Raw genomic sequence first — 57671 nt, 5'->3', positions numbered from 1 at the left:
GCGAAAACCGGTGGTGGGATTGCTGGGCAGGGTGAGGATCAAGGTCTGTCCAGTGCTCAATGTGAGCGGACAGTCACTTTTGCTGTCGATGGAAACAATGTTTTTTGGCGTTTGTGCACAAGCGGCCAGCAGGGCGAGGCTCAGCGGTGCAATAAGTCTGGCAACAGTCATGGCAAGGTCCGGTTTTGCGTGACGATGTTGCGAGGATAACCGATCAGGGTTTTCGAGGGGAGCGTATGGCCCGCTTGCGGCGCAAGTCCTGAGCGGGTCGATACGTACAAGGCCTGTCCGGCCATGCTGACGCCGCGCAAGTCTGCGCAGGCGCCAGCGTCAGGGCTTAGAACAACACTTTCGCTACATCGGCAAAGCGCTTGGCGAAATGAACCGTCAGGCCTTCCTTGAGGTAGTCAGGCAGCTCCTCGAAATTGCCACGATTGGGCTCCGGCAGGATCAGCTCATTGATCTTCTGACGACGGGCCGCGATGACTTTCTCACGCACGCCGCCAATCGGCAGCACATGACCGGTGAGGGTCAGTTCGCCGGTCATCGCAACGCCTTTCTTCGGCGGCTGATTGCGAGCCAGGGACAGCAGGGCGCTGGCCATGGTCACACCTGCACTTGGGCCGTCCTTCGGTGTAGCGCCTTCAGGAACGTGCACATGCACGAACGCTTCATCAAAGAACTTCGCGTCGCCGCCAAACTTCGACAGGTTGGAACTGATGTAGCTGTAAGCGATTTCGGCCGACTCTTTCATCACGTCGCCTAACTGCCCGGTCAGCTTGAAGCCGCGGTTCAACGTGTGGATACGTGTTGCTTCGATCGGCAGCGTCGCGCCGCCCATACTGGTCCAGGCCAGGCCGGTGATCACGCCGGTGCCCGACAGTACCTGCTCGCTGCGGAACAACGGCATGCCCAGTGACGCTTCGAGGTCTTTCGGCGCGATCTTGATGGTTGAATCAGGAGCGTCCAGCAGTTTGACGACAGCTTTGCGCACCAGCTTGCCGAGCTGCTTCTCCAGATGCCGTACACCGGCTTCCCGCGCATAACCTTCGATCACGGCGCGCAGCGCACTGTCGCTGATGGTCAGCTTGCTCTTCGCGACGCCGGCCTTTTCCAGTTGCTTGGGCCACAGGTGGCGCTTGGCAATCGCGAGTTTTTCTTCAGTGATGTAGCCGGACAGGCGAATCACTTCCATGCGGTCAAGCAAGGGGCCGGGAATCGAGTCCAGAGTGTTGGCTGTGCAGACGAACAAGACCTTGGAGAGGTCGAGACGCAGGTCCAGATAGTGGTCGAGGAATTCGACGTTCTGTTCAGGGTCGAGTGTTTCAAGCAGAGCAGAGGCCGGGTCGCCTTGATAGCTTTGACCCATCTTGTCGATTTCGTCGAGCATGATGACCGGGTTCATCACCTCTACATCCTTGAGCGCCTGAACCAGTTTGCCGGGCTGGGCACCGATGTAAGTCCGACGGTGACCCTTGATTTCGGCCTCGTCGCGCATGCCGCCCACACTCAGGCGATAGAACGGTCGTCCGAGGGATTCGGCGATTGAGCGGCCGACGCTGGTCTTGCCCACGCCTGGCGGTCCGACCAGCAGTACGATGGAGCCGCTGATCTCGCCTTTGTAGGCGCCCACGGCGAGGAATTCGAGAATCCGGGACTTGATGTCGTCCAGCCCTGCGTGGTGCTTGTCCAGGACTTTGCGGGCGTGCTTGAGGTCCAGTTTATCCGCGCCATACACGCCCCACGGCAGGGAACTGGCCCAGTCGAGGTAATTGCGGGTCACGGCGTATTCGGGCGAGCCGGTTTCCAGGACCTTAAGCTTGCCGATCTCCTCGTCGATCTTTTTCCGCGCCTGCGGTGGCAATGTCTTGCCTTCCAGGCGTTGCTCGAACTGCTCGATATCAGCGCTGCGGTCGTCCTTGCTCAGCCCCAGTTCCTGCTGAATGACCTTGAGCTGCTCTTTAAGGAAGAACTGACGCTGATGCTCGCCAATCTTGCGATTGACCTCGGCGGAGATCTCTTTCTGCAGGCGTGCGACTTCGACTTCCTTGCGCAGCATGGGCAGAACTTTTTCCATGCGCTTGAGCATGGGCACGCAGTCCAGCACCTGCTGGAGCTCTACGCCGGTCGCCGAAGTCAGCGCGGCGGCAAAGTCGGTCAGCGGGGACGGGTCGTTCGGGCTGAAGCGATTGAGGTAGTTTTTCAGCTCTTCGCTGTACAAGGGGTTGAGCGGCAGCAGTTCCTTGATCGCGTTGATCAGTGCCATGCCATAGGCTTTTACTTCGTCAGTAGGCTCGTTCGGCTGCTGCGGGTATTCGACCTCGACCAAATACGGCGGGCGATGGTGCTTGAGCCAGGTGCGGATGCGCACCCGGCTCAGGCCCTGCGCAACAAACTGCAAGCGCCCGTTTTCACGGCTGGCATGGTGAACCTTGACCAAAGTGCCATACTCCGGCAGCGCATTCGTGTCGAAGTGACGCGGGTCCTCCTGTGGCGTGTCCATGAAAAACAGCGCCAGCGAGTGGTGGTCGGACTTGCTCACCAGTTCCAGCGTCTCGGCCCACGGCTCTTCGTTGACGATTACCGGCAAAACCTGCGCCGGGAAGAACGGGCGATTGTGGATCGGAATGATATAAACCTTGTCCGGCAAATTCTGGCCGGGGAGGGCAAGTGAGGTGCTATCGGAACTCAGCGAAACGTCGAGCTCGGCTGCGTCATTCGGCAAATCTGGCGAGTCTGTTTGCGGATCGCTCATGGGGCACCTGAAAAGTTGTACATGGCTCTTAGATGGGGCACGCACCCTCAGGTTTCAATGGGTTCGGTCGATAGTGTTGATAGGGACAATAAAACTGCTGTTTTCCGTGTCTTGTGGACGTGTCGTTGTCGCCAAGGCAGGCCTTTTTCTTTGCGGCGTTGCCGTTGTGGAACGAATCGGTATGACCAATGTATTTTTCTCGGCAGTTATTGCTGGACTGTTGACGGCCGCGGCGGCGAGCGCTTCAGCCGCGACCCTGACGGCACAGTTGCTCGACAAACAGGGCAAGCCTTTGGCCGACGCTGTGGTCACGCTCAAGGGACCGGCAGATCCGTCCCCTGCCGTGCTCAAGGCCTCCATGGACCAGCGTGACCAGGAGTTCGCGCCTCGCGTGCTGGCTGTTCATACCGGTACACAGGTCAAATTTCCCAACAGCGACAACATTCGCCATCAGGTCTATTCCTTCTCGCCCGCCAAGCGCTTCGAACTGCGGTTGTACGAAGGGACACCATCGGACCCATTGCTGTTCGACAAGCCTGGCGTGGTGGTGTTGGGCTGCAATATCCACGACTGGATGGTGGGCTACATCTATGTCACGGACGATCCCTGGTTTGGTGTGACTGATGGCAATGGGCAGCTCAAGCTGGACCAGATGCCAGCCGGTCATTACGCGGTCACTCTTTGGCATCCGCAAATCGAAGACATGCAGCCAGTGGCGGGCGCTGAGTTTGATCTGCCTGCTGCCGGCCTGACGCAGCGCTTCACATTGCCCGTCGAAGTAAAAGCCGACGACAAGCCTTCCCGTCCCGCTGCGGGTGGTTTTGGTGATGCCTTCCACAAGGCCGCTCATGAATGAATCTTAAAATCAGCTTCCAGGCGCGTATTGCCGGAGTATTGATCGCACTGCTGATCATCGTGGTCGCTGCGGTTTTTGTGGCGGTCAAGGTCGCGACCGGCGATGCGGTACGCACGCAGGCGCAGGCTCAGCTTGAGGTCGGTAGCCGTGTGTTCGAGCGGCTGATCGACCTGCGTGGCAAGCGCTTGCGTGACGCGGTGCAATTGCTGGCAGCCGACTTTGGCTTTCGTGATGCTGTAGCCAGCGCGGACGCGTCGACCATTCGCTCGGTGTTGCTCAACCATGGCAAGCGTATCAATGCGACTGACATGTTCCTGTTGGGTATGGACGGCGTCGTGGTCGCCAGTACCGTAGCAGCGGTGCCGGAAGGCTCCAGGTTCGTCTACGACCAGGCGTTGCGCACGGCCAAGCGCAATAGTCAGTCAGTGCTGATTGTTCCTGGCGGCGGCACGCCACACCTGTTGGTCGAGAGCACCGTACTGGCACCGTTGCCCATCGGTCGTGTGGTGATGGGGTTTACCATCGACCGCGATATCGCAGAAGAACTGCGTTCGCTCAGCGGCCTGGAAGTGTCGTTTCTCACCGTCGAAAACGGCGAGTCCGGCGACCTGATCACCACCCAGCCAGAAGCGTTGCGCGCAGGCGTCATCGACCTGATGCGCAACTCATCCGGCGGTCAGATGCGTGTGACCGAGCAGTCCAACCTGAACTTCCTCAGCCAGACATTGATGCTGGCCAACACGGGCGAGGTCAAGGACGGACAAGTCATCGCTTTGCTGCAAAGCCCTCTGGACAAAGCCTTGCAGGCCTTCGCACCGCTGGATGAAAAGATTTTCTGGATATCGATGGCCGCCTTGCTGGCATCGCTGATCGGTACCCTGGCCCTTGCCCGCAGCGTATCACTGCCGGTGCGGGCGCTGGCCATCGCAGCCAAGCGTATCGGTGACGGCGATTATGAAACCCCAGTGAACATGGCGCGCAGTGATGAGCTGGGCATGCTGGCCGATGCGATCAATACCATGCAGCACGGTATTGCCGTGCGTGAAGGGCAACTGGCGCACAACGCGTTGCACGACAACCTGACCGGTCTGCCCAACCGCGCGCTGGTGATGGAACGTCTGGGCAGCTCGATTGCCGCCGAACGCCCAGTGGCTTTGCTGTACCTGGGGATCGAAAACCTGGCCGCCATCAACGAAAGCGCGGGCGCCGAAGGTGTCGAGCAACTGCTGCGTGAAGTGGGTCAGCGTCTGCAGAGTAACCTGCGCGCCGGTGACACCGTGGCCCGGTTGACCGCCAACGAATTTCTGTTGCTGCTTGATCACACCACCAGCGACGGTGCGGTGGCCACGGGCGACGCCTTGCAACGCATGCTCAGCGCGCCTCAACGTATCGACAACCATGACGTCACCCTCGAATGCTGCATGGGCATCACGGTCTACCCGGATAACGGCGACTCTGCTCAGGAACTGGTCAACCGTGCTGCGATTGCGCGCAAGGACGCTGCGTTCCTGCCCGGTCGCCTGCAGATCTATCAGGACGGCAGTGACCTGGCGCATCAACGTCAGATCAGCCTGATCCGCGATTTGCGCAAAGCGCCTCAGAACGGCGAACTGACGCTGCATTACCAGCCCAAGCTGGATATTCGTCAGGGTTACGTACGCCAGGCCGAAGCCCTGCTGCGCTGGAGTCACCCTCAGTTCGGTAATGTCTCGCCAGCCGAATTCATCGTCCTCGCCGAGCGCACAGGCAGCATTCATTTGCTGACCAATTGGGTCATCGAAGAAGCGATGCGTCAGTTGGCCGAATGGCGCCAGCGCGGGCTGGTGTTGCAGGTGTCGGTGAATATTTCTGCGGATGACCTGTTGGGCGATGACTTGGCCGGTTTCGTCATGCAACTGCTCAAACGCTACAACCTGCCTGCCGAACAACTGGTGTTCGAGATCACTGAAAGTGCGGTCATGAGCGAACCGGAGAAAGCGCTGGTGGTGCTGCATCGTCTGCGTGATTGCGGCATCAGCCTGTCGGTTGACGATTTTGGGACCGGCTATTCGTCGCTGGCTCACCTGAAACGTCTGCCGGTGCAGGAACTGAAAATCGACCAGTCGTTTGTGCGCAACCTGGATAAAACCAGTGAAGACGCGGTCATCGTGCGTTCGACCATCGAAATGAGCCACAACCTGGGGCTCAAAGTGGTCGCTGAAGGCGTCGAGTATCAGCACAGTCTGGATCTGCTGCAGCGCTGGCATTGCGACACAGCTCAGGGTTACCTGATCAGCCGACCTCTGGCTGCTTCTGCTTTTGAGGCATGGATGGCCAAAACCCAGGTCTCCCCTGGCCTTATGGTGAATTGATATGTCCTACAGAACCTCGCTGTTGCTGGGCTGTGCATTGGCTACCGCTGCGCCTCTGGCGTTGGCCGACAATGGTCGTTTGATCGCTACGGGCGGAGCCAGCAATATCGAAGGTAATGCGGGGGGCGGGATCACGCCGTGGGCGGTGATCACTGGCTACAGCGAGCAGGGCGAGTGGGGTGCAACCGCCTTCGCCACGCACATCAACCTGCCTGACTACAACCTCGATGTGGCCGGTATGGCCCTGGCTTACGGCAACCGTGTCGAGCTGTCCTATGCGCATCAGCGATTCGACATCAGTTCGTTGCAACACAAGCTGAGTCTGCCAGACGATAACCTCAGCCAGGATGTGTTCGGCGTGAAAGTGCGTCTGTTCGGCGATGTGATCTACGGCGACTTGCCGCAAGTGTCGCTGGGTATTGAGTACAAGCACCAGAACGATTTCCTGATCCCGAGCCTGGTCGGCGCGCAGCGTGATGCCGATGTCGAAGGCTACCTGACAGCCAGTCGACTGTTCATGGGCGCCGCCTTTGGTTACAACGTGTTGGTTAACGGAGGCGTGCGTTACAGCCGTGCCAACGAAACCGGTTTGCTGGGTTTTGGCGGTGATCGGCGTGACACCCGTAGCTTGCTCAAGGAGGGCTCCGTTGCCGTGCTGTTCAACCCGCGCTGGGCGCTGGGTGTCGAGTACCGTGAAAAGCCTGACAATCTTTCGTTTGCAGGGGAAAGCGATTGGGCTGATGTATTTGTCGGTTACTTCCCCAACAAACACCTGTCCTTCGTGCTGGCCTACGCCCGTCTGGGTGAGATTGCCACGCTGGACAACCAGAACGGCACCTATCTGTCCGTGCAAGGGAGCTTCTGATGAAGCGTTTGTTGATCTGTCTGACGCTCGCCCTGCTGGTCGGTTGCGCTCAGCAGCCTGCGAAGGATGACAGCCTTTATCAGGACCTGGGCCAGCGTGCGGGTATCCAGCGGATTGTCGAAGGCATGTTGCTGAACATTGCCAAGGACGAGCGCATCGTCGAGCGCTTTCGCAAGGTCAATATCGTGCGGTTGCGTGACAAGCTGGTTGAGCAGTTCTGCGTCGAGGCTGGCGGCCCGTGCCGTTATACCGGCGACAGCATGGCCGAATCACACAAAGGCCAGAATCTGACACCCAGCGACTTCAATGCCCTGGTCGAGGACCTGATTGATGCCATGGATGCCGAGAAAATCCCGGTCCCGGTGCAGAACCGTCTGATTGCCCGCCTGGCGCCGATGCGTGGCGAAGTGATCGGCAAATAGCGTCACGTCACGGTCAGGGTAACCAGTTGGCACTCAGGCGGCATTCAGCTCAAGCGCGTCAGATACCCAGGCGCTTCCTGCTCTGGCAGTACTGAAAGCACTTTCAGGCGTTGCAGCATGCGTTGCCGGGCGCGTTGCAAGTGCTCCTTCAGGTTGAGGGCGGCGGCGTCGAAGGCGCCGTGCAGCAACAGCTCAAGGATCATGCGGTGCTCGGCCAGCATGGCCTCGTCTGCGCCGATGCCCAGTAGCCGATAAAAAATCCTGTTGATGATCATCGGGCTTTGCGCCTGGCTGATCAGCGTCACGATCTTGCGATTCTGCAGGCCGCTCAGGCACTGCTGATGCAGATCATCTTCGATGCGCTCTATCTGTTCGAGGCTGCCGTGTTCGGCGGCCTGCGCCTCGATGACTCTGGCCAGCATCGCCTCCAGCGTCTCGCGGCTCAGGTTGGGTGCGGTCTGGCGCAGCGCTTCCGGTTCAAGGCAGGCGCGCAGTTCGTAGTCATCGGTCACTTCGCGGGCTGTGAGTGGCCCGGCCAGCCATTGAGAGTAGGGCTCCTTTTCAACCAGTCCGCGGTCGCGCAAGCGCATCAGTGCCTCACGCACCACGGTGCGACTGACGCCGTAATGCTCGGCCGCGCTTTGCTCATCCAGACGGTAGTGACCGAAAGCGATGCAGGCCGACAGCGCTGCACCAATCTCGTCGTAGATGCGCTCGCCAAGCGGGCGGGTGTCCACCAGCTCTTCGTTGCTGTCCAGACCGAACTGTTTGTGGCTCAGGCTCAGGCGCAGCGGCTCTACGTCGAGATGATCCGGGTTGACGAGGTAGCCGCGACCGTCGAAGCGGCTGATCAACCCGTCTTCATGCAGCAGGTTGAGTGCTTTGCGCACCGGCACCCGGCTGGTGCCGAACAGTTCTGCCAGCGGTGCCTCAAGCAGCACCAGTCCATTGGCGGCCGCACCCGTGGTGATCGCGTTACGCAAGACCTCACGGATCATGGCGTAGCGCGACGCGGTGCGCTGGTCCTCGTCTGACATCGGTTTCATACACTTCTGGCGATTGACGGGCGATTCTCGCACAGATACGCCAGTGTCACCTTGAGGTACATCGGGATGCTCGGTCATGGCGCCCGCCGTTACTTTTCTGCACTAAAATGTATCTTTTAAAAAAGATACATTATTTCTTTATGACAATCCGTCATGCCGCGCTTTTGCGCTTTGAACACTGTTGAGCTTTGAAGGAAAGGCTTCTAGCACAGCGTTTTCGCGTTTATTGGCCTCAGTAAGGCATTGATCAGTCCTCGGCTGCGTGGAAGATTGGCATGGAATCTGCCTTTGTTAAATGTACATTTTATGAATAAGTACATTTTAAAGGTGCGCCATGTCATTCACGAGTACGGTTGCGTCTGGCACTGCCAACGATGCATGCGCGATGGCCAGGGATTTCGCCGAGGGTCGTAGTGATCCTGCGCAAGTTCTGGATCAGGCGCTGCATCTGGCTGCGCAGCAGGAGCATGTATTCATTTCCATGAGCGTCGAGCGTGCACGCCGTGAAGCCGAGGCGTCGGCGATACGCTGGCGCCACGGCCAGCCGCTGGGGCCGCTCGACGGTGTGCCGGTCGCCTGGAAAGACCTGTTTGATGTGGCGGGTTCGGTGACCACCGCAGGTGCTGCGCTGCGCAAGAAGATGTCTGCTGCTTTACTCGATGCGCCGACGGTGGGGCTGCTCAGCCGCGCCGGCATGGTCAGCCTGGGCAAGACCAACCTCAGCGAGTTCGCCTATTCCGGGCTGGGCCTCAATCCGCATTTCGGTACGCCGATCAACCCGGTGAGTGACGGTGTGCTGCGCATCCCCGGCGGTTCCTCATCGGGTTCGGCGGTTGCCGTGGCTGCCGGGATCGTGCCGATTGCGATGGGCACCGACACTGCAGGCTCGATCCGCATTCCGGCGGCTTTCAACGGTCTGGTGGGGTTTCGCAGCACCAGTCGTCGTTACAGCCGTGACGGCGTGTATCCGCTGGCGCTGACGCTGGACAGCGTCGGTCCGCTGACTCGTAGCGTGCGCGATGCGCTGGTGATCGACGATCTATTGTGTGCTCGCAGCAAACCCACGTCACTGACGCCGCGCAGCCTGGCAGGCCAGCGTTTTCTGGTGGATCAGGCGGTGCTGGACGATGAGCGGGTCGAGCCTTGCGTTCGCAACAACCTGCTGTGGGCCATCGTCAAGTTGCGCGAAGGCGGTGCATTGGTTGAAGTTCAGCCCTGTCAGGCGTTTCAGGCCACATTGCAACTGATCCAGCAGCAAGGCTGGCTGGGTGCTGCCGAAGCCTTTGCCTTGCATCAGCCGCTGCTCGACAGCGCCGCGGCCAGCCAGCTCGACCCGCGTGTGCGCAACCGTCTCGAAGCGGCGCGAAACATGCCCGCCAGTCTTTTGATCAATCTGTACAGCGCGCGCGAACGCCTTCAGGAGCAATTGAGCCTCGAACTCGACGGTGCGCTGCTGATTACCCCAAGCGTCGCCCATGCGGCGCCGCCGCTTGCGCCTTTGCTCGCCGACGACGAGCTGTTTATCAAGACCAACCTCGCCACCCTGCGCCTGACCATGCCCGGCAGCCTGCTCAATATGCCCGGCGTCTCGTTACCCAGTGGTTGTGACGCATCGGGCTTGCCGACCGGCTTGCTGCTCAGCGCGCCCGCCGGGGAAGACGCGCGCCTGTTACGTGCCGCGCTGGCTGTCGAAGCGCTGCTGAATACCCCTTGAATGACCTGATCTTTGCAGATCGGCTGCCGCGCTGACGGCCCCAACGCCGGTCTTATTACCCTGCTGGAGAACCAAGATGGCTAAAGAAATTTTGTGTGCGTTTGGTGTGGACGTGGATGCGGTAGCCGGCTGGCTCGGCTCGTACGGTGGTGAGGATTCACCGGACGATATCTCGCGCGGGCTGTTCGCCGGTGAAGTCGGCGCGCCGCGCTTGCTCAAGCTGTTCGAGCGTTACGGGCTGCGCACCACCTGGTTCATTCCGGGGCACTCGATGGAAACCTTTCCCGAGCAGATGAAAGCGGTGGCCGATGCCGGTCATGAAATCGGCGTGCATGGCTACAGCCATGAAAACCCGATTGCGATGACGCCCGAGCAAGAAGAAATCGTTCTCGACAAGTCTATCGAGCTGATCACTCAGATGACCGGCAAGCGTCCGACGGGTTACGTCGCACCGTGGTGGGAATTCAGCAATGTCACCAACGAGCTGCTACTCAAAAAAGGCATCAAGTACGACCACAGCCTGATGCACAACGACTTCCATCCTTACTACGTTCGGGTCGGTGACAAGTGGACCAAAATTGATTACAGCCAGCATCCGGACACCTGGATGAAGCCGCTGGTGCGCGGTGAAGAAACCGATCTGGTGGAGATCCCGGCCAACTGGTACCTGGACGACCTGCCACCGATGATGTTCATCAAAAAGGCACCCAACAGCCACGGTTTCGTCAACCCGCGCCATCTGGAAGAGATGTGGCGCGATCAGTTCGACTGGGTCTATCGCGAGCATGAACATGCGGTGTTCACGATGACCATTCACCCGGACGTGTCCGGTCGTCCGCAGGTGCTGTTGATGCTTGAGCGTCTGATCGAGCACATCCAGAGCCATGCAGGCGTCAAGTTCGTCACGTTTGACGAGATCGCCGACGACTTTGTGCGTCGCAACCCACGTAACCGTTGATTCTTAGCCCTGTCCGAGGCATCACTCATGTCCATTTACAATAAGCTCGACCTGACCGGCTGGAAGCCAGAGCAATTGACGCCGGAGCAAGTGCGGTTCGCCACATGGATAGCGTTTTTCGCGTGGGTGTTTGCGGTATATGACTTCATTCTGTTCGGCACGCTGTTGCCGGAAATCGGGCGGCATTTTTCATGGAGTGAAGTGGAGCAGGCCGAAATCGCGACCTGGGTCGCGGTGGGTACGGCCGTTGTGGCGTTGGCCATCGGCCCGCTGGTTGATCGCCTTGGACGGCGTGTAGGCATCATTTTTACCGTGAGCGGCTCGGCCATCTGTTCGGCGCTCACGGCCATTGGCGGCTCGTGGGGTAAATCACCGCTGATCTTGATCCGCTCGCTGGGCGGGCTGGGCTACGCGGAGGAAACCGTCAATGCGACGTACCTGAGCGAAATCTATGCGGCATCCGACGATCCGCGTCTGGCCAAACGTCGGGGCTTCATCTACAGCCTGGTGCAGGGCGGCTGGCCGGTGGGTGCGTTGATTGCTGCCGGGCTGACCGCTGTGCTGTTGCCGATCATTGGCTGGCAGGGCTGTTTCGTGTTTGCGGCAATCCCGGCCATCGTCATCGCGATCATGGCGCGCAAACTCAAGGAGAGCCCGCAGTTTCAGATTCATCAACGTATTACCCAATTGCGCAAAAAGGGTGACGTGAGCCAGGCGCAGGCGGTGGCTCAGACCTACGGCGTCGACTACGAAGAACATCGCAAGGCAGGCTTTGCGGCTGCGTTCCGTGGCACTTCGCGTCGTGCAACGCTGGTGATTGGCGCGGCCATTCTGCTCAACTGGGCGGCGATCCAGGTGTTCAGCGTGCTGGGCACTACGGTGATCATCAGCGTCCATCACATCTCGTTCGAAAACTCGCTGATCATTCTGGTGCTGTCCAATCTCGTCGGTTATTGCGGCTACCTCAGCCACGGCTGGATGGGCGACCGCATCGGCCGTCGTAACGTGATTGGTCTGGGCTGGATGCTCGGTGGTCTGGCTTTCGCGGGCATGCTTTATGGGCCTAGCAACATGGCGATGGTGGTCGGGCTGTACAGCCTGGGCCTGTTCTTCCTGATCGGGCCTTACTCGGCTGCGCTGTTTTTCATCAGCGAAAGTTTCCCGACCAGTATCCGCGCCACGGGCGGCGCAATCATCCATGCGATGGGACCGCTGGGTGCGGTCGTTGCAGGCTTTGGCGCCACGTCGGTACTGAGTGCGGGCGGTGACTGGCAGACCTCGGCGCTGTACTTCGGCGCGCTGCCTTGTTTCCTGTCTGGCGCGCTGATGTTCGCGGCTCGCCACGTGCGCCCTGAAACCGTCAAATAAGGAGTGATGCATGACTCGTAAAGTAGCGTTGGTAACCGGTGCTGCCAGCGGCATCGGTCAGGCCCTGGCTGTCGCCTTCGCCCGTCAGGGTGTAGCGGTGGCGGGCGGGTTTTATCCCGCCGACCCGCATGACCCTGACCAGACCCGTCGCCTGGTGGAGGAGGCGGGTGGCGAATGCCTGATGGTGCCGCTGGATGTCACCAGCACCGAGTCGGTCGATGACCTGGCCGCGCACGCCATCGAGGCCTTTGGCCGGATCGATTATGCGGTAGCCAACGCCGGTCTGCTGCGTCGTGCGCCGCTGCTGGAAATGACCGATGAGCGCTGGAACGAGATGCTTGATGTCGACCTGACCGGGGTCATGCGTACCTTTCGCGCTGCGGTTCGGCACATGGGCGAGGGCGGCGCGCTGGTGGCGATTTCATCGATTGCCGGCGGCGTCTATGGCTGGCAGGACCACTCCCATTACGCCGCCGCCAAGGCCGGTGTGCCGGGGCTGTGCCGCTCGCTGGCGGTAGAGTTGGCAGCCCGTGGCATCCGCTGCAACGCGGTGATCCCCGGCCTGATCGAAACGCCGCAGTCCCTCGACAGCAAGAATTCCCTGGGGCCTGAGGGTCTGGCGCAGGCCGCCAAAGCCATCCCGCTGGGACGGGTCGGGCGTGCGGATGAAGTGGCGTCGCTGGTGCGTTTTCTGTGCAGCGACGAGGCCAGTTACCTGACAGGGCAAAGCATCGTGGTCGATGGCGGTCTGACCGTCCGCTGGCCGGAGTGAGGGCCGACACTCACGCACTGTGCGAAGTGTGCACAGGTTCATGACACAGGTTTTTGAAGGAACCGACCATGCAGCAACTCAAAGACAAACGCGCCGTAATCACGGGGGCCGGGAGCGGCATTGGTGCTGCGATTGCCCGCGCCTACGCAGTCGAAGGTGCACGCCTGGTGCTTGGGGACCGTGATCCGGTCGGTCTGGCCAGGGTCGCCGAGCAATGCCGCCAACTGGGCGCCCAGGTGCATGAGTGCCTTGCAGATGTCGGCAGCGTCGAGGGCGCGCAGGCCAGCGTCGATGAATGTGTGTCGCAGTTCGGCGGCATCGACATTCTGGTCAATAACGCGGGCATGCTGACCCAGGCACGTTGCGTCGACCTGAGCATCGAGATGTGGAACGACATGCTGCGCGTCGACTTGACCAGCGTCTTCGTCGCCAGCCAGCGCGCCTTGCCGCACATGCTTGCGCAACGCTGGGGACGCATCATCAATGTCGCCTCGCAATTGGGCATCAAGGGTGGCGCCGAACTGACGCACTACGCTGCCGCCAAGGCCGGGGTGATCGGCTTTACCAAGTCGTTGGCGCTGGAGGTGGCCAAAGACAATGTGCTGGTCAACGCCATCGCGCCAGGCCCGATTGAAACCCCGCTGGTGGCCGGAATCAGCAGTGCCTGGAAAACCGCCAAGGCTGCCGAGCTGCCGCTGGGGCGTTTTGGGCTGGCTGAAGAAGTTGCGCCGGTTGCGGTGCTGCTTGCCAGCGAGCCGGGCGGCAACCTGTTCGTGGGTCAGACGCTGGGCCCCAACTCTGGCGACGTGATGCCATGATCAAGCAGCGGGAGATCGACTGATGTGCGTACTTTGCGGCCTGTTGGGTGAGGACATCCATTGGAGCGACCCGCTGGGTGCCGAGCTGCCCAGACGGCGCGAGCGCTTGCGGCGTATCGCAGCCATCAACAAGGTGGTTGCGCCGTTTCGCCTCAAGGTCGAGGACTTCCAGGGTGTTTCCTACCTGTTGCTGGGTGCGACCGGCAAGCAGGAACTGGCGACCGGGCTGGAACAACTCTGGCAGAAGGCGGAGCTGCTGATCGGGCGTCCGCTGGACCCGCTTGATTCGCGGTTGCTTGAACATTTGCAGAGGTCATCATGAGTATTGCCCTGAACGTGATTACCGGTTTTCTGGGCAGTGGCAAAACCACTTTGCTCAAGCGCCTGTTGGCAGACCAAGCCATGGGTGACACCGCCTTGCTGATCAACGAGTTCGGCGACGTGGGCATTGATCATCTGTTGGTCGAGGAAGTCGCGCCTGACACCGTGCTGCTGCCCAGCGGGTGCGTGTGCTGTTCGATACGTGGCGAGCTGAAGAATGCGTTGCTCGGTTTGCTGGAGCGACGCGGCCGGGGCGAGATTCCTCAATTCAAGCGCGTCATTCTGGAAACCACCGGGCTGGCGGATCCGGCGCCGATCCTCGCCACCTTGAGCAACGATCCGCAACTGCGCGGGCGTTTTCATGTGGGCTTGATCGTGACCTTGGTGGATGCCTGTCATGCCGCTTTGCAGGAACGCCTGCACCCCGAGTGGCTGGCGCAAGTCGCTGCGGCGGACCGGCTGTTGCTGAGCAAGACAGACCTGGTGGATGAGCCAACGTTGACCGATTTGCGCGAGCATTTGCAGGCGCTGAATTTCTCTGCGCCTTTGCTGGACAGTGCACAGGTTCACAGCGGTGACCAATTGCTGCTGGGCGAGGGAGTGCGCAGTGCCGAGCCCGCTGAGGAAGTCACACGTTGGCAGTTGCATCGCGTACAGTCGACGCCGGCACGCCATGGTAATGCGCAAGTGTGCTGTCTGACGTTTGACCGGCCGCTGGACTGGGTCGGGTTCGGGGTGTGGTTATCGATGCTGTTAAGATGCCATGGTGAACGAATCCTCCGTGTCAAAGGACTGCTCAACGTGACCGCCAATCAGGGCCCCATCGTTATTCATGGCGTGCAGCATTGTCTGCATGCGCCTGTACACCTGTCCGCGTGGCCGGGTGAAGAGCGCAACTCTCGTCTGGTCTTTATCCTGCGCGGCCTGGACCCTGCGCTGCTGCGCCATTCGTTCGAGGTGTTCTCCAGCAGCTTCGCGCCGTCACTCAGCGAGTCCGCCGCATGAGTATCACTCTGCGCGTATTGGGCACCTCGGTGACGTTGCTCGAATCCTTGCGCGAGCGTGCCGAGCAGGAGCTGGGCATCAAATTGGTGTATCAGATTCATGATGTGCAGACCGCGCAACGGATTGCCGTCATGCAGCCGGACAGCTACGACCTCTATGACCAATGGTTTCACAACGTCGATTTCGTCTGGCCGGCCCGCGCCATTCAACCGATCGACACCCGCCGCATAGCGCTCTGGCACGAGATCAACGACCTGCCCAAGCGCGGGAGGCTTCGGCCTACTGATCAGCCGGGCAGTGGCAGCGTGCCGAGTGAGCGGTTGTTTGTGCAACACGATGGCAGCCTCGGCAGTACGGTCACCGAGCGCATCAGTATGCTGCCGCTGACTCACAACGCCGACAGCTTTGCCTACCGCCCTGAACGTCTGCCCGCTGGCCTGACGACGGCGGATGAAAGCTGGGGCTGGCTGCTGGACCCTGCATGGGGAGGGCGCATTGCGTTGCAAAGTGACGCCGCCATTGGTGCGTTGGACGCCGCGCTGGCGGTGCAGGGCGCCGGGCTTGCGCAGTTCAGCGACATTGGCAACATGTGCATCGAAGAGATCGACCAGCTTGCTGACGTGCTGGTGCGCAAACAACAGCAAGGGCATTTCGGCGCGTTCTGGTCGGATGATGAAGAAGCAGCCGAATTGATGCTCAGCCCGACCATCGACATTCAGAGCCTATGGTCACCGACCCTGGTCCGACTGCACCGTGCGGGTGTGAAGTACCGTGTGGCGGTGCCGAAGGAAGGCTATCGCGGCTGGTTCGGTGGCCTGTCACTGTCGCGTCACGCCAAGGGTCCGGTGCTGGACGCAGCCTACGCTTACCTTAATTGGTGGTTGTCCGGTTGGCCGGGTGCTGTGATGGCGCGTCAGGGGTATTACATCGGTAACCCGGCGCGCAGCCGTGATCACCTGAGTGCGGCGGAATGGGATTATTGGTATGCGGGTCTGCCTGCGCGTGAGCAATTGCTTGGCAGCGACGGCTTGCCGCTGATCGACGCCGGGGAAGTCCGTGACGGTGGCTCTTATGAAGAGCGCATGGGGCATATCGCGGTGTGGAACTCGGTCATGAACGAGCATAACTACCTGGTTCGTCGCTGGAGCGACATCTTGCGGGCGGGTGGCAAGCCTGGCGGGAAGCGGTGATTCAGCCTGCACCTTGCGGTGTGGCGGCTATCGTGGGAGAAAAGCGCTGTTTATTTTTGGTCGTTCTGGACTGTGGGCTCAGTGGCCTTTGTGTCCGACTCAGGTCACCTTTTCGCCCCTCGGCGACCCACTTTGATGGGGCCAAAGTGGGCAAAGCCCCAGGCTCCGGTTGGGTCCGCCTGCGGCGGATTCCTTCGTCCTGACGCGGATCCGGCGGTCGCTGCAACGGGCCATCCATGGCCCGGTGCAGCTCAATCGGCATCCATGCCGATTGCCCACCGGATCAGCGCCAGAACTCAGCCTGCACCTTGCGTCGCGTTCGGTGGTGTGGCGGCTATCGTGGCAGAAAAGCGCTGTTTTTTTTGGTCATTCTGGACTGTGTACTCAGTTGCCCGTGTGCCCGACTCAGGTCACCTTTTCGCCCCCCGGCGACCCACTTTGATGGGGCCAAAGTGGGCAAAGCCCCAGGCTCCGGTTGGGTCCGCCTGCGGCGAATTCCTTCGTTCTGACGCTGATCCGTTTATCACCTTTGCCTTTGATCTTGATCTTCAACCCCCCATCCCACTGACGACGCCAATCGCGCGTATGGAAGGCCGAATGCAGGCGTCGTGGAAGGGGTCGATCGGCAGGGATGCCGAGAGAGCGCCGTTGGGCCATGGATGGCCCGTCGGCGCGGGCCCCTTCCACGATGTCTGCATGAGGGAACCCCGGCTTGCCGGGGCCTGACGTCAGCGCAAATGGTTTGGTTACTTTGTCGAAACAAAGTGACCCGGCCGTCAGGACGGAACCTTTCCTGGCAGCGCGGACCCCGTCTGGATATGTACACGGTCGTCAGGATCGGAATTTTCCAAGGCTTGGATGGCTTTTGCTTTAGGCGTTTGGGACTGTGGATTCAACTGGATGCACGCTCGACTCAGGTCACCTTTTCGCCCCCCGGCGACCCACTTTGATGGGGCCAAAGTGGGCAAAGCCCCAGGCTCCGGTTGGGTCCGCCTGCGGCGGATTCCTTCGTCCTGACGCTGATCCGTTTATCACCTTTGCCTTTGATCTTGATCTTCAACCCCCGATCTCACTGACGACGCCAATCGCGCGTATGGAAGGCCGAATGCAGGCGTCGTGGAAGGGGTCGATCGGCAGGGATGCCGAGAGAGCGCCGTTGGGCCATGGATGGCCCGTCGGCGCGGGCCCCTTCCACGATGTCTGCATGAGGGAACCCCGGCTTGCCGGGGCCTGACGTCAGCGCAAATGGTTTGGTTACTTTGTCGAAACAAAGTGACCCGGCCGTCAGGACGGAACCTTTCTTGGCAGCGCGAACCCCGTCTGGATATGTATACCGTCGTCAGGATCGGAGTTTTTCAAGGCTTGGATGGCTTTGCTTGAGGCATTTAGGACTGTGGATTCAACTGGATGCACGCTCGACCCAGGTCACCTTTTCGCCCCTCGGCGACCCACTTTGATGGGGCTAAAGTGGGCAAAGCCCCAGGCTCCGGTTGGGTCCGCCTGCGGCGGATTCCTTCGTTCTGACGCTGATCCGGCGGTCGCTGCAACGGGCCATCCATGGCCCGGTGCAGCTCAATCGGCATCCATGCCGATTGCCCACCGGATCAGCGCCAAGACTCAGCCTGCACCTTGCGTCGCGTTCGGTGGTGTGGCGGCTATCGTGGCAGAAAAGCGCTGTTTGTTTTTGGGTGCACCGTGGCTTGGATTTGTTTGATCCTCGTTATGGATTTTCAGTGAGCATGCTGGCCTCTTCGTCAGCAAGCTGACCCCACAGGTGCACTTCAACAAACCTGGGTTTCAACTTGAAATCAGGTGCTCAATGGAAGAGGACCGGGCGGCGTTCCGTTTGCTCGCGAAGTTTATCCACACGCACAAAAAAGGCGGCTATCTGTCGATAGCCGCCTTTGGTTTGCCTCGGTAGTGCGTTACTTCGGCAGTTTGAAGGCCATCACGTAGTCGCCCTGTTTGGTGCCCAGCGAGCCGTGACCGCCAGCCACGACCAGCACGTATTGCTGACCGTCCTTGCCGGTGTAGGTCATCGGTGTGGTCTGGGCGCCTGCTGGCAGGCGGCCTTCCCACAGTTGCTTGCCGTTACGAACATCGTAGGCGCGCAGGTACTGGTCGAGGGTACCGCTCAGGAACGCAAGGCCGCTGGCGGTGGTGAAAGTACCACCCAGGCTTGGAACGCCCATGGTCAGAGGGATCGGAACCGGCGAGCTGTCGCGTACAGTGCCGTTCTTGTGCATCCAAATGGTCTTGTGGTTGGTCAGGTCGACCGCTGCCACGTAACCCCATGCCGGTGCCTGGCACGGCAGGCCCATTGGCGACAGCAGTGCTTCCAGAATCACACCATACGGTGCGCCCTTGTTCGGCTGCACGCCTTCGGTTTCGCTCTTGCGACCTGGGCCGCCTTCAACTTCGGCAGAAGGAACCAGCTTGGAGCGGAAGGCCATGTAGCTTGGGTTGACGAAAGCGATCTGACGAACCGGATCGATGGAAATGCCACCCCAGTCGAACACGCCGAAGTTACCTGGATAAACGATCGAGCCTTGCAGCGATGGCGGGGTGAACGGGCCGTCGTAACGCAGGGATTTGAAGTCGATCCGGCACATCATCTGATCAAACGGGGTCACGCCCCACATGTCGCGCTCTTTCAGCGGAGGCGGCATGAAATTCAGGTCAGATTTGGGTTGCGTCGGCGAGGTGTGGTCGCCTTCGACTGCGCCTTGCGGCACGGGCACTTCGTTGATAGGTACAATCGGCTGACCATTGCTGCGGTCCAGCACATAGATGCTGCCTTGCTTGGTCGATGCCAGCACAGCCGGTTTCACGCCGTCAGCGGTTTTCATGTCCATGAGTGTCGGTTGACCACCCACGTCCATGTCCCACAGGTCGTGATGCGTGAACTGGTAGTTCCAGCGTACGCGACCGGTCGCGATGTCCAGTGCAACCAGACCCGCGCTGTATTTCTCGGAGTCCGGTGTCCGGTCGCCACCCCATTGGTCGGGTGTCTGGTTGCCCATCGGCAGATAGATCATGCCCAGCTTTTCATCAACACTGAACATCGACCACATGTTGGGCGAGTTGCGGGTGTAGATCTGACCTTCGGCAATGGGAGCGGTCGCTTCCGGGTTGCCGCTGTCCCAGTTCCAGACCAGACGGCCGGTGTGCACGTCGTAGGCGCGGATCACGCCGGACGGCTCATCCACGGAAACGTTATCGGTAACATGGCCGCCGATGATCACCAGGTCCTTGGTCACCGCAGGTGGCGACGTGGAGTAGTAACCGCCCGGGGCGAAGGTACCCATGTTGGCTGTCAGATCGACCGAGCCCTTGTTGCCGAAGTCTTCGCACATCTTGCCGGTGTCGGCATTCAGCGCGATCAGACGGGTGTCGGCAGTCGGCAGGAAGATTCTGCGTGGGCAAGCACTTGCAGTGTTCGCCGCCGCAGTCGGTGCAGTGCCTTCAGCCGTTGGTGTGGCAGGGCTCTGGGCAGGTGCGGCGGCGGCGTATGCCGCGTCATCGTGATAGGTGACGCCACGGCAGGTCATATGCGCCCAGCCTTTAAAATTTTCCGCTTTCTGGGTGCTGATCTTCGGATCGAAGCGCCAGATTTCCTTGCCCGAATCCGGGTCAAGCGCGATCACCTGGCTGTGTGGCGTGCACACGTACAACATGCCATTGACCTTCAGCGGGGTATTCTCAGCGGTGGTTTCGCCGGGGTCACCGGGGCCTGGGATGTCACCGGTACGGTAGGTCCAGGCAGGCTCCAGCTTGTTCACGTTTTCCGGCGTGATCTGCGCGAGTGGCGAGTAGCGATCACCAAACGCAGTACGGCCATAGGACTGCCAGTCGCCATCCGGCATGGCCGGGGCGGTGTTGGTGGTGCCCGCAGTTTCGCGATCCAGTTGACCTTCGATGCGACCAGGGTGAGTGAACTGGCTCGCCAAAGCCGTCAGGCCAGCCAGAACCACCGCGATGCTCAGTGCGCCGGTGCCCATGCGGGCCGGGCCATTGCGCAACAGCGGACGACGGAACCATGGCAGCAGCAGGACGATACCCAACGCGAACCACAGCGCCAGACGTGGCACCAACTGCCACCAGTCCAGACCGACCTCCCACAGAGACCAGACCGTGCTCGCGAAGAGCAGCACCGCATACAGCCCCAGTGCGGCCGAGCGACCGGTGATCAACAAGATGCCTGTCACGGCAAAGCCAATACCTGCCAGCAGGTAATACAGCGAGCCATCCAGTTGCAACAATCTGATGCCGCCGACCACAAGTGCCAACCCCATCAGCAGGATCACCAGCCCTAATAGTGTCGGTAACAGACGATTTTTACTCGAAGCACTATCAGTGCCCATATCCGAATCTCCGCGAGAATTGAGTGACTGATGTCCGGGCTTCTAAAGCACCACCCGTGACATCATTTGTAACAGCTAACTGTTGAGACGATTAACCGACGGCCAAATTCAACCGTTGTTCAGAACGAAAGTTGTACTTTCAGACCGGCGACCACTGCATCGTCCACCTGATCCACGCCGCCTGGATGACGGACGTATTGCAGGTTCGGGCGCACCGTGAGCCAGTTGGTCATATGGATACCGTAATACAGCTCAGCGTTGTATTCCGTGTCCTGCAGGGGCATGAAGGACGGGTCGTTGTAGTCGTAGACCGCCGCTGCCTAATTTCGTGCATCGGCGTTCTTGCGGTATGCCGGATTGACATGAATGCGCGAAAAACCGACGCCGATGTCGTCCCCGGGACGAGCATCGAACAACCCTTTGTAAACCATGCCGACAGACACGTAGTTGTCGACCATGTTGGTTTTCTTGTCGTGCAGGGTGCCGTTTGCGAACACGCTCAGCCCCCGGCTTTGGTCGCTGGCCAGGCTGGTGACTTGCTGGCGCAGGTTGAGCCACATGCCGTGCTTGCTCGATGCGCTGCGGTAGGCGGTGCCAGCGAGCGCTGCGGACTGCCCGGCGTTGTTCTTGTAAACGTCTTCGCTATCGGCGGTGCTGTAGTAATAGCCGGCGCGGTACTCGCCCGGCAGGTCATTCAGTTGCGGCGACCAGACCAGTTCGATCGGCAGAACCGCGCCTTGCGTGCCGCTGCCGCTGAGCGTGAAAGCGTTGTCGTTTTCCAGATTGGACGGGTTTTGCTCATAGGCACCGATCTGCGCAAACAGCTTTGGGGTGAGCTGATACTTGACGCGCATGGCCCACTGGCTGATGGGCCAGTTGTACCAGGTGTTCACATAGTTACCGACCTGCGAGCCGCATAGCGACAGATTCTGGAAGTCGCAGGGCATGGTATTGAAGTCTTCGCCTTCATTGAACCTGCCGAGTTTCACACTCAAGGCCTGGTCTAAAAATTTCTGTTGATACCAGAGCTGGGTCAGGCGGGTCACGCTGCCGCGCCCCCAGACTTCCTGCGAAGACGACACTGTGCCGGTGCGTGGGTCGCCGATACGGTCGTTGCTGATGTTTTCGCCGTTGCGGTTGTTCAGCGTCAGTTGGAACTCGGCGTCCTGCCACCCCAGCAGCTTTTGCAGATCCAGGTGCGCGCCTAGCGCGATCTGATCGCTGTAGCGTACGGCCTTGTCATGGTTATATCCGCCATGCAGGTTGGCGCCGGTTTCGCTGGTGTAGTCGAGTTTGAAATCAATGCCCTGCTTCGAGAGCTCGCTGCGCCTGCTGCCCCAGTCGCCGAGCATCCAAGGCGAATCGGATGCCAGTGCAGATGCGGCCTGAACCTGAGCCGTCAAGCCAATAAACGTCAGGCCGCACAGACTGACCATACGATGAACCGTTAGCAGGCGAGGGTGCTTCGAGAGACTGGGCATGGAAAAGGCATTCTTTTTAGGCTTATGGAAAGACAATGTTTGGGAGTAAAAATGCTTGGAAGTGACAATGCCTGGGAGTAACAGTGTTCTGCCGCAGCGGTCTGTGCAGCCGTCGGCGCAACACTGCCCAAGGAAAATCGATTCAGCTCTGAGGCTGACAATGATAGGACGCTAACGAGTTGGCTAACAGTGGCAAACCTGACATGGATCATTGCAGGTTTGGTAACAGTGCTTTAATGGCCTGGGAATTTCAGGCAAGATCCAACCGCTTGAAATGAATGGACTTACTGAGCCGGGCTGCCCGCAGAGCCTGGTTTTGAAGATGGTCAACGTGCATGGCGCCATGCCCACGCCAAGGCAGGTCAGCACAGGCTAGACTCTATACGTGGTCTGATCGCTCGACACCCGGTGCGCAGCCTCAGTTACCGCCCCCTCAACAGGCTTCAAGGTTTCTCATGAGCACACCCAACATCGATCCGCTGCACGGCGTCACCCTCGAACAGATCCTGCGGGCGCTGATTGAGCACTATGAGTGGTCCGGCCTGGCCGAGCGTATCGACATCCGCTGCTTCAAGAGTGACCCGAGCATAAAGTCCAGTCTCACCTTCCTGCGCAAAACCCCTTGGGCGCGTGAAAAGGTTGAAGGTCTTTACGTCAAATTGCATCGCAGCAAAGGCTGGTGACAGCTGTCCGGTCAAGCGCAGTCAGATATACCCGGCACGGACGCTGGATTTCAAGGATATAGATTCGATGTACAGCTCACCTTCACGACCAGCGCAGGGACAGCGCTATTTCACCCTTGTTGCCGCCTGCCTGGGCTGGTCGGGTCTGGTTATTCAGCTCTACCTGATCTTCATTGGCCGCTACGCCGATCACGCCAGCCTGTTGGGTGGGCTGGTGCGGTTCTTCAGCTTTTTTACCGTGCTGACCAACACCCTGGTCGTGGTCGCGCTGACCTGTGCGTTGAACGAACGTCAGTCCGCAGGCCATCGATTCTTCCGCCATCCGGTGGTGTGCAGCGGTATTGCTGCGAGCATTGCGCTGGTCGGGATTGCCTATAACGTACTACTGCGTCACTTGTGGCAGCCGCAAGGCTGGCAATGGGTGGCCGATGAATTACTGCACGACGTGATGCCTTTGGCATTTTTGCTCTATTGGTGGCTTTACGTGCCCAAGGGAACGTTGCGTCTGGGTCATCTGGGGCTTTGGATGCTGTACCCGATCGCTTACTTCGCCTACATCCTGCTGCGTGGCGATGTGATCGGCGACTACATGTACCCGTTCATCGACGTCGGCACTATCGGCTACCCAAAAGCATTCATTAACGCGTTGGGGGTGTTGGCAGGCTTTCTGATGATTGCGCTGGTGTTGCTGGGGATCGATAAATGGGCGGCCCGTCGTAAGCGCTGAGCCGCCCAGGTGTTTTATTCTTCTGTCGTGTCCAGCTTCCAGTAACCTGCCGCCTTGACGAATTCTTCTTCAAGGCCGAACTCGTCCAGCAGCACGCGACGTACCTTGCGAGACAGTCCTGACTCGGTCGCGATCCAGGCGTAGAGCTTGCCCTCGGGCATTTCAAGACGGCGCGTAACGTCCAGCAGGCTCTGCTCGCCCCGCACGATCCAGATCACATCGACCTGTGCTGCGCTCTGAAAGACTTGCTGTTCCTGCTGATTGGCAACCTCGACCACCACCAGAGCGGCACGGTTGGCTGGTAATGATTCGAGGCGTCGAGCGATAGCCGGGATAGCCGTTTCATCGCCGATCAGTAAATAACTGTCGAACATGTCCGGCACCACCATCGAGCCGCGAGGCCCTGCGATGTGCAAGAACTGGCCGGGCGCCGCCTGAGCCGCCCAGGTCGCAGCAGGCCCTTCACCGTGCAGGACAAAATCGATGTCCAGTTCGCCAGTGGCTTCGTCATATCGACGCGGCGTGTAATCGCGCATCGGCGGGCGTGGCCCTTCCTTGTCCCCGCCAGCCGTCGGGTTTTCCAGTGCTGCGTGCTCTTCAGCCGTCTGTGGGAAGAACAGTTTGACGTGGTCATCGGTACCCAGGCTGATAAAGCCTGCCAGCTCCGTCCCTTGCAGCGTGATGCGGCGCATCAGCGGCGTCAGGTCTGTCACGCGTGCCACTAGCAGCTTGCGATGTTTGATTTCATGCATGACGCGATGGATGGATTGTTCCGGCTGCTTGTCTTGAGCGTATTCCTGCGAATTCATACCGACTTCTCCGAGGCAGATTGGGGTCCATCGACGATGGCCTTGGCGGTGTTGTTGAGCAGATCGCGAACCCGAAGAATCTCTTCAGGGCTCCAGCGACCGTGGTGCATTTGCAGCGCATGTCGCAGGTTGTGCACTGCTTCATGGATTTCCGGTGGTCGGTCATGACCGCGCAGCGAACGTTTGCTGACGTCGATGCGAGTGCGCACGCCGTCTAGCGCAACGGCCTGGTCCAGCAATGAAGTACTGCCTGCTTCGGTCACGGTATAAAGTTTTTTGCCCGCCTGAGCGTCGCCGATGATCAGCTCGCTTTCTTCAAGAAAGGTCAGGGTCGGATAAATCACGCCGGGGCTTGGGCTGTAAGCGCCGTCAAAGATACCTTCGATCTTGCGTATCAGGTCATAGCCGTGGGAAGGCTGTTCGGCGATCAGCGCCAGCAACAATAACTTCAGATCGCCTGGCGCAAAGACCCGCGGGCCTCTTCCACCGCGTTCGCGGCCTGGGCGTTTTTCAAAACCGTCGCGGCCTTCGCCAAATTCACGGGCGTGCGGCGGACGGGGGTGATGGTGATGAGCGTCATCGCGCATTTTCAAGTCCCTCGTTACAAGTTAGATATAGCTTAAGATATATCTAAACATTGCGACAAGCGTCACAGACGAGCGGTCATCTGCTGGCGGATGGCAGAACCGCTGGATTTTGAGCCCGATCAGATTCCCGGTGGCGCAGGCGGCAGGGACGTATTGCACATGGCCTGACCCTTGTTCTCCAGGTAGGGTGTCAGGATCGGTGCCATGCCTTTCAGGACCTGCACCGGCAGGGCCGAGGTGAAGCGATAGCCCTCTGCCGCTCGCCCCGGCACAAATGCCGTCAGCGCGCCAAAGTGGTTTTCACCGATATAAAACACAAAAGTCGCTGTACGATTGATCGCCCTTGAACTGATGATTCGCCCGCTTGCGCCGATGCTCTCGATCCGGTTGTCACCGGTGCCGGTCTTGCCACCCATGGTCAGCACCGTACCGTCGTACATCTTGAACGTGCCCTGGACTCGCTTGGCAGTGCCACCATCGACCACCTGCGACAAGGCTTCGCGCATTGCTGCTGCCACTTCGGACGGCAGCACGCGCTGACCCAGCTCCGGGTTGATGGTCAGTTCGGTTTCGTAGGGTGTGTCAGCCGCAAAGTGCAGGCTGTCGATGCGCACGGGCGGCAGGCGTATTCCGTCGTTCTGAATGATGCCGATCAATTCGGCCAGCGCAGCCGGTCGGTCTCCTGAACTGCCGATTGCGGTGGCCAGCGACGGAACCAGATGATCGAACGGGTACCCGACGCGCTGCCAGCGTTGCTCGATGTCCAGAAATGCTTCGACCTCCATCATGGTACGGACGCGGCTGTCACGAGCGCCTTTGTGTCGGCTCTTGAACAGCCAGCCGTAGACTTCCTGGCGCTCGAAACGGCTGGCGGCCACGGCATCCTTGAATTGCGCATCAGGGTGTTTCAGCAAATAGCCCACCAGCCACAGGTCCAGCGGATGAGCGCGGGCGATGTAGCCTTGATCTGGCAGATCGTAGGCACCCGGGCCATAGCTTTTGTACAGTTCCGCCATGCGCTTTTCGGTGAGTCTGGAGGTCGCTTTGCTGTCGTCAAGGTGTGCGCGCACGAAGGCATTGAAGGTGTTCTGGTCGGCACCGGGCAGCAGATAACGATGCACCGCTGCCAGTCGAATGGCCGTCGGATGGATACCGTCCAGAAACGTATCGAGCCGCTCCTGCGTGGTCTTGTCCTTGTACCGCTTCCAGAATCTCAGCAAAAACACCGTGCCTTCACGGTCGGCAAATTGGCTGAGGTATTCCTGGCGCCGTGGATTGTCATCGTCCTTGAGCAGCGCGGCACTGTTGTTCGGTGCCTGATAGGTGCTGTAGCGCACCACATCACGCATCAGGCGAATGAAAGGCAGGTTGATGGATTCACGCAGCGACTCGCGCAAGGTCGGAATACGCCCGTCGTCTTCACGCCGAAAGTTGTTGAAACGGTGCATGCCGCCCCCGGTGAAAAACGCTTCTCCCGGGCTTGCGGAATAAGTGCGATCAAGCGCTGCCGAGAGCATTTTCTTCAGGTCCCGGTCCTTGTTCTGCACCAGGTAATCCACCGACCATCGGGTCAGCCTGTCAGGTTCTTCCACCGGGACTTTTCGCAATTCGGCAACGTTCATGTCGGCGTACCGTCCATGCAGCTCGGCGATCATCTCAAGGTAGGTCGTCAGCACGCGCATCTTGGCGGTCGAGCCGAGTTCGAGCTTGCTGCCTTCATTGATGTCGAACGGCTGGTCTGTGCTGTCAGTTTGTACCCTGACGCGTGATCCGTCCGCGCCGCGTTCGAACAGGGTGAAGCTGTAACGCACCTGCGCAGTACTGGCCGGGGTCAGCAGGCGCTCGCCCAAAAGGCCGATCGTTGCCGCGAACTCAGGGTTTGCCAGGTTCCGCAGGTACTGACTGATGCTGCTCTGCAAACCACCATGCAAGGTGCTGGTGGCCGACAGGTCGAGACGATCCAGATCGTAGAGCGGTCGATTGACCAGATTGGACAGACGGGTACGCGCAACGCTGATGCCTTTGTTGGTTTCGATGGGCTGAATCGTCGGTTGCTGCACCCAGTCACGGTAAGTGACCTTTGCTGCCAGGGCCGCATCGGCGAGTGGCTGATCAACGACATTGGCTTGTGCCAACAGCCGGATATGGCTGTCGGTCAGCTCAGCCAGTTCCAGACGCCCCTTGGCCAGATAGTGCGAGGGTCGTCTTTGGGCAATCACCAGCGACAGCACTTCACGCAACGCCAGCGCCTTTTCGGCCAGACCTTTTTCGTCGACTGGCGCTGACGCCAGCACTTGGTTGGTTTTGGCGAAATCCACGCCGAACCAGACCCGCAAACCTTCGGCCAGACCATGAACCTCACCATGCCCCGGCACTGCAGACAACGGCACGCTATTGAGATAATCACGCACTACCCGTTGACGCACAGCGAGGGTTTCTGCACCCGGTTGATAGGCGCGCACGCTGGCAGAAATCATCTGCCGCAACTTTTCAGAACTCGACTGTGTAAGGCCGTCGGGCGAGTGACGATACTTTTCCAATTGAGTCGCCAAGGTGCTGCCGCCTGCTGACTGGCCGGGCAGGGCGAGTATTTTCGCCACCTGCGACCACGCGGCCTTGGCAAACCGCGGCCAGTCCACCGCCGGGTTTGCCAGCGGTTGCTGCGGATCAAGCAGGTCACGGTTTTCGATGAACAGCAGGCTGTGCACCACCACCGGTGGAATGGTCGCGAAGGTCGAGTAGAACTGCTGAGGGTAGCGAAACTCGTATAGCGACTCGCCACGGCAGTCGGTGATCGACAAACCGGCCTGGGTCTTTTCCTGATAGGGAACAAAAAAACCTCGCTGGCTGTAGCGCATCAGTTCCGGCGAGAACCGGGTCTGGCGAGTGATCACGTAGTCACGCTTGAGCAGGCGCGGCAAAAACTCGTCCAGCGATGAGTAGCCCAGGCGTTTGTCAAAAGGCCCGTCCCCCGGATACACCACTGCATCACTGGGACCCGGTTGCATCGAGTAGCTCAGGCTGGCTGCAAAGCGGCTGAACTCGCGCGCCTGAAGCCTGGAACTGCGGCTTTCCAAGGCCACGGCAACACCCAGAGCAACCCCGGCCAGAACCAAAACCACCCAAAATACCCGCCATCCGTAACGTTTGCGACGAGGACGCTGCGGCACGCTCGGGTCATCCTGACGGTCAGCGGACTCTACCTCTTGCTTGCTATCGGAATGCCGAAATACGCCCATAGTCGATTGATCCGGTCACCCTGTTAACGCACCTGATACAAGCTTAGACGCTGAGCGAGATTGCATGAAAAATTGTCGGACGACGGCTACGACGAGGTTTCAGAGCAGGGGTTCTCAAGTCACCAGCACAGGTTTCGATTTGCCCAGACGTTTGTTCAGCTCCAGTCCATTGGCCATCAGCATCATCAACCCCAGGCCGACGATGGCAGTGGCGATTTGCATGGGCCAGGTGTCGCCTGCCAGCGCGTTGGCCATGTCCGCAAGCGGCGCAAGCAGCACGCCCAGGCAGAAGACTTCCAGTGAGTACCGACCCATACGGCAGGTCTGGCGGGCAGGCCAGTTGTCGAGCCAGGTGCTTTGCGTGTGCAACAGTCGGGCGACGACGTAGACCAGGGCGAGGAAGTGCAGCAGGCGTGCAGGCGCCAGGTCAGTTTTGCTGATGGGATACAGGCCTTCCAGGTACAGGGCTGATACCAGCCCGGTGTGCAACTGCGGCCATTTTTCGCTGAAGGTGAGCACGCCGGCGATCAGGACATACACGGCTGCCATCAGGAAAAGCGGCTGCTGGTGCAAGGGGCCTTGCGTGCGGGCCGTCGATGTCTCGCTGCGCAAGGCGCAGGCTCCTCCGAGTACGAACAGCAATTGCCAGGCCACCGGGTTGAAGTACCACACGCCGCCGCCCTCGTAGGCACGCAGGTTCCAGCCAAACAACGGCACCATCATGTACAGCGCGATTGACAGGCCGACGGCCACCTCAAGTTTGCGCAGCATCAATGGCAAGGTCAGTGGCAGGGTGAGCAGCAGCACGATATACAAAGGCAGTGGGTCGGTAAGGTTAGGCTTGAAGCGCAGCAGCAATTCGTCTGCGAGCGCCTGTTGTGGATTGCCTACGAAATACTCCAGGCCCATCTGCTGGACCATGTCGCGGGTTTCGACGTGGTTGTTGGCGACGAAGACAATGCCCATCAACAACGTCAGCAAGAAAATGTGTACGACATACAGCACCCATGTACGCCGCAGGATCCGTACGCCAGCCACCAGCATGCCGTCGCGTCGAGCGATGCGCCCGTAAGCCAGGATCGCTGCGTAGCCTGCGAGAAAAACGAAGATTTCCGCCGCGTCGCTGAACCCGAAGTTGCGCACGGTGAGTTGGGCCAAAGGATTGTCCGGCACGTGGTCCCAAAAAATGAAGACCAGCGCCAGACCTCGAAAGAAGTCGATTCGATAATCGCGTCCGTTAGTCATAACGGTGGGCTCTAGATGATTGCTGATAAGATCGGCCGCAAGGGGCTGAGGTTCCGCGCCGCCAGTCGGTGTTGTCCGGCGGCGCGGCAGGGTGGCGTCAATCGCCGGGAATTGCAAAAGCGGGCTATTACAGGATGTCTCAACCGCGCGCTTGAATCAGGCGACTTCGGCGGCATCAAAGCTGTCTGACCGCGCCATCTGCCACATTCTCGAATAGAAGCTATCGTCCTGTACGCCATTGAGCAATTGCCCCGGCTGCAGAAATACGTGGGTTTGCGAGAACAGTTTGATTTCGGTCGCCGACATGCGCCTTACCAAGTGCTTGGCTTCCAGTTGTGATGGATGCTCCAAGCCCGCAGCGGCCAGCATTTCGGCCAGTCCTTTAAGCGTATTACGATGGAAATTGAAGACCCTTTCAGCCTTGTCGGGAACGACCAGTGCGCGCTGTCGCAATGCATCCTGGGTCGCGACGCCAGTAGGACATTTGTTGGTGTGGCAACTTTGTGACTGGATGCAACCGATGGCAAACATGAAGCCGCGGGCCGAGTTCGCCCAGTCTGCGCCGATGGCCAGTACGCTGGCGATATCGAAGGCACTGACGATCTTGCCGCTGGCGCCCAGCCTGATCTTGTCGCGCAGATTCAGCCCCACCAGCGTGTTGTGCACAAACAACAGTCCCTCACGCATGGGAGTGCCCATGTGGTCGGTGAATTCGACTGGCGCGGCGCCGGTGCCACCTTCAGTACCGTCGACGACGATGAAGTCCGGGTAGATTCCGGTTTCGAGCATGGCTTTGGCAATCCCCATGAACTCCCACGGATGACCCAGACAGAACTTGAACCCTACCGGCTTGCCGCCAGACAACTCGCGCAGACGGGCGATGAACTGCATCAGTTCGTAAGGGGTGGAGAACGCACTGTGTCGCGACGGCGAGATGCAGTCTTCGCCCATCTCGATGCCGCGTGTTTCGGCAATCTCCTTTGTCACCTTGTGCTTGGGCAGGATGCCGCCGTGGCCCGGCTTGGCACCTTGACTCATCTTGATTTCGACCATGCGCACCTGCGGGTCTCTGGCCTGAACAGCGAACCGCTCCGCATCGAAGTGGCCGTCAGCCGTGCGGCAGCCAAAATAACCACTGCCGAGTTCCCATGTCAGGTCGCCACCGTGCTCGCGGTGGTAAGGGCTGATGCTGCCTTCGCCAGTGTCATGGGCGAAGTTGCCGAGCTTTGCGCCTTTGTTCAACGCGCGAATCGCGTTGGCACTGAGCGAACCAAAGCTCATTGCCGAGATATTGAAAATCGAGGCCGAGTAGGGCTGGGTGCATTGCGGCCCGCCTATCGATATACGGAACCCGCTTGGGTCGCTCATGGGAGCAGGACGCATGGAGTGCCCGATGAACTCGAAGCCAGTCTGATAGACGTCGATCAGCGTGCCGAACGGCTTGTCGGCGGACTCGTTCTTTGCACGCGAGTACACGAGCGAGCGCTGAGCGCGGGAGAAGGGCAGGGCGTCGCTGTCTGATTCCAGCAGGTACTGACGAATCTCGGGACGGATCGCTTCAACGGCGTAACGGATATTGCCCAGAATCGGGTAATTGCGACGCACCGAATGCGGTGATTGCAGCAGATCGATGATGCCCACTACGCTGAGCACAGCGGTCAATAACGTGAAAGGCCAGAGCCATTCGTGATGCCAGAACGGCAGGCTGAACAGAGTGAAGAGCACGCAACCAACGAAGACTGCATAACGACTGAGTAGCGATAGGCTCATGTGACATCCTTGGGCTGATAGCGGTTTTCTGCGCGCGCCTGTCTTTTTGTCGCCCAAGGGCAGACAGCAGGGCTGCGGGATATCTGTGCTTTCCGGGTCTGGGCTTGAGGTCAGCACGGTGCGCAACTGAAATGTAGCGGATTGCCTCTACCGACGCGCATTAAATAAGGGTCATCGAACCTGTTCGCTGGTGTGATCTGGCAAACAGGGTGCGGCATCGATTGCGGCAATGGTTGCCATCAACAAGAGTCATTATCATTGGGGAGTCATTATGTTACTGTGTAACACGTTCGACACTTACTCAATGGAGACAACCATGAAAGCTGATATCCATCCCGCCTACCGTACCGTGCTGTTTCATGACACAGCGGCCGATGCCTTTTTCCTGATCGGTTCCACTGTCGACACAGACCGCACGCAGCAGCACACCGACGGTAACAGTTACCCCTACGTAGCGCTTGATGTGTCCAGTGCTTCGCATCCGATGTACACCGGTCAGCAGCGCAAGACCACCACAGAAGGCCGCATTGCAGGCTTCAACAAGCGTTTCGCCACGTTTGGTTCTGGCGGCAAGAAAGACGTCCCTGCCGAGCAATGACATGTCCGGCTTCCCGGCTGAAGGCTATCTGTACAGGATGACCTTCTCGCCGGGATTTTTTTGTTCCAATTTTCTGCGCAGGACTTTTTAAACACAAAAGACGCGATGCGACCACTCGTCCACTGGACTAACGGCAAGCTTTGCTTTTATCTTCGCGGCCTGAAAAACAGGAGTACCCGCTTTGAAAAAATCAGTCGCCATCGTTTTCGGTGGGCAGTCCAGCGAGCATGAGGTTTCGTTGCAGTCGGCACGCAACGTTATCAATGCGATTGATCGTGACCGCTACGAACTGACCCTGATCGGCGTCGACAAGTCGGGCCGCTGGTTGTGCTTCGATGAAAGCAATTACCTGGTCAATGCAGAAGATCCTTCGCGCATCAAATTGAGCACCGCTGGCAAGCAACTCTCCTTGCTGCCCGGGAGTGTGGGCGGACAGTTCGTTGACATCGAGTCAGGACAGCCATTGGCGCGCATTGATGTTGTGTTTCCGCTGATCCATGGCGCCCTGGGTGAAGACGGCTCGCTGCAAGGCTTGCTGCGTCTGTTGGCAATTCCCTTCGTCGGGCCGGACGTGCTGAGTTCGGCAGCGTGCATGGACAAGGACGTGACCAAGCGTCTGCTGCGTGATGCAGGCATCGCGGTTGCGCCATTTGTGGTGTTGACACGCGGCCAGAGCATTGCTTTTGCCAGCGTACGCGAGCAACTGGGGCTGCCGCTGTTCGTCAAGCCGGCCAGCCAGGGTTCCTCTGTAGGGGTCAGTAAAGTCACTGATGAGGCCAGCTTCGAGGCCGCTTTGACGTTGGGCTTGCAGTTCGATCACAAGCTGTTGATCGAGCAGGGCATGGTCGGGCGTGAAGTGGAGTGCGCCGTGCTGGGCAACCGCGAGCCGCAGGTCAGCGTGTGCGGTGAAGTGATCGCCAATGATGAGTTCTACGCTTACGACACCAAATACCTGAACGGTGATCAGGCCCGGATCGCCATACCGGCCGAGTTGCCTGCAGAGCTGAGTGATCAGGTGCGCGACGTCGCATTGCAGGCCTATAAGGTGCTGGGATGCGCTGGGCTGTCGCGGGTGGATTTCTTCGTCACCGAGGCGCGCGAGATCATCATCAATGAGGTCAATACTCTGCCTGGCTTCACCTCTATCAGCATGTACCCCAAACTCTGGCAGGCCAGCGGTCTGTCCTACGCCAGGCTGATCGATCGCTTGATCGGGCTGGCGCTGGAGCGGGCAGACGAGGCCAGGTTGCTCAAGACGGATATCTTTGCATGAAAATCATCACTATTGCGGCCGCCCTGTTGATTGCCCCGGACGGCAGAACGTTGCTCGTGCGCAAGCGGGGTACGCTGGCGTTCATGCAGCCCGGCGGCAAGATCGACCCTGGCGAAACGGCGCCAGTGGCGTTGGCCAGAGAGTTGAACGAAGAGCTCGGGCTGATCATCGATCCGCAGCAGGCCGAGTTTCTGGGTGAATTCACCGCACCGGCGGCAAACGAGCCAGGCTTTGAAGTTCACTGCCAGTTGTATGAAGTGAAGACCGCTGCCGAGGTGCTGCCTGCTGCCGAGATCGAGGAGGTAGTCTGGGTCGGCTCGCAGAGTCACCCCGACCTGCATCTGGCACCCTTGACGCGTGATTTGATCCTGCCGCTTTACCGGCAGCGTCAGGCTGAGATGATCTGACAGCCATTGCGGTTGAGTGCCCTGCACAAGTGTGCAGGGCGCTTGCCATTCAGCGAACCGCGCTGACGCCGTCCAGCGTCGAGAACGAAGTGTCCTTGGCTGTCAGCAGAAAGTCGCGCATGTACGGTGCATCCAGCATGTCGGCACGAATACCTGCATACAAAGTCGCAAACAGCCCTTTTTCCCCCAGCCGCTTGGCCTTTACGTAACCCCGCGAGCTGTACTCATGCAGCGCCCAATGAGGCATGCCACAGACGCCACGCCCGCTGGCGACCAGTTGCATCATCATCACCGTCAGTTCGGAGGTTCTTACCTGCGCAGGCTCGATCTCGGCGGGCTCCAGGAAGCGGGTGAAAATGTCCAGCCGGTCGCGCTCCACCGGGTAGGTGATCAGGGTCTCTTCCAGCAGGTCTTCCGGGACGATGTACGGTTTGGTCGCCAATGCATGCTGGTTGGCCACCGCCAGCATCGCCTCGTAAGTGAACAGCGGCACGTAGGTGATGCCGGGCAGTTCCTGCGGGTCCGAGGTCACCACCAGGTCAAGATCGCCACGCGCCAGCGCCGGCAGCGGTGCAAACGAGAACCCGGAAGACAGGTCCAGTTCGACTTCTGGCCAGGCATCGCGAAACTGGTCAATGGTCGGCATCAGCCACTGAAAACAGCTGTGGCATTCGATGGCCATGTGCAGACGACCCGCCGTGCCGCCCGCCAGGCGCGCAATGTCCCGTTCTGCGCTGCGCAGTTGCGGCAGCAGCGCATCGGACAATTGCAGCAGACGCAGGCCAGCACTGGTGAAGCGCACCGGTTTGGTCTTGCGCACGAACAGCTGCATGCCCATGCGCTCCTCCAGCTCCTTGAACTGGTGAGACAGCGCTGATTGGGTCAGATGCAGGCGCTCGGCAGCTTCCACGAGGCTGTCTGCTTCGCGCAACGCGTGCAGGGTTTTGAGGTGGCGTATTTCAAGCACCGTCCGCTCTCCATGAATAAAATTTGTGACCAACAAGAAAACAATGAGTTTGTCTCATGTTGGTCTGGCTGTCGACAATGGCGCCATATTTTACGGAGGACGCGACATGGCTTTGGCCCACAACCTTGGATTTCCGCGCATCGGCGCTGATCGTGAATTGAAGAAAGCGCTGGAAGCCTACTGGAAAGGCGATCTCGATCAGCCCGGCCTGCGCGCGGTGGGTCGTGAGTTGCGTGTCGCTCACTGGCAAATACAAAAAGACGCTGGCATCGAACTGTTGCCGGTCGGTGATTTCGCCTGGTATGACCAGGTGCTGGCTCACTCGCTCACGCTGGGCGTCGTCCCTGAACGTTTCGCCCATACCCGTGACGCTGCTGGTTTGCCGACCCTTGATACTCTGTTCGCCATGGCGCGGGGCGCCAGCAACAATTGCTGTGGCGAGTCAGATGGGCAGACACAGTACGCTCAGGAACTCACCAAGTGGTTTGATACCAACTATCACTACCTGGTCCCGGAGTTCAGCCATGACCAGCGTTTTCAGCTGAACTGGTCACAGTTGTTCGAGGAGGTCGAGGAGGCGCATGCGCTGGGTCACACAGTCAAACCGGTCATCATCGGGCCGCTGACTTACCTTTGGCTGGGCAAGGCCAAGGGCGACAGTTTTGACAAGCTGGAGCTGCTGGATCGTCTACTGCCGGTGTACGGAGAAATTCTCGGACGATTGGCGGCACAAGGTGTGGAGTGGGTGCAGATCGACGAGCCGATCCTGACCCTCGATCTGCCACAGGACTGGAAAACCGCATTCGAACGCGCCTACCACAGCCTGCAGTACTCCCCGCTGAAAAAGCTGATTGCCACTTATTTTGGCGGGCTTGAAGACAATCTTGGTCTGGCGGCAACCTTGCCGGTGGACGGCTTGCACATTGATCTGGTGCGGGCGCCCGAGCAACTGCCTGTCGTACTTGATCGTCTGCCGGCCTATAAGGTGCTGTCGCTGGGCGTGGTCAACGGGCGTAATGTCTGGCGCTGTGACCTGCAGGCGGCGCTGACCCATCTGCAAGAAGCGCATGAACGGTTTGGCGATAACCTGTGGGTCGCGGCTTCCTGCTCGCTGCTGCACAGCCCTGTCGATCTGGAGCGCGAAGACCGTCTGGACCCTGAGCTGAAAAGCTGGCTGGCGTTTGCGGTGCAGAAAAGCGCAGAAATTGCCATCCTCAAGCAGGCGCTGAATGAGCCCGAAGCTGCACAAGTGCGGGCAGCGCTGGCGCAAAGCCAAAATGTGCAGGCCAGCCGCAAGCAGTCGCCGCGGATCCATAACCCGGCAGTACAACAGCGTCTGGCCGCCGTTACGGCTGTTGATCATCAGCGTCAATCCGGGTTCGCCCGGCGTATTGACCTGCAACGGGCACGCTTGCAACTGCCGGCTTTTCCGACCACGACAATCGGCTCATTCCCGCAGACCCCGGCGATACGTCTGGCCCGCCAGGCGCATAGGCAAGGCAAGCTGGCCCTCAACGAATATACCGACGCCATGCGCCAGGAGATCCGTCATGCGGTCCAGATCCAGGAAAACCTGGGGCTGGACGTGCTGGTGCATGGCGAGGCCGAACGCAACGACATGGTCGAGTATTTTGCCGAGCAACTGGACGGTTACCTGTTCACCCGCTTTGGCTGGGTGCAGAGTTATGGCTCGCGTTGTGTGAAACCGGCAGTAATTTATGGTGACGTCAGCCGTCCCGGCGCGATGACCGTCGAGTGGATACGCTATGCGCAAAGCCTGACCAGCAAGCCCATGAAAGGCATGCTCACCGGCCCGGTCACGATGCTGATGTGGTCGTTCCCACGGGAGGACATCCCTCGTCACGTGCAGGCACAACAGCTGGCGCTGGCGATTCGCGACGAAGTTCAGGACCTGGAGCGTGCCGGTATCAGGATCGTGCAGATTGACGAGGCTGCTTTCCGCGAAGGCCTGCCGTTGCGCAAGTCCCAATGGCAGCCTTACCTTGACTGGGCTGTGGCAGCGTTTCGTCTGTGTGCCTCGGGGGTGCGCGACGAAACCCAGATTCACACCCATATGTGCTACAGCGAATTCAATGACGTGATCGAATCCATCGCAGCCATGGACGCCGATGTGATCACGATCGAGACCTCGCGTTCGGATATGGAGTTGCTCAAGGCGTTCGAAGCGTTCGATTATCCGAACGACATCGGTCCGGGGGTCTACGACATCCACTCACCGCGCGTTCCGACCACCGCTGAAATCGTCGCGCTGATGGCCAAGGCCGCGCGGCGCATTCCTGCCGAGCGCCTGTGGATCAACCCTGACTGTGGTCTAAAGACCCGAGGCTGGGCAGAAACCGAAGCCGCTCTGATCAACATGGTTGCAGCGGCACGGCAGTTGAGAAACTGAAGACGCCTCTCGCGACAAGCTGATCCCGTTCAGCTCGTCGCTCACAACCGTTTGCCTACCACTCAGCGCTGTTCATCAAATTGTCACGCAACTGTGGCAGCGCGCTTTGCAAAACATCATCAGACTCGTTGCCTACTGGGGATCTGTTTTTTGGTGTTTTTCATGCGGGTTTTAATTTTTCTGGCTGCGCTTCTGTGCGGCTTGCCGTCTTTTGCGGCCGATCGATGCGATGTCAACGTTCCTGTCCAGACTGCCGAACTCAAACAAGTGCGCATTGCCTATCAGAGCATCGGCAGTGAGTCAGACCCTGCCTTGCTGTTGGTCATGGGTCTTGGCGGGCAGTTGATTCACTGGCCTGACGAAGTGGTGACTGCGCTCTGTCAGCAAGGCTATCGGGTCATTCGTTATGACAACCGCGACGTGGGTCTTTCGACTTGGGTGCAACCGCCCGCCGATGCCAACCTGACGTACGAAGTGCTGCGCTTCAAACTCGGTCTGCCCGTGTCGGCGCCTTACTCGCTGACCGACATGGCTGACGATGGCCTGGGCCTGATGGACGCGCTGCATGTTCAGCAGTTTCATGTGCTCGGTGCAAGCATGGGCGGGATGATCGCCCAGCATCTGGCAGACATGGCGCCAGAACGGGTCGAGAGCCTGACACTGATCATGACCAGTTCTGGCGCGCAGGGCTTGCCGATGCCCAGTGCTGCGCTGATGCAGCTGCTGGCCCGCCGCGGTGCGCCCAATCGGGAGGTTGCCATCGAACAGCAAGCCGATCTGCTGGCAGCGCTGGGCAGCCCGCAGGTCAAGGATGATCGGCAGCAATTGCTCCACCAGGCTGCGATTTCCTACGATCGCGCCTTCAACCCGGAGGGCGTGAAGCGCCAGATCATGGCCATTCTCGCCGAGCCCAGCCGCGTCGAGCTGCTGAATCGGCTGCGTCTGCCGGTACTGGTGGTGCACGGCACTGCCGATCCCTTGTTGCCGGTCATGCATGGCGTGCACGTAGCCGCGCATATCCAAGGGAGCCAGCTGCGGCTGATCCCAGGGCTGGCGCACCGTTTTCAGGAGGCGTTCAAGGCACCTTTGCTGGGCGCAGTATTGCCCTATCTGAAGGCGCAGCATGAAGACGGTCGTCATCTGGCGCAGCTCTAGCCAGGTTGTCAGGCTCGGACAGAGGTGTATCGTGAGGGCTTTGGTTCAATGAGCGAACGGCTGTCATGAGCACTGCACTTAAAATCGATTTCGTTTCCGATGTTTCCTGTCCCTGGTGTGTCATTGGTCTGCGTGCGCTGGACCAGGCGCTTGTAGAACTTGGCGATGAAGTGGACGCACAGATCCACTTCCAACCGTTCGAGCTGAACCCGAACATGCCGTCCGAAGGGCAGGACATCAAAGAGCATATCGCCGAGAAATACGGCTCCACCCCGGAGCAGATCGAGGGCATCCACGAAACAATCCGTGCAAAAGGCGCAGAGCTTGGCTTTGTCTTCGCCAAGGGTGAGCGGCGTATCTACAACACCTTCGATGCCCATCGTCTTTTGCACTGGGCTGAGACAGAAGGCAAACAGCACGCGTTGAAAACTGCCTTGTTCGAGGCGTATTTCAGTGAGCTGAAGGACCCGTCCAGCCATGCGGACCTGGCGGACGCTGCGCAAAAGGTCGGTCTTGATCGGCTTCGGGCGCTGGCTGTTCTGGCGAGCAATGATTACGCCGCGCAGGTGCGTGAAGATGAACAGCTGTGGACGTCGCGTGGTGTCAGCTCGGTGCCGACCATTGTGTTCAACGACCAGTACGCCGTATCGGGCGGGCAGCCGGTGGACGTATTCGTCAGCGCGATTCGCCAGATCATCAGTGAAAATGCCTGATTGATTGGTCAATTGTCAGGTGTCAGCCACGCGACACCTGACAGCTGTTCAAAGGCGCACTTGTCGCTGGCGCAACGTCAGCCGTGAACCCTGACCCAGACTGTTACCAGTAGCGTTGCGGCCACCAACCAGGCCACGGCAGCCAAGGCCAGCGAGGCTTCCAGACGCAGTCGGTCAACCAACAGGTAAAGCGCCGCCAGGTAGACGAAGTAGGGGATGATCGACCACATGCCGAACAGGATGGTGGTCTTCAAATCTTCCAGCGACCGGCCCTTGCCGACGATGTAATGGGCGATCAGCGCAAACGTCGGGAACAATGGCACCAGTCCCGCGATGTAATAATTGCGGGTTTTGGCCAGCGCCGCGAGTATTACGACGACGGCGCCTCCCAACAGCGCCTTGAGTACTAAATCCACCTGATTCTCCGTTTTCTGGAATCGCCCTGCTGTTTGAATCGGACTCAAAGCCCGTATTTTTTGACCTTGTCGAACAGTGTGGTCTTCGCCATGCCCAGTTCCTGACTGGCCTGGCTCAGATTGCCGCCGCTGCGCTCCAGGGCTTCGCTGAGCAGGTTGCGCTCGAACGCTTCGACCGCCTCGGCAAACCCAAGACTCTGACTTTCGTCGATGGCTCCCGGCTGCTTGAAGGCGGGCAGGCCCAGCGCAAAGCGCTCGGCAACGTTACGCAGTTCGCGCACGTTGCCCGGCCAGTCGTGGCTCATCAGGCTGGACAGGGTATGGCGATCCAGCGTTGGTAGTTCGCGGTCAAAACGCAAGGATGACAGCTGTAGAAAGTGCTCGAACAATTGCAGAATGTCTTCTCGACGTTCACGCAGCGGCGGCAGCTCAAGCGTCACGACATTGAGGCGGTAATACAGGTCACTGCGAAACTGATTGGTCTTGCCCAGCGCGTTGAGGTCGGATTTGGTCGCGGCAATGACCCGACAATCCACTGCGACGCTCTGGTTGGAACCCAGGCGTTCAAGTGTTCGTTCCTGCAAGACACGCAGCAATTTGATCTGCAGGTTGATCGGCATGCTTTCCACTTCATCAAGGAACAGCGTGCCGTTGTGGGCGTGTTCGATCTTGCCGATGCGGCGCTTGCCTGCACCGGTAAAGGCGTTGGCTTCGTGGCCGAAAATCTCCGATTCGAACAGGCTCTCCGCCAGCCCGCCGCAGTTGAGCGCCACGAACTGATGAGGCGTACGTCGACTGAAATCATGCAGGCAGCGGGCGACCAGTTCCTTGCCCGTTCCGGTTTCACCTTCGATCAGCACGTTGGCCGAGGTGTCGGCAACGTTGGCAATCAGCGCCCTCAGATTCTGCATGGCTGGCGAGCGGCCGATGATCCTGCCTTCAAGAGAGTCACGTTCGGCCAGTTGCTTGCGCAACGCCCAGACTTCCCGTGCCAGCCCGCGCTGCTCCAGTGCGCGTCGGGTGACCTCGACCAGACGTTCGGGGGAAAAGGGCTTCTCCATGAAATCATAGGCACCGTCGCGCATGGCATTGACGGCCATCGAAATGTCGCCGTGCCCGGTGATCAGTACGACCGGCAGGCTCTTGTCGCGTGCCTTGAGGCGGCTGAGCAGTTCCAGGCCATCAATACCAGGCAATCGTATGTCGCTGATGACGATGCCGGCAAAATTGTCATCGATGCGGCTCAAGGCTTCCTCGGCGCTGGCAACGCCTTCGCTGTCGATGTCTTCCAGCGCCAGGGCTTGCTGGCAGCCCAGCAGTACATGCGGATCGTCTTCGACGATCAGGACGGTGAGGTCGCTGTTGATGCTCATGGGGACTGCCTCATGTCGGCTTGGCCTGGCCGGGTTCGGTGGGCGCGCCGTCAACGAACGGCAAGTACAAAACAAAGGAGGTACCGCCGTCGCCCGGATGCTCGGCACTCAGGCTGCCACCCGCTGCCGCAGCAAGGCTCGCCGAGAGCGTCAGACCCAATCCGAGACCCTGTTCCCCGGGTTTGGTGGTAAAGAACGGTTCAAACAGGTGCTTGCGCGCTTCGATATCGATGCCGTGGCCGTTGTCGCGCACCGTCAACCGATAGCGTCCATCGTCGATGCAGCCTTCAAGCCAGAGCTCCGGGTGAGGCTGGGCATGCATGGCATCCAACGCGTTGCCAATCAGGTTGACCAGTATCTGCTCCAGTCGGGTCTGGTCGATGCTCAGGGTGACGTCGATAAAATCCTCATGCAGAACCAGCGAGGATTGTTCAAGTCTTACTGCCAACAGCTGAAAGGCCGCGTCCGTCGCTTTGCTCAACTGCGCCTGGCCCTGGTCATTGCCGCGTCGGGCAAAGGCACGCAGGCTGGCGGTGATGCGGCCCATGCGGTCGACAAGATCATTGATCGTGCGCAAGTTGGCGCTGGCGGTATCGAGGGCGCCGCGTTCCAGAAAGCGTACGGTGTTGCCGGACAGCGTACGCAGTGCTGCCAACGGCTGGTTGAGCTCATGGGCGATGCTTGTCGACATCTGGCCGATGGCCGCCAGTTTGCCAGCCTGGACCAGTTCGTCCTGCGCCTTGCGCAACGTATCCTCGGCCTGTCGACGCTCGCGGATCTGCGCTTTCAGCCGCTCATTACTGGCGCGCAGGTGCTCGGTACGCTCGGCAATCTTGCGCTCCAACTCGTCATTGGCCGCTTGCAGGGCTTCGCGCGCAGCGAGGCGCGTAGCGATCACCTTGCGGCGCTCGTTCCAGGCAATCAGCAAAAAGGCCACCAGTGCGCATGCGACAGCGACCAGCATGCCGCGGCTTCCTGCTTCGCTACGCAGATCTTCAAGTGGGGTAAGGAGGGTAAGGTGCCACGGCGTATCACTGAGAGGGCGGGTCTGCGCCAGATAGCTGACCTGAGTGTGCTCATGGTCAACGCTGACGTTAGCCGGGAAGGTAAGCTTTTCTACGCCCTCGGCCAGCGACTCTCTCTCGATGGGCACCAGTTCGTTGAGCGGCCACCAGTAATACTGAAGGCTGCGCGCCAGCCGCTCCTTGGTTTCCGGGGTAAGTGGCTGCACCGATTTCAGACGTCGTGCGGGGTCGCTGGATAAAATGATGATGCCGTTTTCGTCACTGACGAACGCTTCCAGGCGGGCGCGTTGCCAGCGTTCCTCAAGGGCTTCCAGCCGTACCTTGATCACGGCCACGCCAATGATCCGGCCTTTCTCTTCCAGCCCATGGGCCAGGTAATAACCGGACTCGCCGGTGGTGGTGCCAATCCCGTAAAACCGCCCTGGCAGGCCGCGTACCGCGTCCTGAAAGTAGGCGCGAAAGGACAGGTCTTCGCCCTGATAGCTGTCTGCGTCGCGCCAGTTGCTGGTGGCCAGTACCCGACCGGTGGTGTCCAGCACATAGATGGCGCGGCTGCGGCTGCGGCGATTCAGGCCTTCAAGATAGCGATTGACCTGTTGTTGCAATTCGGGACCAGGGTCATTGAGCAACTGCGAAACGCTGGATTCGAGTTCCAGAACGCTCGGCAGGTAGGTGTATTTGCTGATCTCGCTTTCTACCGTGCGGGCATGCAACTCAAGCTGACGCTTGCCGCTTTCGCTCAAGGTCTTGATGCCGTTGGTTTCGCTGATGAGATAGGCGATATAGCCCAGACCGATCATCAACATGAGGATCAGCGGGGGTACAAACAGTTGGCGAATCAGGCGGGGTTTCACGGCGAGTGATGGCGGCGCGGCGCGGTAGAGAGAGGGGTCGCATTTCATCACAGTCGTCCTGAACCGAACAGCTGCCCGTGTAACAGGCAGCTGTTGGTGTAATGCTTAGTGCTGGAGGATCTTGGCGAGGAATTGCTGAGCGCGCTCCGAGCGTGCACTCACATCACCAAAAAACTCTTCCTTGGCGCAATCTTCGACGATGTGTCCCTTGTCCATGAAGATTACGCGATTGGCGACTTTGCGTGCGAAACCCATTTCGTGGGTCACACACATCATGGTCATGCCTTCGTTGGCCAATTGCACCATCACGTCGAGCACTTCATTGACCATTTCCGGGTCCAGTGCCGAGGTTGGCTCATCGAACAGCATCACGACCGGGTCCATTGCCAGCGCGCGGGCAATGGCCACACGTTGCTGCTGACCGCCGGAGAGCTGGCCGGGGTGCTTGTGGGCGTGTTCGGACAAGCCGACACGGTCTAGCAGTTTCAGGCCTTTCTCGGTGGCTTCGGCCTTGCTGCGGCCCAGCACCTTGATCTGCGCGATGGTCAGGTTTTCAACGATGCTCAGGTGCGGAAAAAGCTCGAAATGCTGGAACACCATGCCCACGCGCGAACGCAGTTTTGGCAGGTTGGTCCTGGAGTCCGATATCGACGTGCCGTCGACCACGATGTCGCCCTTCTGGAACGGTTCCAGCGCGTTCACGCATTTGATCAAAGTCGATTTGCCGGAGCCGGACGGGCCGCACACGACAACCACTTCGCCCTTGCTGACCTCGGTGCTGCAATCGGTCAGTACCTGGAAGTCCCCATACCACTTGTTAACGTTCTTGATGGAAATCATACGGCAAACCTTTTTTGCAAACGCTTCACCAGCAGCGAGGCGGCAAAGCTGATCGTGAAATACACCACACCGGCAATGATCAGGAACTCGTTGGCGCGACCAATGATGTCGCCACTCGCACGCGAGGCGTTGAGGAAGTCAACGAGGCCGACGGTGTAAACCAGAGAGGTGTCCTGAAACAGAATGATGCTCTGTTGCAGCAACAGCGGAGTCATCTTGCGAAAGGCCTGAGGCAGAATGATCAGACGCATCATCTGGCTGTAGGTCATGCCCAGCGCCTGGGCAGCGCCCATCTGCCCTTTGGAAATCGACTGCACACCAGCACGAACGATTTCGCAGAAGTACGCGGCCTCGAACATCATGAACGCCACGACGCAGGAGGTGAACGCACCGATAGGGGTGTCTTCACCTGTGATCCAGCGCAACACGAACGGTACCGCCAGATAGAACCAGGTGATGACCAGCAGCAGCGGGATTGAGCGGAAGTAGTTCACATAGGCGCCAGCCACATTGGCCAGCAGCTTGTTGGACGACAGGCGCATCAACGCCAGCACGGTGCCCAGCAGCAGGCCGCCAACGACACCCATCGCCATCAGCTTGAGGGTCATGACCATGCCGTTCCACAAGCCGGGAAGGGCGGGAATGATTCCAGTGAAGTCCATTATTTACCCCCCACAGAGATCAGGCCGGGTACTGCGACCTTTTTCTCGATCACACGCATCAGCAGCATCAGGCTCATGTTCAGCGTGAAATAGATCAGCGTTGCTAGGGTGAAGGCTTCGAACAGGTTCGCCGAAAACTCGGCCGTTTGTTTGGTCTGCGCGAGCAGCTCCATCAGACCGATCAACGAGGCTACCGAAGAGTTCTTGAACACGTTCAGGAATTCGGAGGTGAGCGGTGGAATGATGATGCGGTAAGCCTGTGGCAGCAGCACGTTCCAGTAGATCTGCGGCAGCTTGAAACCCATGGCGCGAGCGGCCGACTCCTGGCCCTTTGGCAACGCCTGGATGCCGGTTCTGACTTGTTCGCACACACGTGCAGCAGTGAATAGCCCAAGACACACCACGACGCTCAGAAACGCCGAGGTCGTTGGGTTGAGGTCTTGCTTGTACCAGTCCTGCAGATTCTGCGGCAACATGTCCGGTATCAGGAAGTACCAGATAAACAGCTGCACCAGCAGGGGTACATTGCGGAAGATTTCCACGTATACCGTGGCGATGCCCGATACCAGACGGTTTGGTACGGTGCGCATGACGCCGAGCACGGAGCCCAATATCAACGCAATGATCCACGCAACCACGGCAATCGCGATGGTCCAGCCCAGGCCGGAGATGAACCAGTCCAGATAAGTCTCGCTGCCGACGCCGGTGGACTTGAAGAAAACGCCCCAGTCCCAGTTGTAATTCATCAGGGTCTCCCCCTCTTTTTATAGCTATCTAAATGCACGCACTGCCGGAGGCCGAGAGTGATGAGCCGATCCCGAACGAGCCTGGCTCGTTCGGGATGCAATCAATTCAGCCGGGCTGGACCGATTGCTCAGGCTTTCTTGTCTTCAGCGGCTTTGTCGGTTGGCTCTGCAATCAGCTTCTTGAGCTCGTCGCTCATCGGGAACTGCAGATTCAGGCCTTTTGGCGGGATCGGAGACTGGAACCACTTGTTGTAGATGGTGTTGATGTCGCCAGACTTGTAAGTGGCGAGGATGGCGTCATCCACCGCTTTCTTGAATGGAGCATCGCCCTTGCGAACCATGCAGCCGTAGATTTCGTAGGATTGCGCAGTGCCGGTAACCGCCCAGTCATCCGGCTTCTTGGCCTTGGCCATTTCACCTGCCAGCAATGCGTCATCCATCATGAAAGCGACCGCACGGCCGGATTCGAGCATCTGGAAAGACTCGCCGTGGTCTTTGGCCGAGATCACGTTCATGCCTATCTGCTTGTCAGCGTTCATGGCTTTGAGGATGCGCTCGGACGTGGTGCCGGCGGTGGTCACAACGTTCTTGCCTTTCAGGTCATCAAAGTCTTTGTAGGCCGAGTCTTTCTTGGACAGCAGTCGTGTGCCGATTTCGAAGATGCCGACCGAGAAGTCGACTTGCTGCTGACGCTCGACGTTATTGGTGGTGGAACCGCATTCCACATCGACTGTGCCGTTCTGAACCAACGGGATACGGGTCTGGGAAGTGACCAGGTTGTACTTGACCTTCAGGTCAGGCATGTCCAGGTCTTTCTTGATGGCTTCGACGATTTTCAGCTGGATGTCGTGGGAATAGCCAACCGGAATACCAGAAGCATCAGCGATGTAAGAGAAAGGAATGGAAGCATCGCGATGGCCGAGGGTGATGGTGCCGGATTCTTTGATCTTCTTCAGTGTGCCGGTCAATTCGGCTGCGAAAGCAGGAGTGCTGATCAGAGTGGCGGCAACTGCTGCTGCCAACACATGGGAGACGATGCGCATCGATGAATCCTCGATTTCATTTTTATTGATGGGGCTGCGTTAGGGCAGTCCACTTCTTGACGATTGCCTCGACGGCGCCCTGATTCAGACACACGCACGTTCAAGGCGGTCGATACTAAGTAACGAGCAGAAGTCGTGCCAAGCTCGATAAATAATTCAACTCATTGAAAATAAAGGGTTTTATGATTTTTTTTGAAAGTTTACCGCCGGCAGGCGTCCGGGAAGCCGAATCGGTCGTCCGCTGATGTTCGGGAAACCGAACGACTGGAGGCAAGTTTGAGCCGTGACGAGTAGAGACGAGGTAGAGGAGGGGCAATCAGGAGGGAGGCAGTTGCGATAGCCTGTTCAGCCCGCGCCAAAATCAGCGGGTGAACAGGCTATCGGAGGGATCAGGCAGCTTCTATAGTCGCCTTGTTGCGCGCGACGGTTTCGAGGTAGTCACGCACACTGGCCTGTTCTTCACGCGTTGTGAACAGCCCCAGCTTGGTACGACGCCACAGGATATCGTCGATGCTGGTAGCCCATTCCTGATCGCACAGGTAATCCACCTCGCGGGTATACAGGCCTGCGCCGAGGTGTTGGCCCATGTCGTCAAGGTTCTGGACGCCTTCCAGCAACTTCCAGCTGCGGCTGCCGTAAGTAATCGACCAACGCTTGGCAATTTGTGCAGGCAGCCATTTGAAGCGCTGGGTCAGTTCGGCCGCAAGTGCGTCCGGCGTGGTCATGTCTTCGCCACCTGGCAGCGCCGATTTGGCCGTCCAGCCTGGCTTCATCTGTTTGAAGAACGGTGCCAGTTGCGCCATGGCCGATTCTGCCAGTTTGCGATACGTGGTCAGCTTGCCGCCGAAGACCGACAGGATCGGTGCTTCATCGCCAGTACCCGATAACGACAGCGTGTAGTCACGGGTGATCGCCGAAGGGTTATCGGACTCGTCGTTGCATAGCGGACGAACACCGGAATAAGTGTGCAAGACGTCAGCGCGGGTCAGCTGCTTTTTGAAGTGGTCATTGGCCACTTTAAGCACGTAGTCCATCTCGCCTTCGGTGATTTCGACCTTGTTCGGATCGCCCTGGTACTCACGGTCGGTGGTGCCGACAATGGTGAAGTGCTCCAGATACGGGATCGTGAACACAATGCGCTTGTCTTCGTTCTGCAAGATGAACGCGTGTTCACCTTCGTATAGCTTCGGCACAATCAAGTGGCTGCCCTGGATCAGGCGGATGCCGTAGGCAGACTCGAGTTTCAGGTCTTCACGGATGAACTTGGCCACCCATGGACCTGCTGCGTTGACCAGCGCCTTGGCGTGGATCGAAAACAGGCTGCCGTCGCTGCGTTCGAGGTGCAGGTGCCACATGCCTTTGATGCGGCGTGCGCTGACGCAACGTGTCTGGGTGTGAATATGCGCACCGTTTTCACGAGCTGCCATTGCATTGAGCACTACAAGCCGGGCGTCGTCGACCCAGCAGTCCGAATATTCGAAGCCGCGAGTAATGCTGCTGTTGAGCGGGCTGTCTGCACCGAAGCGGATGGTCCGCGACGCTGGAAGCTTTTCGCGTTTACCCAGATGGTCATACAGGAACATGCCTGCACGGATCATCCACGCCGGACGCAGATGCGGGCGGTGAGGCAGTACGAAGCGCATCGGCTTGACGATGTGCGGCGCTTTCTCCAGCAGCACTTCGCGTTCTGCGAGCGCTTCGCGCACCAGGCGGAACTCGTAATGCTCCAGATAACGCAAGCCGCCGTGAATCAGCTTGCTGCTCGCTGAAGAGGTATGGCTTGCCAGGTCGTCCTTTTCACACAGAAAAACCGAAAGGCCGCGTCCGGAGGCATCTGCCGCAATCCCGACACCGTTGATACCACCACCGATGACGGCGATGTCGTAGACCTCAGAGAGGGGTGGGGTTGTCACGGTAGAGTGGGGCATTGTGGCCTCCTGGACAATTCTTGAGTTCAGCGCGAAAGGCGAATCTGAACATTAATGTTCGCTTTCGAAAATAATAGCTCAATAAAAATGACCGTGCCAGCAAGTATCGATTGAAAATACTGATAGCAGAACGTGAAAAAGAACAAAAATGAACATTGTAGGGCAGGAACGCCACAGATGGCCCGCGCCAGAGCCTTCGCTGCGTAGCGACGGTTCTGGATTGGGGGGTGTTGAACAATTTCAGGCGTGGAAGTGTGCCGGGATCAGACCACTTCGAGGCGGATCTTGTGCTGAGTCAGCAGCTGTTGCAGGGCAGGGACCGGCGGTTGGTCGGTCACCAGGCAATCTATCAGGGTAATGGGACCCAGTCGAACCATGGCGTTGCGACCGAACTTGCTCGAGTCCGCAGCCAACAGCACCTTGCGTGCGTTGCCGATAATCGCTTGAGAGACGCGGACTTCCTGGTAATCAAAATCCAGCAGGCTGCCGTCTTCATCAATGCCACTGATGCCGACCAACGCGAAGTCGACTTTGAACTGAGTGATGAAGTCGACGCTGGCCTGACCCACTACACCACCGTCACGGCGCACTTTGCCACCGGCCAGCAACACTTCGAAGTCATCCTTGGCACTCAGAATCGACGCCACGTGCAGGTTGTTGGTGATGATTTTCAGATTGTTGTGATTAAGCAGGGCTCGGGCAATGGATTCGGTAGTGGTACCGATATTGATGAACAGTGAGGCGTTATCCGGAACCTGAGCGGCGATGGCTTCGGCAATTCGCTGTTTTTCATCACGCATCTGATCCGCACGCATGGCGTATGCGGTGTTTTCGATGCTGGAGTCATAGGCCGCGCCGCCGTGGTAGCGACGCAGCAGGGTCATGTCCGCGAGCTGATTGATGTCGCGGCGGATGGTTTGTGGCGTAACGACGAACAGCGTCGCCATTTCCTCGATGCTGACGTAACCGCGGTCGCGAACCAGTTCAAGGATCTGTTGTTGGCGGGGAGGCAGGTTCATTGTTTTTCCTTGGGCGCCCTCTGCAAATGGCGCCCATCATGCCGCAGGAAAGTGTTTCCTGTCAGCCTGAATCCTGCTTCCCGTGCCCGCGAGCGTGGATCACTCCTCGTTTTCGTGCGGTTCCCAATCACGGGTACGTGCAACGGCTTTCTGCCAGCCGGCGTACAGCTTCTCCTTATGGGCTTCTTCGCACTGCGGCTCGAATACCCGCTCGATGACTGCCTTGTTGCGCAGTTCGTCCAGGCTGCTCCAGAAACCAATCGCCAGACCCGCCAGGAACGCCGCGCCGAGCGCCGTTGTTTCGCGCATTTGCGGGCGCTCGACATGGGTGCCCAGGATGTCGGCCTGGAACTGCATCAAGAAATTGTTGGCCACCGCGCCGCCATCCACGCGCAGAGATTTGAGGCGCTCGCCGGAGTCCTGCTGCATGGCATCCAGCACGTCGCGGGTCTGATAAGCGATGGATTCAAGTGCCGCACGAATGATGTGATCGACTTTCACGCCACGTGTAAGACCAAACAGGGCGCCTCGGGCGTAGGGATCCCAGTAAGGCGCGCCCAGGCCGGTAAAGGCTGGAACCAGATACACGCCATTGCTGCTCTTGACCTTGCTGGCGAAGTATTCCGTGTCCAGCGCGTCGTTGATGATCTTCAGCTCATCACGCAGCCATTGAACGGTCGAACCGCCGTTGAACACGGCGCCTTCCAGGGCGTAAGCCACTTCACCGCGTGGGCCGCAGCCAATGGTGGTCAGCATGCCATGCGCAGATTTCACGGCTTTCTTGCCAGTGTTCATCAGCAGGAAGCAGCCGGTGCCGTACGTATTCTTGGCCTGTCCCGGCTCTACGCACATCTGGCCGAAGAGGGCGGCCTGCTGGTCGCCCGCAATACCGGCAATCGGGATGCCGCTCTTGCTATGGCCATAGACTTCGGACGATGCCTTGACCTCAGGCAGCATTTCACGCGGGATATCCAGCACATCGAGCATGCGCTGGTCCCATTCCAGAGTATGGATGTTGAACAGCATGGTGCGAGAGGCGTTGGTGTAGTCGGTGACGTGGACCTTGCCGCCGGTGAATTTCCAGATCAGCCAGGTATCAATGGTGCCGAACATCAACTCGCCGTTGCGCGCACGTTCACGGCTGCCTTCAACATTGTCGAGGATCCACTTGACCTTGGAGCCGGAGAAGTAGGGGTCGATCACCAGGCCGGTGGTGTCCTTGATGTAATCCTCAAGGCCGTCGCGCTTGAGCTGCTGGCAGATTTCAGTGCTGCGGCGACATTGCCAGACGATGGCGTTGTAGATCGGGCGACCGGTGTCGCGCTCCCACACAACGGTGGTTTCACGCTGGTTGGTAATGCCAATGGCGGCGATCTGGTTGTGATGCAAGTCAGCCTGCGCCAGCGCCTTGGTCATGCAGGCCGTCTGGGTGGCAAAGATTTCCATCGGGTCATGTTCGACCCAGCCTGGCTGAGGGTAATGCTGCACGAATTCGCTTTGGGCAGTGCTCACCACATTGGCGTCGCGGTCGAAGATGATGGCCCGCGAGCTGGTGGTGCCCTGGTCAAGAGCAATGATGTAATTCTTGTTCTGTGTGTCAGTCATGTCGATTGCCTTGCATTATTGGGTGGGATTCAAGATGAAGCCTGAACTTTGCCGCGAACCACTTTGCTCTCTTTTGCATGCTCAACAGGTTCGGCGTCTGGCAAGTGGCGCGCAATCAATGCGCGGTAGCCAGCTGCACCGAGGCAGGCGCCCAGAATGGGCGCAAAAATCGGAACCAGGAAATAAGGTATGTCACGACCGCCGGTAAAAGCTATCTCATCCCAACCCGCAAGGAACGTCATCAGTTTCGGGCCGAAATCACGCGCCGGGTTCATGGCAAAGCCGGTCAGTGGGCCCATGGAGCTGCCAATGACTGCAACCAGCAAGCCGATGAGCAGCGGTGCGAGCGCACCGCGTGGCAGACCGTTGCTGTCGTCGCCCAGCGCCATGATGACGCCCATGAGGATGGTGGTAATCACTACTTCGACCAGAAAGGCCTGGCCTACTGAAATGGCTGCATTCGGATAGGTAGAGAAGACTGCCGCCAGTTCGAGGCTTTGCTCGCTGCCACGGATGATATGGTGCGCATGTTCGAAGTCGAAAAAAAGACTGACGTAAAGGAGGTACACCAGACCGGCTCCGCAGAATGCGCCAGCGACCTGTGACGAAATGTAGAACGGCAGTTTCCGTTTTTCGAATCCGGCGAAAAGGCTCAGCGCGATGCTGACGGCGGGGTTGAGATGAGCACCGGAGATACCTGCACTCAGGTAGATGCCCATGCTGACTGCGATGCCCCAGATGATGCTGATTTCCCACAAGCCAAAAGATGCACCCGCGACCTTGAGCGCTGCAACGCATCCTGTACCGAAAAAGATCATCAGGGCTGTGCCCAGAAATTCTGCCAGGCATTGCCCGGTCAGCGTCGGTTGTTTGATTGCGATGGTCATGAATACCTCATTTTTGTTTTTGTCTCGGCACTCTTGAAAAAGGATGAGTGCTCGTTGAAGCCAGCGTGCTGGAAACGTCTGGTTCCCAACCGTTGGCGCGAGTTATACCTAAAATCACCTTTCGTTAATATTCGTAAACGAAAAAATATAGACAAGAAAGAACGCTGTCAAAGGTCGGAACTGAACGGTCAGCTAAATTATCACGGCCTGTACTTAGTTCGTTTCTGCGTTTTTCGTAGGAAAATGTGCTGTGGTTTTAAATGGCCATCAGCGTTACAGGCGACGTGAATCAAGGCATGTTCATGCCGTTTCGCTTAAAGTAGTGCTCGTCACGGATCAATGGAGCGTTGCATGACACCCGCCCTGGATTTACTGAAAAAAGTTCGCGCCGAACATCGTGTTCACAATTATGAACATGATCCAAAAGCTGCGTCGTATGGTCTGGAGGCAGCGGAAAAACTGGATCTGGATGCGGCGCGCGTTTTCAAGACCTTGCTGGCGTGCACTGAAAAAGGTGAATTGTTGGTCGCCGTTGTACCGGTCGTCGGAACTCTGGATCTCAAGGCTCTCGCACAGGCTGCAGGGGTGAAAAAAACCGAAATTGCCGACCCGGCTGCCGCGCAGCGGGCCACGGGATATCTGCTCGGTGGCATCAGCCCGCTGGGCCAGAAAAAACGACTGCGTACCTTTATTGATGAAACGGCTCAGCCCTTCGAAACCATCTTTGTCAGCGCAGGCAGGAGGGGGCTTGAGGTCGAGCTGTCAGCAACCGTTCTGGCCGAGCACACTCAGGCGGCGTTTGCTGTTATTGGCCGTGGATAGGCACGAAGGCTGAACCGTCAGGTCAGCCTTTGGCCGCTGAAGTGGGCACGCTGCCAGGTGCTGCAAACAGAACCAGATGTTCAGCCGCCACACGAATGCCCACTTCATCGCCAGTCATATGGTCAGCATGGCTGGCGAAGATCGCTTCAAGTTGGCTGCCCGTCGGTAGCTGCAGGCGATACAGCGTCGAGGCGCCCTGAAAGGTTCTGCCAATCACGCGGGCTTTAAGATCGCTGTCGGGTGCATGAACAATGTCATCCGGGCGCAACAGGACATCCACTGCGCTGCCACTGATACCTGGATAGGCACGGTTGCCGCGCAATACACCCAATTCGGTACGTACCGAGTCAGGATCCAGCATTTGACCGCGGATGAAATAGCCCTGGCCTACAAAGCTGGCAACAAACGGCGTCGCTGGTTCGTGGTACAGGTTGTAAGGCGTGTCCCATTGTTCCAGTCGGCCTTCTTTGAATACGCCAACATGGTCGCTGACGGCGAAGGCTTCTTCCTGATCGTGCGTCACCAGGATTGCGCTGGTGCCGCGTGTCTTGAGGATGTCGCGAACTTCATGGCTCAAGCGTCGACGCAGCTCACCATCAAGATTGGAAAACGGCTCGTCCAACAGCAGAAGCTGGGGTTCCGGCGCCAGTGCACGGGCCAGTGCGACGCGCTGCTGCTGCCCGCCGGAAAGCTCATGCGGGTAACGCTTGCCCAGCGCTCCCAGATTGACCAGTTCCAGCAGCTCTGCCACAACCTGATCCAGTCGCGGATGTTTGCGAATGCCGAAAGCTACGTTCTCGGCAACGCTCAGGTGCGGGAACAGGGCGTAATCCTGGAACACCATGCCGATCCGGCGTTTTTCCGGAGCCAGCGTCCAGCCTGGACGGGAGATGACTTCACCCGCCAGCGTGATCTCACCTGCGTGCACTGGCTCGAAGCCGGCGATTGCACGCAGGGTGGTGGTCTTGCCGCAACCCGAGGAGCCCAGCAGGCAACCGATATCTCCTGCATTGAGATGAAGGTTGAGATCCTGCACGACGCGTTGACCCTCGTAGCCGCAGGCAAGGTTGCGCAGATCAAGCAGCAGCGATTGACTCATGCGGGCTTGCAGGACGGCGCGACCAGAAACTCCAGCAGCGCTTTTTGAGCATGCAGGCGGTTTTCAGCCTGATCCCATGCTACGGAGCGCGCGTCATCCAGCAGGTCGACGCTGATCTCTTCACCACGGTGGGCGGGCAGACAGTGCATGAAAAGCACCTCTGGGTCCGCGAGGTCAAGCAAGGCACGGGTCACCTGATAGGGGGCAAACAAGGCCATACGCCTGGCTGTCTCTTCTTCCTGACCCATTGAGGTCCAGACATCCGTGCTGACCAGGTGCGCGCCGGCAACTGCCACTTTCGGGTCGCGCACGAGGGTGACTCGATCGCCTGCCAGCGCCATGAATTCCGGATTGGGTTCATAGCCTGAAGGGCAGGCAACCCGCAACTGGAAGTCGAACTGAATCGCAGCTTCTATATAGCTGTTGCACATGTTGTTGCCATCGCCGATCCACGCCACCGTCTTGCCCTGAATCGAGCCACGGTGTTCCAGGTAGGTTTGCATGTCGGCCAACAACTGGCACGGGTGCAGGTCGTCCGACAGGCCATTGATCACCGGGACGCGTGAATTGGCGGCAAATTCGATCAGATTGCTGTGTGCGTAAGTACGGATCATCACCGCATCCAGCATGCGTGACATGACCTTTGCGCTGTCGGCAATCGGCTCGCCGCGGCCCAGTTGCGTGTCGCGATGAGACAAAAATATGGCCTGACCACCCAGCTGGATCATCCCGGCTTCAAAAGAAAGCCGGGTACGTGTCGAGGATTTTTCGAAAATCATCCCAAGAACCCGGTTTTTCAGCGGTTCAAAAAGCACGCCGCGATTTCGCAGGTCTTTGAGCTCTACGCCACGACGGATCAAGCCCAGGAGCTCATCCGGGGTGTAATCCATCATCGAGAGAAAGTGCCTGGCGTTCATGATTAACTACCTTTTTTGCAACAGACCGCAGAGTGTCAAAGCCGGGTTTTATCGGGAAAACGGGCAAGGTCAGCGGAGAAAGCCGCGCGAGGCGACGAATAATGAAGGCGCGATAGTATAAAAAAATGTCGCGTCTTACCAATGTCATGCGTGTTTTCGAGTGGTGGCGTCGATAAAGGGAAATGCCCTGAGAACGTTGCTTTCCTTACGGTTCAGCGAAACGTCCCGTGAGTGGGGCAGGCCAATTGCCAGCGGTTCACATTTTCGAAGGCAGCATTTGTACACTGCTCAAATGGGGATTGGCAATTAGTACCAATCCTGTAACAGTCCTTTAGAGGCTGCTCTTCATATGCGACGTACTTCACGCGCTTGAAGCATGGACCGTTTCCATAACCTCAGGGGTAGGTTATAAAGCGTTGTCGATACAATCAATGACTGGGGATCGGGAATGGACTCAAAGGAACGTCAACTTACGGAACTGCTTGGGCTCACTGCCCGCACCTTGACCCACCTGACGGCCTCAATGACATCCATGTCGTTCGAACTGCTGCGCAGCGAAGATGAAGTGACGCGTTCAGCCGGGCGACGCATGATTGATCGCATGGCGACCGTGAGCTCCGGGCTCGATGAACACTGGCGCCTGATCGGTGAGCTGACCGGTGTGCACATGGCGCAGGAACAGATCGAAACCGTTACGGAAATTCAGCTGCAGCGCAAGGTAGTCACGCCGATCGGGGGTTGATGGCAGCGGCTATCTGCCCGCCTGATACCGTCAGATTCACGAGACAAACGTCCGTGGCGCCGCATTGCATGACGCACCATAGTCCTTGTTCCGCAATCAGCGTGATTGCCATGACGAGACGATGAGGCTGCGATGACCCGGACCCAACATTACCGCGCCTGTCATCTGTGCGAGGCCATTTGTGGCCTGACAATCGAGACAACCGAAGCTGCGGGCTCTCCTCGTCAGATAGCGTCCATCAAAGGCGATCCGCTCGATCCCTTCAGCCGCGGACACATCTGCCCCAAAGCCGTTGCGCTGCAAGATATTCAGAACGATCCCGACCGTTTGCGTCAGCCCATGTTGCGAAAGGGGGAGGCATGGCAGCCGATTGCCTGGCAGGAAGCGTTCGATCTGGTGGCTGATCGGTTGTTCACCATTCAGCAACGCGATGGACAGAACGCGGTGGCGGTCTACCAGGGCAACCCCAGTGTCCACAATTACGGGCTGATGACCCACGGCAATTACTTCCTGGGCCAGCTCAAAACCCGTAACCGTTACTCCGCGACCTCGGTGGATCAACTGCCGCATCACCTCACCAGCCATCTGATGTACGGTCACGGCATGCTGTTGCCGATCCCCGACATTGATCACACCGACTTCATGTTGATTCTGGGCGGCAACCCGCTGGCTTCCAATGGCAGCATCATGACGGTCCCGGACGTCGAGAAAAGACTCAAAGCCATTCAGGCACGAGGCGGCAAAGTGGTGGTAGTCGATCCGCGGCGCAGCGAAACCGCGGCCATCGCTGATCAGCATTTGTTTGTGCGTCCCGGTGGTGATGCAGCGTTGCTGTTCGGCCTGCTGCATACCCTGTTCGATGAGGGGCTTACGCGAGAGAGTCATTTGCCGGTCGAAGGTCTGGACGTCGTCAAACACGCAATTGCAGGTTTCAGTGCTGAAGCCATGAGCGCACGGTGCGCTGTTTGGTCAGAGCAGATTCGGCAACTGGCCCGTGATTTTGCGGCGGCCAATACGGCGGTGTGTTACGGCAGGATGGGCATCTCCACTCAGGCCTTCGGCACCTTGTGCCAATGGCTCGTGCAGTTGATCAATCTGGTCACCGGCAATCTGGATAGCGTCGGTGGTACGTTATGCACCGAGCCGGCCATTGATCTGGTGAGCTCGACCTCCGGCGGGCATTTCGATTTGTGGCAGAGCCGTGTGTCCGGTTTGCCGGAGTACGGTGGTGAGTTGCCTGTCTCAGCGCTCGCCGAGGAGATGCTGCAAGGAGGTGCGGGGCAGGTGCGTGCGCTGGTTACCGTGGCCGGTAATCCGGTGCTGTCGACGCCCAACGGACGTCAGTTGGAAAAAGCCCTCGACGGTCTGGAGTTCATGGTCAGTATCGACCTCTATATCAACGAAACCACGCGCTACGCCGATCTGATTCTGCCGTCGACCTCTGCACTGGAAAACGATCACTACGACACCACGTTCAACACCCTCGCTGTGCGTAATGTCACCCGCTTCAATCGCGCAATTTTCGACAAGCCCGAAGGTTCTCTGCATGACTGGGAAATTTTCGTCGGGCTGGCCAAGGCCTTCGCTGCCAGATCCGCAAAGGAACTGAAGCCCACGATCCCACCCGCGCACATGATCGACATCGGGTTGCGTGCCGGTGAATACGGGGACTCATCCGCGCGCAAGTTGTCAGTGGCCACTCTGGACACTCATCCGCATGGCTTGGACCTTGGCCCGCTCAAGCCCAATCTGGCAGGCCGTCTGAAGACTGCCAACGGTCATGTTCAGGCGGCGCCGGAGGTTATCATGGCCGACCTTTCCCGCTTTGCGACAGCAGTAGGTCCCAAGCTTCACCAGCTGTTGCTGATCGGGCGCCGACATGTACGCAGTAATAACTCGTGGATGCATAACTTCCACCGTCTGGTGAAGGGCAAACCCCGTCATCAGTTGTTGATGCACCCGGACGATCTGGCCAGCCGAGGCTTGAGCGACGGCCAGCAAGTCAGGGTCAGTTCACGGGTAGGCGTGATTGAAGTAGAGGTACTTGCCAGCCTGGACATGATGCCCGGCGTGGTCAGTCTGCCCCATGGCTGGGGTCATGCGCGCAAAGGCGTACGGATGGACATTGCGCAGAGCCAGCCTGGTGTCAGCGCCAATGACCTGACTGACGAACGGCAAATGGACGCGCTGTCCGGCAACGCTGCTCTTAACGGTGTTCCGGTGCAGGTTGCGGCGTGTTAAGGCTCAAGACAGAGCGTGTGGCTCGGGATTCCGTTACAATGCGCCACCGTGCCGACAACTGAGTCGGAAAATTCAGCCGAGGTGCTCCATGGATATCATCGAAACGATCAAAGAGCAGATTGCCAATAACACCGTTCTGCTTTACATGAAAGGTGCTCCGAATGCTCCGCAATGCGGTTTTTCGGCCAAGGCTTCCCAGGCACTGATGGCGTGCGGCGAAAAGTTCGCCTATGTCGACATCCTGCAGAACCCCGAAATCCGCACCAACCTGCCCAAGTACGCCAACTGGCCGACATTCCCGCAGCTGTGGGTAGCCGGTGAGCTGGTCGGCGGCAGCGACATCATCACCGAGATGATGGCTGATGGTTCTCTGCAAGAGCTGGTCAAGACTGCATCGGCCGCCAAGGCTGAGTAAGACCTTGCGCTGATGCGTCTGCTCATGCGGAAGCATCAGCCGGTTTTACATGTCTAGTCCTGAAATAGGTTACACCTATTTCAGTCTCAAAGCGCCCGATGCACCGCATCGGGCGTTTTGTATTTCAAGGACAGATGCGGCCGCTCCCTGTTGTAGATCAGCACCGAT

At 58.8% G+C, this 57671-nt stretch carries 47 protein-coding genes and 1 pseudogene (1 of these 48 running past the window's edge); 24 read left to right on the top strand and 24 right to left on the bottom strand.

Features of this window, described 5'->3' with window-relative positions:
- Together KDX37_RS16210 and lon are read right to left on the bottom strand one after the other, a co-directional pair.
- A protein-coding gene (locus KDX37_RS16210; protein ID WP_231653696.1) for a protease inhibitor I42 family protein crosses the window boundary here: on the bottom strand, window positions 1-171 show its start. It extends 219 nt beyond the left edge of the window; only the first 171 of its 390 coding nucleotides appear in the window; it begins with the start codon at window positions 169-171; its stop codon lies off the left edge, out of view.
- A gap of 166 nt (window positions 172-337) precedes the next feature.
- The gene (lon, locus tag KDX37_RS16205) at window positions 338-2755 is read right to left on the bottom strand and encodes an endopeptidase La (protein ID WP_231653695.1); all 2418 of its coding nucleotides are present in this window, start codon (window positions 2753-2755) and stop codon (window positions 338-340) included.
- Between the two features lie 181 nt (window positions 2756-2936).
- On the opposite strand from lon, the gene KDX37_RS16200 reads away from it, so the two are divergent.
- The 4 genes from KDX37_RS16200 to KDX37_RS16185 are packed head-to-tail and all read left to right on the top strand — an operon-like array spanning window position 2937 to window position 7249.
- On the top strand, window positions 2937-3611 hold the full coding sequence (locus tag KDX37_RS16200; protein WP_231653694.1) for a methylamine utilization protein: 675 nt from the start codon (window positions 2937-2939) through the stop codon (window positions 3609-3611).
- Window positions 3608-5962, top strand: coding sequence for a bifunctional diguanylate cyclase/phosphodiesterase (locus tag KDX37_RS16195; protein ID WP_231653693.1), 2355 nt, complete (start codon window positions 3608-3610; stop codon window positions 5960-5962). Before KDX37_RS16200 ends, KDX37_RS16195 begins: the two co-directional genes overlap by 4 nt.
- A 1-nt stretch (window position 5963) precedes the next feature.
- Complete coding sequence (locus KDX37_RS16190; RefSeq protein WP_231653692.1) at window positions 5964-6827, top strand: DUF3034 family protein; 864 nt, start codon at window positions 5964-5966, stop codon at window positions 6825-6827.
- Window positions 6827-7249: a group I truncated hemoglobin gene (locus tag KDX37_RS16185; protein WP_231653691.1), complete on the top strand. Its 423-nt coding sequence runs from the start codon at window positions 6827-6829 to the stop codon at window positions 7247-7249. Before KDX37_RS16190 ends, KDX37_RS16185 begins: the two co-directional genes overlap by 1 nt.
- A gap of 44 nt (window positions 7250-7293) precedes the next feature.
- Here the strand turns inward: KDX37_RS16185 and KDX37_RS16180 are convergent, their stop codons facing one another.
- Window positions 7294-8286, bottom strand: coding sequence for a GntR family transcriptional regulator (locus KDX37_RS16180; RefSeq protein WP_406642560.1), 993 nt, complete (start codon window positions 8284-8286; stop codon window positions 7294-7296).
- A gap of 343 nt (window positions 8287-8629) precedes the next feature.
- Between KDX37_RS16180 and KDX37_RS16175 the strand changes: the two genes are divergently transcribed.
- From KDX37_RS16175 to KDX37_RS16140, 8 genes are all read left to right on the top strand, one after another.
- Window positions 8630-10009 (top strand): amidase, encoded by a 1380-nt coding sequence (locus KDX37_RS16175; protein WP_231653690.1) that lies wholly within the window; start codon window positions 8630-8632, stop codon window positions 10007-10009.
- 76 nt (window positions 10010-10085) lie between these two features.
- Window positions 10086-10967, top strand: a complete 882-nt coding sequence (locus tag KDX37_RS16170) for a polysaccharide deacetylase family protein (RefSeq protein ID WP_024695135.1) — start codon at window positions 10086-10088, stop codon at window positions 10965-10967.
- 27 nt (window positions 10968-10994) lie between these two features.
- On the top strand, window positions 10995-12335 hold the full coding sequence (locus tag KDX37_RS16165; RefSeq protein WP_231653689.1) for an MFS transporter: 1341 nt from the start codon (window positions 10995-10997) through the stop codon (window positions 12333-12335).
- A 10-nt stretch (window positions 12336-12345) separates the two neighbouring features.
- Window positions 12346-13107, top strand: a complete 762-nt coding sequence (locus KDX37_RS16160) for an SDR family NAD(P)-dependent oxidoreductase (protein WP_231653688.1) — start codon at window positions 12346-12348, stop codon at window positions 13105-13107.
- Between the two features lie 68 nt (window positions 13108-13175).
- Window positions 13176-13925, top strand: a complete 750-nt coding sequence (locus KDX37_RS16155) for an SDR family NAD(P)-dependent oxidoreductase (RefSeq protein WP_231653687.1) — start codon at window positions 13176-13178, stop codon at window positions 13923-13925.
- 22 nt (window positions 13926-13947) lie between these two features.
- A complete protein-coding gene (locus KDX37_RS16150; RefSeq protein ID WP_231653686.1) occupies window positions 13948-14247 on the top strand; it encodes a hypothetical protein in 300 nt (99 codons plus the stop codon).
- The gene (locus KDX37_RS16145) at window positions 14244-15251 is read left to right on the top strand and encodes a CobW family GTP-binding protein (RefSeq protein WP_231653685.1); all 1008 of its coding nucleotides are present in this window, start codon (window positions 14244-14246) and stop codon (window positions 15249-15251) included. The genes KDX37_RS16150 and KDX37_RS16145 overlap by 4 nt, the downstream gene beginning before the upstream one ends.
- Window positions 15248-16441 carry an ABC transporter substrate-binding protein gene (locus tag KDX37_RS16140; protein WP_231653684.1) on the top strand — a complete coding sequence of 398 codons (1194 nt, stop codon included), beginning with the start codon at window positions 15248-15250 and terminating at the stop codon, window positions 16439-16441. The genes KDX37_RS16145 and KDX37_RS16140 overlap by 4 nt, the downstream gene beginning before the upstream one ends.
- A gap of 1925 nt (window positions 16442-18366) precedes the next feature.
- Here the strand turns inward: KDX37_RS16140 and KDX37_RS16135 are convergent.
- The gene (locus KDX37_RS16135; protein WP_231653683.1) at window positions 18367-20805 is read right to left on the bottom strand and encodes a glucose/quinate/shikimate family membrane-bound PQQ-dependent dehydrogenase; all 2439 of its coding nucleotides are present in this window, start codon (window positions 20803-20805) and stop codon (window positions 18367-18369) included.
- A gap of 119 nt (window positions 20806-20924) precedes the next feature.
- Window positions 20925-22286: pseudogene (locus tag KDX37_RS16130) on the bottom strand (carbohydrate porin).
- A 455-nt stretch (window positions 22287-22741) separates the two neighbouring features.
- Between KDX37_RS16130 and KDX37_RS16125 the strand changes: the two are divergent.
- Entirely contained in the window at window positions 22742-22969 is a 228-nt protein-coding gene (locus KDX37_RS16125) for a VF530 family protein (RefSeq protein ID WP_231653682.1), read from the top strand.
- 67 nt (window positions 22970-23036) lie between these two features.
- Window positions 23037-23696 (top strand): Pr6Pr family membrane protein, encoded by a 660-nt coding sequence (locus tag KDX37_RS16120; protein ID WP_231653681.1) that lies wholly within the window; start codon window positions 23037-23039, stop codon window positions 23694-23696.
- A 14-nt stretch (window positions 23697-23710) separates the two neighbouring features.
- Here the strand turns inward: KDX37_RS16120 and KDX37_RS16115 are convergent, their stop codons facing one another.
- From KDX37_RS16115 to KDX37_RS16095, 5 genes are all read right to left on the bottom strand, one after another.
- Window positions 23711-24505, bottom strand: a complete 795-nt coding sequence (locus KDX37_RS16115; protein ID WP_231653680.1) for a siderophore-interacting protein — start codon at window positions 24503-24505, stop codon at window positions 23711-23713.
- Entirely contained in the window at window positions 24502-25092 is a 591-nt protein-coding gene (locus KDX37_RS16110; RefSeq protein ID WP_231653679.1) for a PadR family transcriptional regulator, read from the bottom strand. The genes KDX37_RS16115 and KDX37_RS16110 overlap by 4 nt, the downstream gene beginning before the upstream one ends.
- Before the next feature lie 119 nt (window positions 25093-25211).
- Entirely contained in the window at window positions 25212-28331 is a 3120-nt protein-coding gene (locus KDX37_RS16105) for a transglycosylase domain-containing protein (RefSeq protein WP_231653678.1), read from the bottom strand.
- Between the two features lie 114 nt (window positions 28332-28445).
- Window positions 28446-29576 carry an OpgC domain-containing protein gene (locus tag KDX37_RS16100; protein WP_231653677.1) on the bottom strand — a complete coding sequence of 377 codons (1131 nt, stop codon included), beginning with the start codon at window positions 29574-29576 and terminating at the stop codon, window positions 28446-28448.
- A 156-nt stretch (window positions 29577-29732) separates the two neighbouring features.
- On the bottom strand, window positions 29733-31346 hold the full coding sequence (locus KDX37_RS16095; protein WP_231653676.1) for an FMN-binding glutamate synthase family protein: 1614 nt from the start codon (window positions 31344-31346) through the stop codon (window positions 29733-29735).
- Window positions 31347-31662: 316 nt separating this feature from the next.
- On the opposite strand from KDX37_RS16095, the gene KDX37_RS16090 reads away from it, so the two are divergent.
- The 3 genes from KDX37_RS16090 to KDX37_RS16080 all read left to right on the top strand — a co-directional run bounded on the left by KDX37_RS16090 (window position 31663) and on the right by KDX37_RS16080 (window position 33624).
- The gene (locus KDX37_RS16090; RefSeq protein WP_231653675.1) at window positions 31663-31944 is read left to right on the top strand and encodes a type B 50S ribosomal protein L31; all 282 of its coding nucleotides are present in this window, start codon (window positions 31663-31665) and stop codon (window positions 31942-31944) included.
- Between the two features lie 181 nt (window positions 31945-32125).
- Window positions 32126-33217 carry a D-alanine--D-alanine ligase gene (gene ddlA, locus KDX37_RS16085; RefSeq protein WP_231653674.1) on the top strand — a complete coding sequence of 364 codons (1092 nt, stop codon included), beginning with the start codon at window positions 32126-32128 and terminating at the stop codon, window positions 33215-33217.
- Window positions 33214-33624: an NUDIX hydrolase gene (locus KDX37_RS16080; protein ID WP_231653673.1), complete on the top strand. Its 411-nt coding sequence runs from the start codon at window positions 33214-33216 to the stop codon at window positions 33622-33624. Before ddlA ends, KDX37_RS16080 begins: the two co-directional genes overlap by 4 nt.
- 49 nt (window positions 33625-33673) lie before the next feature.
- On the opposite strand, the gene metR is transcribed toward KDX37_RS16080, so the two are convergent.
- Window positions 33674-34591: a transcriptional regulator MetR gene (gene metR, locus KDX37_RS16075; RefSeq protein ID WP_231653672.1), complete on the bottom strand. Its 918-nt coding sequence runs from the start codon at window positions 34589-34591 to the stop codon at window positions 33674-33676.
- 106 nt (window positions 34592-34697) lie between these two features.
- On the opposite strand from metR, the gene metE reads away from it, so the two are divergent.
- The 3 genes from metE (at window position 34698) to KDX37_RS16060 (ending at window position 38869) form a co-directional block, all read left to right on the top strand.
- Complete coding sequence (gene metE, locus KDX37_RS16070; RefSeq protein ID WP_231653671.1) at window positions 34698-37001, top strand: 5-methyltetrahydropteroyltriglutamate--homocysteine S-methyltransferase; 2304 nt, start codon at window positions 34698-34700, stop codon at window positions 36999-37001.
- A 162-nt stretch (window positions 37002-37163) separates the two neighbouring features.
- Window positions 37164-38156: an alpha/beta fold hydrolase gene (locus KDX37_RS16065; protein WP_231653670.1), complete on the top strand. Its 993-nt coding sequence runs from the start codon at window positions 37164-37166 to the stop codon at window positions 38154-38156.
- Between the two features lie 65 nt (window positions 38157-38221).
- The gene (locus KDX37_RS16060; RefSeq protein WP_231653669.1) at window positions 38222-38869 is read left to right on the top strand and encodes a DsbA family oxidoreductase; all 648 of its coding nucleotides are present in this window, start codon (window positions 38222-38224) and stop codon (window positions 38867-38869) included.
- 77 nt (window positions 38870-38946) lie between these two features.
- Here the strand turns inward: KDX37_RS16060 and KDX37_RS16055 are convergent, their stop codons facing one another.
- The 11 genes from KDX37_RS16055 to KDX37_RS16005 form a co-directional block, all read right to left on the bottom strand.
- Entirely contained in the window at window positions 38947-39285 is a 339-nt protein-coding gene (locus KDX37_RS16055; RefSeq protein WP_231653668.1) for a GlpM family protein, read from the bottom strand.
- Window positions 39286-39329: 44 nt separating this feature from the next.
- Window positions 39330-40658, bottom strand: a complete 1329-nt coding sequence (locus tag KDX37_RS16050) for a two-component response regulator AauR (RefSeq protein ID WP_264759269.1) — start codon at window positions 40656-40658, stop codon at window positions 39330-39332.
- Window positions 40659-40668: 10 nt separating this feature from the next.
- Window positions 40669-42585 (bottom strand): two-component sensor histidine kinase AauS, encoded by a 1917-nt coding sequence (locus KDX37_RS16045; RefSeq protein ID WP_231653667.1) that lies wholly within the window; start codon window positions 42583-42585, stop codon window positions 40669-40671.
- A gap of 57 nt (window positions 42586-42642) precedes the next feature.
- Window positions 42643-43377 carry an amino acid ABC transporter ATP-binding protein gene (locus tag KDX37_RS16040; RefSeq protein ID WP_231653666.1) on the bottom strand — a complete coding sequence of 245 codons (735 nt, stop codon included), beginning with the start codon at window positions 43375-43377 and terminating at the stop codon, window positions 42643-42645.
- A complete protein-coding gene (locus KDX37_RS16035; protein WP_231653779.1) occupies window positions 43374-44042 on the bottom strand; it encodes an amino acid ABC transporter permease in 669 nt (222 codons plus the stop codon). Before KDX37_RS16035 ends, KDX37_RS16040 begins: the two co-directional genes overlap by 4 nt.
- Window positions 44039-44785 carry an amino acid ABC transporter permease gene (locus tag KDX37_RS16030; RefSeq protein WP_231653665.1) on the bottom strand — a complete coding sequence of 249 codons (747 nt, stop codon included), beginning with the start codon at window positions 44783-44785 and terminating at the stop codon, window positions 44039-44041. Before KDX37_RS16030 ends, KDX37_RS16035 begins: the two co-directional genes overlap by 4 nt.
- A 128-nt stretch (window positions 44786-44913) precedes the next feature.
- Entirely contained in the window at window positions 44914-45828 is a 915-nt protein-coding gene (locus tag KDX37_RS16025) for a glutamate/aspartate ABC transporter substrate-binding protein (RefSeq protein ID WP_231653664.1), read from the bottom strand.
- A 389-nt stretch (window positions 45829-46217) separates the two neighbouring features.
- Complete coding sequence (gene glpD, locus KDX37_RS16020; protein WP_231653663.1) at window positions 46218-47756, bottom strand: glycerol-3-phosphate dehydrogenase; 1539 nt, start codon at window positions 47754-47756, stop codon at window positions 46218-46220.
- A 263-nt stretch (window positions 47757-48019) separates the two neighbouring features.
- Complete coding sequence (locus KDX37_RS16015) at window positions 48020-48775, bottom strand: DeoR/GlpR family transcriptional regulator (protein WP_231653662.1); 756 nt, start codon at window positions 48773-48775, stop codon at window positions 48020-48022.
- A gap of 99 nt (window positions 48776-48874) precedes the next feature.
- Window positions 48875-50380 (bottom strand): glycerol kinase GlpK, encoded by a 1506-nt coding sequence (glpK, locus tag KDX37_RS16010; protein WP_231653661.1) that lies wholly within the window; start codon window positions 50378-50380, stop codon window positions 48875-48877.
- Between the two features lie 29 nt (window positions 50381-50409).
- On the bottom strand, window positions 50410-51267 hold the full coding sequence (locus KDX37_RS16005) for an MIP/aquaporin family protein (RefSeq protein ID WP_231653660.1): 858 nt from the start codon (window positions 51265-51267) through the stop codon (window positions 50410-50412).
- A 351-nt stretch (window positions 51268-51618) separates the two neighbouring features.
- Between KDX37_RS16005 and ybaK the strand changes: the two genes are divergently transcribed.
- Window positions 51619-52089 (top strand): Cys-tRNA(Pro) deacylase, encoded by a 471-nt coding sequence (ybaK, locus tag KDX37_RS16000; protein ID WP_231653659.1) that lies wholly within the window; start codon window positions 51619-51621, stop codon window positions 52087-52089.
- Between the two features lie 22 nt (window positions 52090-52111).
- On the opposite strand, the gene KDX37_RS15995 is transcribed toward ybaK, so the two are convergent.
- Both KDX37_RS15995 and argF read right to left on the bottom strand, forming a co-directional pair.
- Window positions 52112-53188, bottom strand: a complete 1077-nt coding sequence (locus tag KDX37_RS15995) for an ABC transporter ATP-binding protein (RefSeq protein WP_231653658.1) — start codon at window positions 53186-53188, stop codon at window positions 52112-52114.
- Entirely contained in the window at window positions 53185-54105 is a 921-nt protein-coding gene (argF, locus tag KDX37_RS15990; RefSeq protein ID WP_231653657.1) for an ornithine carbamoyltransferase, read from the bottom strand. The genes KDX37_RS15995 and argF overlap by 4 nt, the downstream gene beginning before the upstream one ends.
- Window positions 54106-54553: 448 nt before the next feature.
- Between argF and KDX37_RS15985 the strand changes: the two genes are divergently transcribed.
- From KDX37_RS15985 to grxD, 3 genes are all read left to right on the top strand, one after another.
- A complete protein-coding gene (locus KDX37_RS15985) occupies window positions 54554-54847 on the top strand; it encodes a hypothetical protein (RefSeq protein ID WP_231653656.1) in 294 nt (97 codons plus the stop codon).
- A 132-nt stretch (window positions 54848-54979) separates the two neighbouring features.
- Entirely contained in the window at window positions 54980-57088 is a 2109-nt protein-coding gene (locus KDX37_RS15980) for a molybdopterin oxidoreductase family protein (RefSeq protein ID WP_231653655.1), read from the top strand.
- Between the two features lie 88 nt (window positions 57089-57176).
- Window positions 57177-57503 carry a Grx4 family monothiol glutaredoxin gene (gene grxD, locus KDX37_RS15975; protein ID WP_231653654.1) on the top strand — a complete coding sequence of 109 codons (327 nt, stop codon included), beginning with the start codon at window positions 57177-57179 and terminating at the stop codon, window positions 57501-57503.
- Window positions 57504-57671 lie beyond the last annotated feature (168 nt).

Origin of the sequence: Pseudomonas californiensis, assembly GCF_021147775.1 — a bacterium.
GTDB classification, from domain to species: domain Bacteria; phylum Pseudomonadota; class Gammaproteobacteria; order Pseudomonadales; family Pseudomonadaceae; genus Aquipseudomonas; species Aquipseudomonas californiensis.
This window is presented reverse-complemented; position numbering and strand designations above follow the sequence as displayed.

Excerpts from the sequence above, each read along its gene's own strand:
- KDX37_RS16095 (WP_231653676.1), bottom strand. The coding sequence starts at position 31,346 with ATGAGCCTATCGCTACTCAGTCGTTATGCAGTCTTCGTTGGTTGCGTG.
- ybaK (WP_231653659.1), top strand. The coding sequence starts at position 51,619 with ATGACACCCGCCCTGGATTTACTGAAAAAAGTTCGCGCCGAACATCGT.
- KDX37_RS16155 (WP_231653687.1), top strand. The coding sequence starts at position 13,176 with ATGCAGCAACTCAAAGACAAACGCGCCGTAATCACGGGGGCCGGGAGC.
- KDX37_RS15980 (WP_231653655.1), top strand. The coding sequence starts at position 54,980 with ATGACCCGGACCCAACATTACCGCGCCTGTCATCTGTGCGAGGCCATT.
- KDX37_RS16180 (WP_406642560.1), bottom strand. The coding sequence starts at position 8,286 with ATGTCAGACGAGGACCAGCGCACCGCGTCGCGCTACGCCATGATCCGT.
- glpD (WP_231653663.1), bottom strand. The coding sequence starts at position 47,756 with ATGCCCCACTCTACCGTGACAACCCCACCCCTCTCTGAGGTCTACGAC.
- KDX37_RS15995 (WP_231653658.1), bottom strand. The coding sequence starts at position 53,188 with ATGAGTCAATCGCTGCTGCTTGATCTGCGCAACCTTGCCTGCGGCTAC.
- KDX37_RS16005 (WP_231653660.1), bottom strand. The coding sequence starts at position 51,267 with ATGACCATCGCAATCAAACAACCGACGCTGACCGGGCAATGCCTGGCA.
- KDX37_RS16060 (WP_231653669.1), top strand. The coding sequence starts at position 38,222 with ATGAGCACTGCACTTAAAATCGATTTCGTTTCCGATGTTTCCTGTCCC.
- KDX37_RS16040 (WP_231653666.1), bottom strand. The coding sequence starts at position 43,377 with ATGATTTCCATCAAGAACGTTAACAAGTGGTATGGGGACTTCCAGGTA.
- KDX37_RS16145 (WP_231653685.1), top strand. The coding sequence starts at position 14,244 with ATGAGTATTGCCCTGAACGTGATTACCGGTTTTCTGGGCAGTGGCAAA.
- KDX37_RS16185 (WP_231653691.1), top strand. The coding sequence starts at position 6,827 with ATGAAGCGTTTGTTGATCTGTCTGACGCTCGCCCTGCTGGTCGGTTGC.
- KDX37_RS16015 (WP_231653662.1), bottom strand. The coding sequence starts at position 48,775 with ATGAACCTGCCTCCCCGCCAACAACAGATCCTTGAACTGGTTCGCGAC.
- KDX37_RS16160 (WP_231653688.1), top strand. The coding sequence starts at position 12,346 with ATGACTCGTAAAGTAGCGTTGGTAACCGGTGCTGCCAGCGGCATCGGT.
- KDX37_RS16190 (WP_231653692.1), top strand. The coding sequence starts at position 5,964 with ATGTCCTACAGAACCTCGCTGTTGCTGGGCTGTGCATTGGCTACCGCT.
- KDX37_RS16150 (WP_231653686.1), top strand. The coding sequence starts at position 13,948 with ATGTGCGTACTTTGCGGCCTGTTGGGTGAGGACATCCATTGGAGCGAC.
- lon (WP_231653695.1), bottom strand. The coding sequence starts at position 2,755 with ATGAGCGATCCGCAAACAGACTCGCCAGATTTGCCGAATGACGCAGCC.
- KDX37_RS16195 (WP_231653693.1), top strand. The coding sequence starts at position 3,608 with ATGAATCTTAAAATCAGCTTCCAGGCGCGTATTGCCGGAGTATTGATC.
- KDX37_RS16090 (WP_231653675.1), top strand. The coding sequence starts at position 31,663 with ATGAAAGCTGATATCCATCCCGCCTACCGTACCGTGCTGTTTCATGAC.
- KDX37_RS16110 (WP_231653679.1), bottom strand. The coding sequence starts at position 25,092 with ATGCGCGATGACGCTCATCACCATCACCCCCGTCCGCCGCACGCCCGT.
- KDX37_RS16030 (WP_231653665.1), bottom strand. The coding sequence starts at position 44,785 with ATGAATTACAACTGGGACTGGGGCGTTTTCTTCAAGTCCACCGGCGTC.
- KDX37_RS16100 (WP_231653677.1), bottom strand. The coding sequence starts at position 29,576 with ATGACTAACGGACGCGATTATCGAATCGACTTCTTTCGAGGTCTGGCG.
- KDX37_RS16200 (WP_231653694.1), top strand. The coding sequence starts at position 2,937 with ATGACCAATGTATTTTTCTCGGCAGTTATTGCTGGACTGTTGACGGCC.
- KDX37_RS16045 (WP_231653667.1), bottom strand. The coding sequence starts at position 42,585 with ATGAAATGCGACCCCTCTCTCTACCGCGCCGCGCCGCCATCACTCGCC.
- KDX37_RS16125 (WP_231653682.1), top strand. The coding sequence starts at position 22,742 with ATGAGCACACCCAACATCGATCCGCTGCACGGCGTCACCCTCGAACAG.
- KDX37_RS16050 (WP_264759269.1), bottom strand. The coding sequence starts at position 40,658 with ATGAGCATCAACAGCGACCTCACCGTCCTGATCGTCGAAGACGATCCG.
- glpK (WP_231653661.1), bottom strand. The coding sequence starts at position 50,380 with ATGACTGACACACAGAACAAGAATTACATCATTGCTCTTGACCAGGGC.
- KDX37_RS16140 (WP_231653684.1), top strand. The coding sequence starts at position 15,248 with ATGAGTATCACTCTGCGCGTATTGGGCACCTCGGTGACGTTGCTCGAA.
- KDX37_RS16115 (WP_231653680.1), bottom strand. The coding sequence starts at position 24,505 with ATGAATTCGCAGGAATACGCTCAAGACAAGCAGCCGGAACAATCCATC.
- KDX37_RS16080 (WP_231653673.1), top strand. The coding sequence starts at position 33,214 with ATGAAAATCATCACTATTGCGGCCGCCCTGTTGATTGCCCCGGACGGC.
- KDX37_RS16175 (WP_231653690.1), top strand. The coding sequence starts at position 8,630 with ATGTCATTCACGAGTACGGTTGCGTCTGGCACTGCCAACGATGCATGC.
- metE (WP_231653671.1), top strand. The coding sequence starts at position 34,698 with ATGGCTTTGGCCCACAACCTTGGATTTCCGCGCATCGGCGCTGATCGT.
- KDX37_RS16165 (WP_231653689.1), top strand. The coding sequence starts at position 10,995 with ATGTCCATTTACAATAAGCTCGACCTGACCGGCTGGAAGCCAGAGCAA.
- KDX37_RS16170 (WP_024695135.1), top strand. The coding sequence starts at position 10,086 with ATGGCTAAAGAAATTTTGTGTGCGTTTGGTGTGGACGTGGATGCGGTA.
- KDX37_RS15985 (WP_231653656.1), top strand. The coding sequence starts at position 54,554 with ATGGACTCAAAGGAACGTCAACTTACGGAACTGCTTGGGCTCACTGCC.
- KDX37_RS16065 (WP_231653670.1), top strand. The coding sequence starts at position 37,164 with ATGCGGGTTTTAATTTTTCTGGCTGCGCTTCTGTGCGGCTTGCCGTCT.
- KDX37_RS16105 (WP_231653678.1), bottom strand. The coding sequence starts at position 28,331 with ATGGGCGTATTTCGGCATTCCGATAGCAAGCAAGAGGTAGAGTCCGCT.
- argF (WP_231653657.1), bottom strand. The coding sequence starts at position 54,105 with ATGAACGCCAGGCACTTTCTCTCGATGATGGATTACACCCCGGATGAG.
- KDX37_RS16135 (WP_231653683.1), bottom strand. The coding sequence starts at position 20,805 with ATGGGCACTGATAGTGCTTCGAGTAAAAATCGTCTGTTACCGACACTA.
- KDX37_RS16025 (WP_231653664.1), bottom strand. The coding sequence starts at position 45,828 with ATGCGCATCGTCTCCCATGTGTTGGCAGCAGCAGTTGCCGCCACTCTG.
- KDX37_RS16120 (WP_231653681.1), top strand. The coding sequence starts at position 23,037 with ATGTACAGCTCACCTTCACGACCAGCGCAGGGACAGCGCTATTTCACC.
- grxD (WP_231653654.1), top strand. The coding sequence starts at position 57,177 with ATGGATATCATCGAAACGATCAAAGAGCAGATTGCCAATAACACCGTT.